The sequence below is a fragment of the Cupriavidus mimosae genome (assembly GCF_023952485.1).
Classification (GTDB): Bacteria; Pseudomonadota; Gammaproteobacteria; order Burkholderiales; family Burkholderiaceae; genus Cupriavidus; species Cupriavidus taiwanensis_C.
In genome coordinates, this window is the sequence record NZ_JALHRY010000014.1 from 1 (window position 1) to 57671 (window position 57671).

A 57671-nucleotide genomic window follows, 5' to 3' on the forward strand; every position below is an offset into this window, starting at 1 on the left:
CCGCCGCCTTCGGACAGCTTCGCGATCTTTTCCTGCAGGTCGGCAACCAGGTCCTGCATTGCCTGCGCATTGGTCCTGAACGACTCGGAGCGGGCGTTCAGCTTGGTTTCAATTACCGCCATAGGGGCCTCGGGCAGTCGGTTATCGGTTGTGTAGGGTTTATCTGTCGGGCCGGGCGCTCAGGCCGTCCTGGATTCATCGAGGTTCAGTTCACGCACCATCTGGTCGCGCATCACGAACTTCTGCACCTTGCCGGTCACGGTCAGGGGCATCTCGTCGACAAAGCGGATGTAGCGCGGAATCTTGTAATGCGCGATCTGGTCGCGGCAGAACGCGCGGATCTCGTCTTCGGTGGCGCTCTCGCCCGGCTTCAGCACGATCCACGCGCACACCTCCTCGCCATACTTGGCATCGGGCACGCCGAACACCTGCACCGCCTGCACCTTGGGATGGCGGAACAGGAATTCCTCGATCTCGCGCGGATAGATGTTCTCGCCGCCGCGGATCAGCATGTCCTTGACGCGGCCGACGATATTGCAGTAGCCCTCCTCGTCGATGGTGGCGAGGTCGCCGGTGTGCATCCAGCCGTCGCGGATGGCTTCGGCGGTGCGGGCCTCATCGTCCCAGTAGCCCAGCATCACCGAATAGCCGCGCGTGCACAGCTCGCCTTTCTCGCCTACCGGCACGGTGGCGCCGCTGGCGTCGACGAGCTTGACTTCCAGGTGCGGCTGCACCCGGCCCACCGTGGTGGTGCGCTTGTCGAGCGGATCGGTGGTGCTGCTCTGGAACGACACCGGGCTGGTCTCGGTCATGCCGTAGGCGATGGTCACCTCGGACATATGCATCTGCGCCACCACCCGCTTCATGGTCTCGATCGGGCATGGCGATCCGGCCATGATGCCGGTGCGCAGCGAGGAGAAGTCGTAGTCGGCGAAGCGGGGGTGGTCCAGCTGCGCGATAAACATCGTCGGCACGCCGTGCAGCGCGGTGCAGCGCTCTTCGCTGACTGCGCGCATGGTGGCCTCAGGGTCGAAGGCCTCGCCCGGGAACACCATCGCCGCGCCGGTCGAGACGCACGCCAGCACCGACAGCACCATGCCGAAGCAGTGGTAGAACGGCACCGGGATGCAGAGCTTGTCCTGCTCGGAGAAGCGCATCGCCATGGCGATAAAGCGCGCGTTGTTGACGATATTGCGATGCGTGAGCGTGGCACCCTTGGGCGCACCGGTGGTGCCGCTGGTGAACTGCACGTTGATCGCGTCATGGCGGTCGAGCTGCGCCGTGATGCGGTCGAGCTCCGCGCGCGCCACGCCGGCGCCGCGCGCCAGCACCTCGGCATAGCGGATCATGCCGGGGGTCTCGCCCTCGCCCATGCGGATCACCCAGCGCAGCGACGGCAGCCGCGCGGCCTGCAGCGCGCCCGGCGCGCTGGTGGCCAGCTCCGGCGCCAGCGCCTGCAGCATGTCGAGGTAGCGCGAGGTCTTGAAGGCCTCGGCGGCGACGATCGCCTTGACGCCGACCTTGTTCAGCGCGTATTCCAGCTCCGCCAGCCGGTACGCCGGATTGATGTTGACCAGCACCAGGCCCAGCCGGGCCGTGGCGAACTGCGTCACCAGCCACTCCACCCGGTTCGGCGCCCAGATGCCGACGCGGTCGCCCCGGGCCAGGCCGAGCGCATGCAGCCCGGCGGCCAGCGCATCGATGGCTTCAGCAAACTCGCGCCAGTTCCAGCGCACGCCCTGCTCGCGAAAGACCACGGCCTCGCGTTCCGGGAACGCTGCCACGGTCTGCGCCAGCAGCGCCGGCACGGTCTGCTCGGACAGCGCAAGGCTGGTGTCGCCACGGACGTGCGACAGCCCGCCGGCGGGCAGAATGGTGGGAAGCGGCTCTCCCTGCATCTTCATCGTTGTCTCCAAAGCGCGTCGGGTTTCGACTTGAGTTGAGCGTAACTCAACATCACGAATATCGCCGGGGTGGTTCACCCAATCCGGGTTAACCCCGTGATGGCGACTGCCAGTGCTGCCGGGTAATCCTTAGACTTCCGGTCTCGTCACATCGGAATGACGAAAAGGTATACGGGCTGCCGGGAAAATTCAACCTTAATTTGAGGCTTACTCAACTGCGCGCAAGAATGGGGTACGATGTAACGGCATTGCGCGGCGCCCGCCTGGTCCGCGCTGCCGCAGTTCCGTGCCCTGCACCGGGGTACGGCCTATCATTCGCGCTTTCGCCTGCCGGGGATCCGACACCATGGAAGACAACGCCGCCACCCGCCGGATCCCGTCCGGCGCCAGGGCGGAACAACGCATCCGCGACATCCTGCGCGTCAGCCGCGAGGTGTTCGCCGAACTGGGCTACGACAAGACCACCACCACCGAAATTGCCCAGCGCCTGGGCGTGTCCGAGGCCACGGTGTTCACGTACTTCCAGAGCAAGCGCAAGCTGTGCGTGCGGGTCATCGAGGACTGGTACGACGAAATCATCGACGCGGTCGAGCGCGGCATGCCGCGGCACCAGAGCACCAGGGACCAGCTGGCGTTCTACGTGAAGACGCACCTGCGCCTGTTTCTGATCCAGGGCACCGGGCTGTGCGCGCTGGTGTTGTCCGAAGGACGGGCCAAGGGGCCGGACCTGGGGCAGGAGTTCGTGCCCCTGCAGCGCCGCTATACGGCGCCGCTGATGGAGCTGCTGGCGCGCGGCCGCGAACATGGCGAGATTCGCGCCGACCTGCCGCTGAGCCTGTTGCGCTCTGCCATCCTGGGGCCGATGGAGCATATCCTGTGGGATGCCATCGCGCGCGAGCGCGAGGTCGATATCGACAAGACCGCCGCAGGCATGGTGGCCCTGCTGTGGCCCGCGCTGCAGCCGGCGAATATCGAGCTGGAAGCGCTGCGCGCGTTCCATGGCGAAGTCGGCGCGGCGCTGCGCAAGCTGGACGGGGCCTGACCCGATCCCCCGGCCAAATGGGCGAATTCCTTGTACGCTGGAGGAGGCATTAACCCCAGCACGGAGATTGCGACATGCCCGTCCAGCTTAACCACACCATCGTCTTCTCTCACGACAAGCAGGCCTCCGCGGACTTCCTGTGCGAGGTCCTGGGCCGTCCGCCAGCCGAGCCGTTCGGCCCCTTTCTTGGCGTCGCGCTCGACAACGGCGTCACCCTCGACTTCATGGACGGGCAAGGCGATATCGCCATGCAGCACTACGCCTTCCTGGTCAGCGACGCCGAATTCGACCACGGTCTCGCGCGCGTGCGCGCGCACCAGCTCACGTTCTGGGCGGACCCGTACCGGCGCCGCCCTGGCGAGATCAATACCGACGACGGCGGCCGGCGCATCTATTTCGAGGATCCCAGCAAGCACTTCCTCGAGATCTTCACCCGGGGCTGAAGCCCCGCGGCCTTGACGTGCCTCTGCCTCGACACGGCAGGCGGCCACCACGCCGCGCCTGTACACCATCCTGCGCTTGGTTGATGCGGTTGGGCTTCATAGAATGAAATGGCCTGGTTTCCGCCGCATCCAAGGACCATGCAGACCGCCGCCTATCCCTACCAGCCCGTGCGCGAGCGGCGCACGCTGACCTGTTTCCTGCTGGCCCTGCTCATGCACCTGCTGCTGGGGGCCCTGCTGTACTACGGCGTGCGCTGGCGCAACGCCGTGCCCACCGGCGTCGCGGCAGAACTGTGGGAGCCCGTCCCCGAAGCCACCGCGCCCGAGCCTGCCGTCAAGCCGGCACCGGTGCCGCAGCCCGTCGAGGAAGAAGACGCCGATATCTCGCTGCAGGAAAAGCAGCGCAAAGACAGGCAGGCCGAGCGCGAGGCCGCGCAGGCGCGGCAGCGTGAAAGCCAGGCCCGTGCCGAAGCGGCACGCAAGGAGGCGCAGCGCAAGGCCACGGAGGCGCAGCGCCAGGCCAGCAACGCCGAGCGCCAGGCCGAACTGGCCCGCCTGCGCGCGCAGGCCGGCGGTGCCGGCGCCACGTCCAACACCGGAGCCGGTTCGGGCTCGTCGGCCAGACCGTCCTCGGGCTATGCCGAGCGCGTGCGCCAGCGGGTCAAGCCCAACATCATCTTCAACGAGGATGTCGCCGGCAATCCGGCGGCGGTGGTCGCCGTGCACATGGCGCCCGACGGCTCGCTGCTGTCGACGCGGCTGGCCAAATCCAGCGGCAATGCCGGCTGGGACAACGCGGTGCTGCGCGCGGTGCAGCGCTCCGACCCGCTGCCGCGCGACAGCAACGGCGTGGCGCCCTCCAATATCCTGATCACGTTCTGGCCCAGGGACGAGGGCGGCTAGGCCCTCGCCACCCCAGGCCGCGCCCGCGTCCCGTAGCGTGCGTTATCGCACCAACGGCGACCCGATAGAACTAAATTCCAATAATTCGCGCTTTACAGGAATGAGATTACAATTCCACCGCGCCTGGAAGGACAAATTGCATGCCTGTGCTACCGCCGGTCCATATCATGAATAGACAAGAACAAGCCGACGAAGCCCGCCATGACGACCGCCTCCCTCGTTACCGCCTCCCCTCTTGCCGCCCGGCCGGCCGGCGCCCCGCTCGACCGGCTGGCGCTCGACCTCGCCGACATCTTCAGCAACAGCGCGCGCCTGGTTGCCAGCCACATCGCGCAGCACCTGCCCGACACCGAAACGCTGCTGGCGGCGTTGCCGCCGGGGGCCTTGCTGGGCTCGGCCGACACCTATACCCGGCACCTGGTCTACGGCGATCCGCTGGAACGCTTCTCGGCCATGGTGCTGGTCTGGCGCCCGGGCCAGGCCAGCCCGGTGCATGGCCACCGCACCTGGTGCGCCTACCGCGTGCTGCGCGGCTCGCTGACCGAGCAGCACTACCGGTGGGATCCCGCCAGCCGGCGCGCGCACCATGCCAACACCGTCACGCGCAGCGCGGGCGATACCTTCAGCGTGCCGGGCGGCCTGCAGCATATCCACGCGCTCGGCAACGCCAGCGAAGAGATCGCGATTTCCCTGCATCTCTATGGGGTCAGCCGCGACCATATTGCGACCGGCGTGAACCTGCTGGTGCCCGCCGACGCCTAGCCGCCCCGCCGCGCGCCTGGTGCGGGCGCCCTTTCCCCCTCTGAAGCCACGCGCCATGGACCGCTACGACAAACAGATCCTCGCCCTGCTGCAGGAAGACGCCACCTTGCCGGTGGCGGAAATCGGCGAGCGGGTCGGCCTGAGCTCGACGCCATGCTGGCGCCGCATCCAGAAGCTGGAAGAGGCCGGCCTGATCCGCAAGCGCGTGGCGCTGCTCGACGCCGGCAAGCTCAATGCCGGTGTCACCGTGTTCGTCTCGGTCCGCACCAGCCAGCACAACGTGAAATGGCTCAAGCAGTTCCACGGACTGGTGTCGTCGATCCCGGAAGTGACCGAGTTCTATCGCATGGCGGGCGACACCGACTACTTGCTGCGCGTGGTGGTGCCTGATATCGCCGCCTATGACCGCGTCTACAAGAAGCTGATCCAGGGCGCCGAGCTGGCCGATGTCAGCTCCAGCTTCGCCATGGAGCAGATCAAGTACACCACCGCGCTGCCGCTGGACTATGCCTGAGCCGGCACTTGGCCGGTCGTAGCGCGGCAGCCGGGCCGGCCAGCACTGGCAATTCCCGCCATGGCAGCGGCTTCTGCCGCGCTTTTCAGCGCATCCTGTTGCAAATACCCCGCATTCCGGCAGACTAGCCGCCACGCATTCCGGGCCCGGAACCTGCTGCGACGCAGCAATGGCTGTAGAATATGCGGCCCCTATTCAAACGGCCGCGGCGTACGGTTATCCGCCCCGCCCCCGCCGAACCCCACGCGAGCCTTGACAGCAGGTTGGAATCACGCGCGCCCTCGTGCGCACTGCCGTCGAAACGCGATGCACGAAGGAAACAGCAGTCAATGACAAGTGGCGCACAACGAACCGCAGCCAAAACACGAGCAGCAGTCAAGGACAACGGCCAGGCCAGTCCGGCCGCGGCACATACTGATCCGTCGGCCGATGCCGCCGCGCGCAGCCAGCAGCTGCGCGCGCTGATCCAGCTCGGCAGGCAGCGCGGCTACCTGACGCACGCGGACATCAGCGACCACCTGCCCGAGAACTTCACGGATACGGCCGCGATGGAAAGCATCGTCGGCACCTTCGCCGAGATGGGCGTGAAGATCTACGAGCAGACCCCGGATGCCGAGACCCTGCTGCTCAGCGACGGCCCGGTGGTGGCCTCCGACGAGCAGGCCGAAGAGGAAGCCGAGGTCGCGCTGGCCACGGTCGATTCCGAGTTCGGCCGCACCACCGACCCGGTGCGCATGTACATGCGCGAAATGAGCTCGGCCACGCTGCTGACGCGCAAGCAGGAAGTCGAGATCGCCAAGCGCATCGAGGAAGGCCTGAACAACATGGTCCACGCGATCTCGGCGTGCCCGTTCACCATCGCCACGATCCTGGAGCTGTCGGCCAAGGTCGCCGCCAACGAGATCGGCATCGACGACGTGGTCGACGGCCTCAGCGACGAGACCATCGCCGAGCCGGCCGCCGCCGCCGCGGATGACACCGACGACAGCAGCCTCGACAGCGCCGACGAGTCCGACGAAGACGACGACGACAGCGCCGATGAAGGCAGCAGCGGCCAGCAAAGCGCCGAAGCCGACCTGGCCCGGCTGCGCGACGAGTGCATGAAGCGCTTTGCGCGTGTCGCCGAGCAGTTCGAGCGCATGCGCGCCGAAAGCGAAGCCGGCCGCGCCGCCGCACCGGCCTTCGCCGCCGCGCGCGACGCGGTGCGCGAAGAGCTGCGCACGATCCGCTTTACCGCCCGCACTATCGAGCGCCTGTGCGCCAACGTCCAGTCCATGGTCGACGAGGTGCGCGCGATCGAGCGCCAGGTGGTGCAGCTGCTGGTCGAGCGCTGCGGCATGGAGCGCGAGGACGTGATCGCGCGCTTCCCCGGCAACGAGACCAACCTGGCCTGGGGCCAGGGCCTGGCCGCCGAAGGCCGCCCCTACAGCGCCGCGGTGGCGCGCGCGCTGCCGGACCTGGAAGCGCACCAGCAGAAGCTGATCGACATCCAGGCCCGCGCGGCGCTGTCGCTGGCCGAACTGAAGGCGGTCAACCGCAAGATGCTGGCGGCCGAGCGCCAGATGCGCCAGGCCAAGCACGAGATGACGCAGGCCAACCTGCGCCTGGTGATCTCGATCGCCAAGAAATACACCAACCGCGGCATGCAGTTCCTTGACCTGATCCAGGAAGGCAACATCGGCCTGATGAAGGCGGTCGACAAGTTCGAATACCGCCGCGGCTGGAAATTCTCCACCTACGCCACCTGGTGGGTGCGCCAGGCGGTCACGCGCGCCATCGCCGACCAGGCCCGCACCATCCGCGTGCCGGTGCACATGATCGAGCAGATCAACAAGCTTAACCGCCTGTCGCGCGAGATCATGCAGCAGACCGGCAAGGAACCCGATCCGGCGGTGCTGGCCGAGCGCCTTGACATGACCGAGGACAAGGTGCGCTCGATCATGAAGATCGCCAAGGAACCGGTGTCGATGGAGACCCCGGTGGGCGAGGACGGCGACACCAGCCTGGGCGACATGATCGCCGACTCGGACACCGCCACGCCCGCCGACGCCGCCTTGCAGGCCGGCCTGCGCGCGGTGGTGCGCGAGATGCTCGACGAGTTGTCGCCGCGCGAAGCCAAGGTGCTGCGCATGCGCTTCGGCATCGACATGTCGACCGACTACACGCTGGAAGAAGTCGGCAAGCAATTCGATGTCACGCGCGAGCGCATCCGCCAGATCGAAAGCAAGGCGATGAAGAAGCTGCGGCATCCCAGCCGCGCGGACCAGTTGATCACCTATCTGCGCGACGCCTGAGCGGTCCTCCGCCATCCGCGCACAGAGGAGTGTTATCCATGCCTGACCCGAACCTCTCTTTCTTTGGCAGGCTCTCGCTTGCCATGGGCACGTTCTTCGCGATCCTGGGCAACCGCGAGCTGGCCGCCGGCATCAAGCGCCTGCGCGCGGGCGAGCCGGCTGCGCAGGCGGCCCCGGTGAGCGCCCCCGCGCCCGCGCCGGTTGCTGAACCCGCGCCCGCGCTGAAGGAAGCCAGCCCGGTGGCCGCGCTGCAATTGCTCGGACTGCTGCAGCGCGACGCCCGCTTCGTCGACTTCGTCGAGGAAGACATCGCGCGCTATGCCGACGCCGAGATCGGCGCCGCCGCGCGCCTGGTGCACGATGGCTGCCGCGCGGTGCTGCGCGAGCATTTCACCATCCGCCCGGTGCGCGAGGAAGCCGAGGGCAGCCGCGTCACGCTGGCCGACGGCTTCGATGCCAGCGCGATCCGCCTGACCGGCAACGTGGTGGGCAGCGCACCGTTCCATGGCGCCATCAGCCATCGCGGCTGGAAGGTCGAGGAAGTGCGCCTGCCGCGCCTGGCCGAGCGCCATGACGCGACCGTGATCGCCCCCGCCGAGGTGGAGCTATGAGCGAGGCCCGCTATGCCATCGGCCAGGCCCGCTACGCCATCGGCATCGACCTGGGCACGACCCACAGCGCGGTCTCCTACGTCGACCTGGCTGCCAGCGATGGCGAGAACACCAGCCAGCGCGTGCTGCCGATCGCGCAGCTGACCGCGCCCGGCGCGGTCGAGGACCTCGACCTGCTGCCCTCGTTCCTGTACCTGCCGCACGCCAGCGAACTGGCCCCGGGCGACCTGAACCTGCCGTGGAGCGCCGCGCGCGACTTCGCGGTCGGCGAGATGGCGCGCAGCCGCGGCGCGGGCACGCCGATCCGGCTGGTGTCCAGCGCCAAGAGCTGGCTGTGCCATCCCGGCGTCGACCGCCGCGCGGCGATCCTGCCCGCCGACGCGCCGCCGGAGGTGCCGCGCGTATCGCCGCTGGAGGCTTCGGTGCGCTACCTGACGCACCTGCGCGAAGCGTGGGACCAGGCCCATCCCGACGCGCCGTTCGGCGAGCAGGACGTCACCGTGACGATCCCCGCGTCGTTCGATCCTGCCGCCCGCGAACTCACCGCCGAGGCCGCCGCGGCGGCCGGCTATGCCCGCATGACCCTGCTCGAGGAGCCGCAGGCCGCGCTCTACAGCTGGATCCAGAAGAGCGCCGGCCAGTGGCGCAAGCAGGTCAAGGTGGGCGACATCATCCTGGTGGTGGATGTCGGTGGCGGCACCACCGACCTGTCGCTGATCGCCGTGATCGAGCGCGACGGCAACCTCGAGCTGCATCGCATCGCGGTGGGCGACCACATCCTGCTGGGCGGCGACAACATGGACCTGGCGCTGGCGCACGTGGTGGCGCGCAAGCTGGCGGCGCAGGGCACGCAGGCCGATCCGTGGCAGCTGCGCGCGCTGACCTACGCCTGCCGCGCCGCCAAGGAAACGCTGCTGACCGACCCGGCCACGGACAGCGTGCCGCTGGTCGTGCCCAGCCGCGGCGCGAAGCTGATCGGCGGCTCGATCCGCACCGAGCTGACCCGCGCCGAACTGACCCAGACCATCCTCGAAGGGTTCTTCCCGCAAGTCGACGCCGCGGCGCGCCCGGTGACCCGGGCCCGCGCCGGCCTGACGCAGCTGGGCCTGCCGTACGCGCAGGACGCGGCCATCACGCGCCACCTGGCGGCGTTCCTGGGCCGGCAAGCAGGCGCGCTGGCCGAGATCGAAGGCCTGCAGGCCACGCAGCCGGAAGGCGCCAGCTTCCTGCGCCCCACCGCCGTGCTGTTCAACGGCGGCGTGTTCAAGTCGGGCCTGCTGGTCGAGCGCATCCTGCAGACGCTCAACGGCTGGCTCGCTGCCGAAGGCGCGGCGCCGGCGCGCCTGCTCGACGGCGCCGAGCTGGACCTGGCGGTGGCGCGCGGCGCCGCCTATTACGGCTACGTGCGGCGCGGCAAGGGTGTGCGCATCCGCGGCGGCACCGCGCGCGCCTACTACATCGCGGTGGAATCGTCGATGCCCGCCGTGCCGGGCTTCGAGCCGCCGATCCAGGCGCTGTGCGTGGCCCCGTTCGGCATGGAAGAAGGCACCGAGGCCGAGCTGCCGCCGCAGGAGTTCGGCCTGGTGGTGGGCGAACCGGTGCATTTCCGCTTCTTCGGCTCATCCGTGCGGCGCCAGGATCAGGTCGGCACCCTGCTCGACTTCTGGGGACCCGAGGAACTGCAGGAACTGGAAGAAATCCAGGCAACCCTGCCCGCCGAAGGCCGCACCGCCGGCGAAGTGGTGCCAGTCAGGCTGCATGCGCGCGTGACCGAGGCCGGCACGCTGGAGCTCGAGGCGGTGCCGCGCGCCAGCGGCGAACGCTGGAAGGTGCAATTCGACGTGCGCGGCAACGCCGATGCCTGAAGCCGCGGCAGCGGCGATGAAGCAGTCGATGAAGCAGTACATCGTCGGCATCGACCTTGGCACCAGCAACACGGTGGTGGCCTACGCCAGGGTCGGCTCCGACGATATCCGCGTGTTCGACATCGACCAATTGGTCGCGCCGGGCGAGGTCGCGGCCCGTCCCCTGCTGCCGTCGGTGCGCTACCACGCGGCGCCGGGCGAGCTCAATGGCGATGACCTGCAGCTGCCCTGGCAATCGGCCGCCAGCGCGGCCGCGCGCCGCACCGTGTTCGGCCGCCTGGCGGCAACGTTGGGCGCGCAGGTGCCGGGCCGGCTGGTGGCCAGCGCCAAGAGCTGGCTGTCGCATGCCTCGGTCGACCGCACCGCGCCGATCCTGCCCTGGGGCGGCGAGGAGGATCTGGACAAGATTTCGCCGGTGGTCGCCAGCGCCAGCTATCTCGGCTACGTCTGCGCGGCCTGGAACCACCGCTTCCCCGACGCGCCGCTCGAACAGCAGGACGTGGTGCTGACCGTGCCGGCCTCGTTCGACGAGGGCGCGCGCGCGCTGACGCTCGAAGCCGCGCGCCTGGCGGGCCTGCCCGCGCTGCGCCTGCTGGAAGAGCCGCAGGCCGCGCTCTACGACTGGCTGTTCCACCATCGCCAGACCCTGGAGCGGGACCTCGCGCAAACCCGGCTGGTGCTGATCTGCGACGTCGGCGGTGGCACCACCGACCTCACGCTGATCCGCGTGGCGATGCAGGACGGGCAGCCGCAACTGACCCGCATCGGCGTGGGCAACCACCTGATGCTCGGCGGCGACAACATGGACCTGGGACTGGCGCACCAGGTCGAAGCGCGCCTGGGCGACGGCGCGCCAGCGCAGCCACGCCTGTCGGCCGCAAGCCTGTCGCAGCTGGTGGCGCGCTGCCGCGCCGCCAAGGAACAGCTGCTGGGCGCGGATGCGCCCGATGCCGTCAACGTGACGCTGCTGGGCGCGGGCTCCCGGCTGGTCGGCGGCGCGCGCTCGGTGCAGGTGACGCGGCAGGAAGTCGAGCAACTGGTGGTCGACGGCTTCTTCCCCAGGGTGCCGGCCAGCGAACGGCCGCGGCGCGCGCGCGGCGCCATCGTCGAGTTCGGCCTGCCCTATGCCGCCGATCCCGCCGTGACCCGCCACGTCGCCGCCTTCCTGGGCCAGCACGCGGCGCAGGCCCGTGCCGCGCTCGGCATCGAGGACGCGCCGGACGATACCCTGCCGGTGCCCGACACCTTGCTGCTCAACGGCGGCGTGTTCCGCGCGCAGGCGCTGGCCGACCGCATCGCCGACACGCTCGGCGGCTGGCGCGGCGCGCCGCTGCAGTTGCTGCACAACGCCGATCCGGACATTGCCGTGGCACGCGGCGCGGTCGCGTATGCGCGCGCCCGCGCCGGCCAGGCGCCGCGCATTGGCGGGGGCTCGGCGCGCAGCTATTTCCTGGTGCTCGACGATGGCGCCACGGGCCAGCAAGGCATCTGCCTGCTGCCGCGCGGCACCGAGGAAGGCCACGAAATCCACCTCAGCGACCGCACCTTCGCCTTGCGGCTGGGGCACCCGGTGCAGTTCCACCTGGTGTCGTCGGTGGCCGAGACGCCCTACCAGCCCGGCGCGCTGACCGACCTGTCCGGCGGCGACTTCGTGCGCCTGCCGCCGATCGCCACCGTGGTGCCGACGCGCGGCGCCGGCGGCCCGCGCGAAACGCCGGTGCAGATCACCACGTCACTGACCGAGGTCGGCACGCTCGAAGTCCACTGCATCAACACCGGCGATGCCGCGCAGCGCTGGCGCCTGGAGTTCCAGCTGCGCGGCAACGACGCCGCGCCGCCGGCGCCAACGGCCCATCCGTCGCTGCCGCAGGCCCTGGAGTTGATTGACCGCACCTTCGGCGCGCGTTCGCAGGAGGTCGGGCCGAAGGAGGTCAAGCGCCTGCGCGCGCAGCTGGAGCAGATCCTGGGCGCGCGCGAGCAGTGGGACAGCGCGCTGCTGCGCGAGCTGTTCGGCGCCTTGTGGGAGCGCGCCAGGCGCCGCCGCCGCACGGCGGACCATGAGCGCCTGTGGCTTAACCTGGCGGGCTATTGCGTGCGCCCGGGCTTTGGCTACCCGCTCGACGAATGGCGCGTGGCGCAGCTGTGGTCGCAGTACGACCAGGGCATCCAGTACGTCAACGAAAGCCAGAACTGGTCGGAATGGTGGACGCTGTGGCGGCGCGCCGCCGGCGGGCTCGACGAAAGCGCGCAGCTGCGCCTGCTGGAAGACATGGCCTTCTACCTGCAGCCGCCCGGCAGCGCGCACTTCAAGAAGCCGGCGGGGCCCACCCGGGGCGGCTATGCCGACATGGTGCGGCTGGCCGGTTCGCTCGAGCGCCTGCCCGTCGACGCCAAGACCGAGCTGGCCGGCTGGCTGCTGACGCGGCTGCGCAAACCCTCCGAGAACAACCAGGGCTGGTGGGCGGTGGGCCGCATCGGCGCGCGCATGCCGTTCTACGGCAGCGCGCACAGCGTGGTGCCGGCCGAGACCGCCGGCCAGTGGCTGGACGCCATCCTCGCGCTCGACTGGAAAAAAATCGAGCCGGCCGCGTTCGCCGCGGTGCAGATCGCACGCATGACCGGCGACCGCACCCGCGACCTGCCCGACGAGCTGCGCGCGAACGTGGTGCGCCGGCTAGAGGCCGCCAACGCGCCGCCAGGCTGGATCGCGATGGTGCGCGAGGTGGTCGAACTCGACGCCGCCGACGAGGGACGGGTATTCGGCGAGGCGTTGCCGGCCGGACTCAAGCTGATCGCGGGCTAGCCCGCCCCGGGGCGGAGAGCGCCCGCAAGCGCCTCGCTTGCCACTTGCCGGCGCCGGGGCAGCCGATGACCTACGATGTCGGTAGGCTCTCCGGGGTCCCATCGTGCAGCCGTTCGCCCGCCATCCCTCTATCGTCTTTCTCGCCTTGCTCGCCGCTGCCGCCATGGCATCGGCCGGGCTGTGCCGCGCCGACGACGCACGGCAGAAGCAGCGCGCGGAGATGGTCAGCGAGATTGCGGCGATCGACGCCGGCGCCGGCGTGCCGAACCGCAGCCACGGCATCGCCCCGGGCGTGATGGCCGTGATGAGCCAGGTGCCCCGTCATGAGTTCGTGCCGGACCCGCAGAAGCCGCACGCCTACGAGAACCGGCCATTGCCGATCGGCCATGGCCAGACCATTTCGCAGCCGTATATCGTGGCGCTGATGACCGATCTGCTGCGGGTCCGGCCGGGCGACAGCGTGCTCGAGATCGGCACCGGCTCCGGCTACCAGGCCGCGGTGCTGAGCCAGCTGGCGCGCGCGGTCTACACCATCGAGATCATCGAGCCGCTCGGGCGCCAGGCCTGCGAGCGCCTGCAGCGGCTGGCCTACCGACAGGTCGCGTGCAAGGTGGGCGACGGCTACTACGGCTGGGACGAGCATGCCCCTTATGACGCCATCGTCGTCACCGCCGCGGCCAGCCACGTGCCGCCGCCGCTGATCCGCCAGCTCAAGCCGGGCGGGCGCATGGTGATCCCGGTGGGCGCGCAGTTCCTGACGCAGTACCTGCTGCTGGTCGAAAAATCCGCGGACGGCAGCGTCAGCACCCGGCAGATCCTGCCGGTGCGCTTCGTGCCGCTGGTCGGCAAGCACTGAGGCGCGCCACCGGCTGGCCGCCTCATGCGATGAGCGCGATGAGCCCGACAAGCGCGATGCCACGCCCGCCGCTGTTTGCCCTGGCCCTGCTCTCCGCCGCCGCGCTCGGCTACGAAATCCTGCTGATGCGGCTGCTTTCGATCATCCTGTGGCATCACTTCGCCTACATGATGATCAGCGTGGCCCTGCTCGGCTACGGCGCCGCGGGGGCGCTGGTGGCACTGGCGCAGCCGGTGCTGGTGCGGCGTTTCATGCCGGTGTTTGCGGGCGGCGCGCTGCTGTTCGGCATCAGCGCCGTGGCCTGCTTCGAGCTCGCGCAGCGAGTCGGCTTCAACCCGCTGGAAATCCTGTGGGAGCCCACGCAGCCGCTGCGCCTGGTGGCGATCTACCTGCTGCTGTTCGTGCCGTTCCTGTGCGCGGCCACCAGCGTGTGCCTGGCCTTTGCCCGCTTCCCGCTGCAGGTGCCCCGGCTCTACAGCTTCGATATCCTTGGCGCCGGTCTGGGTAGCCTGGGCATCATCGCCGCGCTGTTCGTGCTGGCTCCGGTCGATGCCCTGCGCCTGGTCAGCATGGCGGGCATGGCGGCCGCGGCGCTGGCCTGCATCGAATGCCGCGCCTGCCGCGTGGACCGCCCCTGGCTGCCGGCGCTGCTGCTGGCGGCCGCGGCGGTGCCGGCGGCCATCCCGGGTGGCTGGATGGCGTTGCGGCCGTCGGAGTACAAGGAACTGAGCCAGGCCCTGCGCATCGGCGACGCGCGCGTGGTGGCGCAGCGCTCCAGTCCTCTCGGCCAGGTCACGGTGGTCGAGAGTCCGTCGATCCCGCTGCGCCATGCGCCCGGGCTCAGCCTGAATGCCACCGCGGAACCGCCGCCGCAGCTTGCCGTGTTGACCGACGGCGACGGCCTGAGCGCGCTCAACCGCTATGACGGCCGGCGCGAGCCGCTGGCCTACCTGGGCGACCTGACCTCCGCGCTGCCGTACCACCTGCTGCAGGCGCCGCGCGTGCTGGTGCTGGGCAGCGGTGCCGGCGCCGACGTGCTGCAGGCGCTCTACCACGGCGCCAGCACGGTCGACGCCGTCGAGCTGAACCCCCAGGTGATCGGGCTGGTGCAGGACCGCTTCGGCGCGTTCTCGGGCCGGCCGTACAGCGCGGCGGGCGTGCGGGTGCATGTCGGCGAGGCGCGCGGCTTCCTGGCGGCCAGCCGGCAGCGCTACGACCTGATCCAGGTGGCGCTGCTGGATTCCTTCAGCACCTCGTCGGCGGGTCTGTATGCGCTCTCCGAGAGCTACCTCTATACCGTGGAGGCGTTCGGGGAATACCTGCGCCACCTGCGGCCCGGCGGCCTGCTTGCGATCACGCGCTGGGTCTCGCTGCCGCCGCGCGATATCCCGAAACTGTTCGCCACCGCCGTGGCGGCAATGGCGCGTGCGGGCGTGCCCGACCCGTCGCGCCGGCTGGTGCTGCTGCGCGGCTGGAACACGGCCACGCTGGTGGTCAAGCACGGCGACTTCGAGCCCGCGGAAATCGGCGCGCTGCTCGACTTCAGCCGGACGCGCTCGTTCGACGTCGAATACCATCCCGGCATCCGGCCCGGCGCGGCCAACCGCTACAACGTGCTCGACCAGCCGGATTTCTACGCCGCCGCGCAGGCGCTGCTCGGCCCCGAGCGCGAGCTTTTCCTGTCGCGCTACAAGTTCGACGTGCGGCCCGCCACCGACGACCGGCCCTACTTCTTCCACTTCTTTAAATGGCGCACGCTGCCGGAGCAGATCTCGCTGAAGGCGCAGGGCGGGCTGCCCTTGCTGGACTGGGGCTATCCGGTGCTGGTGGCGACGCTGCTGCAGGCCACGGCCGCGGCGCTGCTGCTGATCGGCGTGCCGCTGCGGGTGCTGCGGCGGCGCGCGCCGGCGTCACCGGTGCCGGCGGCGCGCACTGGCTTCTACTTTGTCGCGGTCGGCCTTGGCTTCATGTTCGTCGAGATCGCCTTTATCCAGAAATTCATCCTGTTCCTCAGCCATCCGCTCTATGCCGTGGCAGTGGTGCTGTGCGCGTTCCTGTGCTTTGCGGGGCTGGGCAGCCGCTTTGCGCCACGCCTGCCGGCGCGCGCCGGCCCCGGGCGCGGCCGGCGCCAGGTGGCGCTGGCGATCGGCGGCGTGTGTGTCGTGGCGCTGCTCTACCTGTTGGCGCTGCCTGTGGTGTTCCCGCTGCTGATCGCCTGGCCGGATCCCGCCAGGGTGGCCATTGCGGTGGCGCTGATCGCGCCGCTGGCCTTCCTGATGGGGATGCCGTTCCCGCTCGGCCTGTCCGGGCTCGCCGCGCGCGACGATACCCTGGTGCCGTGGGCCTGGGGCATCAACGCCTGCGCCTCGGTGGTGGCGGCGGTGCTGGCCACGCTGCTGGCGATCCACGCCGGCTTTACCGTGGTGGTGCTGGTGGCGCTGCTGCTGTATGCCGGCGCGGCGCTGGCGTGCCCCTGAGGCTTGCGCGGTGCCGCTGGGCCCGCGCCCTCAGCCCGCGGCCGCGTTGCCCTGGGCCGCGTGCAATGCCGGCTGGCTCGGCAGGCGCGGCACGAAACGGTGGCGGTCGATCTCGCCGCCGCGCGCCACCAGGATGATGCCTTCGGGGATTTCCTCCCACACACCCTGCACGTCGATCAGCGGCTCCGACAGCACCAGGAAAGCATCGTCGCCCGCGGCGGCGATGCGCGGGTCGTCCGGATAGAGTTCGCGCAGCTGCCGGAACGAGGTGCTGTGGAACAGCGAGCGCGAGTTGGTCTCGCTCGAATAGCGCACCGCCACGATCTGCCGGCCATCGGTCACGCACACCGTCATGTTGAGCGGGAACTGCACGTCGTGGCGCTGGCCGACGTCCTCGATCAGCCCGGCCATCTGCTCGAGGGCGCCGACCGGGTCGCGCTCCAGCCCGAAAGTCAGCGCCAGGAAGAACATCACCTCGGAATCGGTCGAGCCCTCGATCCAGCGGAACAGGTGCGGCGCCACCGCCATCATCAGGTCGCGCCGCACCAGCGGATAGTCGCGGATCAGGCCGTTGTGGACGAACAGCCAGCGGCCGAAGCGGAACGGATGGCAGTTGGTTTCCTGTGTCGGCGTGCCGGTGGCGGCACGCACGTGCGCGACGAACATCGGCGCGCGCACCGCCCTGGCGGTCTCGCGCAGGTTGGTGTCGCTCCACGCCGGGTGCAGGCAGCGGTAGCGGAACGGCACCTCGGCATGGCGCCCGTACCAGCCGACGCCGAAGCCGTCGCCGTTGGTGGTGGTATGGCCGAGCCGGGAATTCAGGCTCTGGTCGATCAGCGAGTGTTCCGGCTGGAACAGCACCGTTTCCAATGCTACGGATCTGCCCGAATAAGCCAGCCAGCGGCACATATTGCTCCTCCTTGTCCTTGGCGGGTGCGGCGCGATGCCCTCCGCCCCACACTCCAGTTGTAGGACGGCGCGGCGCGAACGGCAAAGAAATGGTCCGTCAGGCACCTGCCGGCGCCCGGCCAGCCGGACTCAGGTGAAGCGGTAGGCCAGCGAGATGATGATCGGCCCCAGCACCGGCAGCATCACGTTGGCGATGGCATAGGTGATGGTGTAGCCCAGCAGCGGCACCGAGCTCTGGCTGGCGGCCAGGATCGCGCTGATCGCCGGGGTGCTGACGTGCTGCCCGGCAATCGCGCCGACCAGCAGCGGGCCTTCGATCCTGAGCAGCTTGTGCCCGATCCACAAGGACAGGCACGCCGGTCCCAGCGACACCGCCAGCCCGATCAGCGGCAGCACCGCGCCGTGCTCGCGGATCAGCGCGATCGCATCCGGCCCGGCCGACAGCCCGACGCAGGCGACGAACACCGCCAGCCCAAGGTCCTTCAGGATCTGCACCGCGGACGCGGGAAAGGTGCCGAGCGACGGCTTGCGGGACTGGGCCCAGCCGAACACCAGCCCGCTCAGCAGCGCCCCGCCGCCGCTGCCCAGCGAAATGTGCATGCCGCCCGGGCTCACGCTCAGCGTGCCCACCAGCAGGCCGGCCAGGATGCCCACGCACAGGAACACCAGGTCGGTGACCTCGGAGGCCCTGGCCTCCACGCCGATGACGCCGATGGCCTCGGACAGCGAGGGCTCCAGCCCGACGATGGTGATCACGTCGCCCAGCTGCAGCGGCGTCGAGCGCGTGATCGGCAGCGACAGTCCCGAGCGCCGCACTTCCAGCACCCAGACCTCGCGTAGCCGCCGCGCGCCGGCCAGGCGCGCCAGCTCGCCCAGGGTCTTGCCGTTGACGCGGCGCTTGTTCACCACCACCTGCTTTTCCACCAGCTGGATGGCATCGGTGTGCGCCTCGGGCAGCAGCACTTCCGGGCCGATCAGCGCGGCGGCCTTCAGCAGGTTGCTGCGGATGCCGACCATGGCGAGGATATCGCCGGCCTGCACGGCGTCGTCATCGCCCAGCTCGATGCTGGTCCCGCCCCGCAGCACCTTGACCACCGAGGCCCGGCCGCCGACCTGGTGCTGCAGTTGGCTTACCGTCATGCCGGCGGCCTGGTGCACCGAGTAGGCGCGCCCGATCAGCCGCGGCAGCGCCGGCTGGGTGGCCACGTCATCGTCGGACGCGGGCTCCATGCGCGCCGCAACCTCGCGCGCGGCCTGGCGCAGGTCGATGCCGAGCAGTGCCGGCGCGATCTGGCTGGTGAAGAACACGATGCTGATCAGCCCGACCAGGTAAGTCAGCGTATACGCGGTGGCGATATTGGCCTCGTAGCGGCCCACGGTGGTGGCATCCAGGCCCAGGTGCTTGAGCGCTTCGGCGGCGGTGCCCACCACCGCCGACTCGGTCGCGGCGCCGGCGGCCAGCCCGGCGGCGGTGCCCGGGTCGAAGCCCAGCCAGGCCGCCGCGGCCAGCGCGATCGCCAGCACCACCAGCGCCTCCACCACCGGCAGCACCATATAGCGCAGGCTCGAGCGGTTCAGATTGGCAAAGAACTGCGGCCCGCCGGAATAGCCCATGGCAAAGATGAACAGGGCGAAGGCCATGTCCTTCAGTTCGCCATGCATCTGGCAGCCGGTCTGCCCCATGAACAGCGCAACGATCAGCGTGCCGCACACGCCCCCCAGCTGGATCGGTCCGACCCGCGCCTTGCCGACGAAATTGCCGAGTCCGACGGTGATGAACAGCACCAGCAACGGGTTGGCGGCAAGGAAATCAACGGTACAGGTCATGGGGGCGCGGGTTGAGTTCGGGGGAGCGGCTGGATCAGGGCGGGATCAGGGATTGAGCGGTGGCAGCGCCGGCGCGGCGTGGTGCCGGCGCTGCGGGGCGGGCCTTGCGTGGCGGCCCAGCGCCTGCGCGAGCGGGTTGCCGTCCCAGGCGGACGAGGCCTGCACCGCCCCGTAGAGATGGCGCTGCAGGCCGGTGACGGCGTCGGCCAGCGCGGCATCGCCGGCGGCTTCGGCCCAGGCCACGGGCGTGGTGCCGTGGGCGGCGCGGGTCCAGTCGCCCAGCGCCTGGCTGGCGGCGGCCGCATCGCCCGCGCGGCAGGCCCGCAGCGTGGCCGCCAGCCGCGCCTCGGCGCCCGCGGCGCGGGCTTGGCGGCGCTCGGCGCGGCGTTGCCGCAGGCGCACCAGGCGCGGCCGCAGCCGCCGCCACAGCAGCGCCAGCACGGCGGCGCCGAGCAGCGCGACCGCGCCCCACAGCAGCGTGCGCCACGGCAGGCCGCCCGCGCCCGGCATCGCGCCGGTCGACGGCCCGCCCGGCGCCAGCGCCCCGGCGTTGCGCGCGGCGGCCACCTCGACCTTTACCGCCGGCGCTTCGGAGCTGGTCGGCCGGCGCGTGGCGGGATCGACCCAGTCCGCCGTGACCGCGGGCAGCGTATAGGTGCCGGGACGCTCGAACACATAGGTCAGGGTATCGATGCGCGTGCCGCCCGGCTCCGGCGCCGCTTGGGCCTGGTCGCCTTGGGCCTGGTCGGACAGCCGCGCATCCGCGCGGAACATGCGCACGCCGCGCGGTGACGCGGCATGCGGCGGCACGATCATCATCGCCTGGGTCTGCGGCGCAAAGGTGGTGACGGTGCGCACCAGCGCATCGCCCGCATGCAGCCGGACCACGCCGTGGTCGGGCTTGTGGTCCAGCGTCTGCGTCACGCTGAGCCGCGCCACCGGCAGCAAGCGCCGGCCGGCGGTGGCGCCCGCCGCCGCGGTGCCGGTGCCGCCCGTGCCGGCCCGGATCGTGGTGACCGGCAAGGTGATGCTGCCCTCGCGCGGCGCGCCGTCGTCGCCGGCGTAGGTCACGCGGATGGTCGCGGCCGGCAGCCGGAACTCGCCATCCTGCTCGGCGGTGAAGGCGTAGGTCTTGCGAATGCCCGCATAGGCCACGCCATCGATGGTCTCGGTGGAATTCACGGCGCGCGCATCGGGCAAGGTGACCACCGCGCCCGGCACTGCGAGCGGCGGGAACTCGGGTGCCGACAGGAAATAATTGGGCGCCAGGATGGTGACGTCGATGCCGACCTGCTGGCCCACCAGCACCGGCTGGTGCGCGCCAACGTCGACACGCACGATGGGCCCGGCCGGTCCGGCAGCAGCCCGCGCCAGCCAGGGCCACAGCCAAGCGGCCAGCAGCAGCACCAGCGCGGCGCGCCCCAGCCACGCGCGAGTCGGCATGGCGTGGCGCCTCATCGCGTGCCCTGCGCCGGCGCCGCCTGTCCTTGCTGCAGCGCGAACTTGCGCTGCAGCAGGTCGGTCGGCGTGGTCTGGATCGCGCGCATCCACATCTCGGCATCCTGCGCCAGCACCACCTGCAGCGACTTGCCGCCCGGCGCAGACGGCTTCGCGGCGTCGTACTTGACCTGGTCCGGAGGCAGGTCGGGTGGTTCTTCGCCGTCGTCGGGGTCCGGCTTTTCCTTCGGCAGCTGCTGCGCCAGCAGCTTTTCCATCAGCGCCAGGTTGGCGCTTGCCTCTGGCCACTGCGGCTGGCGCCTGAGCGCCTGGCGGTAGCGCGCGGCGGCCTGCTGGTACTGGCCTTGCCGCGCCAGCGCATTGCCCTGGTTGTAGTCGGCCTGCGCCGAATCGACCCGTGCGAAACTTTGCACCGCCTGCGCGTACTGGCCGGCGCGATACTGGGCGATGCCACGCCACATCGGGTCGTCGAACAGCGTCGCGGCGCGGGCAAAGTCGCCTTGCTCGAAGGCGCGCCGGCCTTGCTGGTCATGCGTCAGCCACAGGTCGACGAAGCGCCATGGGCGTACCGCATGGGCTTGCGTGGCTGGCGCGGACGACTGCGCATGCGCCTCGGGCGGCGCGGCAAGCGCCAGGGCAAGCAGCAGGCCCGCGTTCCAGCGCACGGTCCAGCCCTTGCGGAACCATAGCATCGCCAGCAGCGCGAGCGGCGGCACCAGCCACCAGCCTTCATCCTTCCAGCGGGTGCGGTCGCCGGCCTGCATCTGTTCGAGATGCGACTGCACGTGGCGCTGCACCCAGGCCACGTCGTCGTCGCTGTCCGGCGTGAAGGTCGCCACCGGCACGCCGCTGTCATCGCCGAAGCGCTCCAGCGCTTTCACATCGAGCCGCGCAAACACCCGCGCGCCGTCCTGCTCGACAAAGCCGCCGGCGGCATCGCGCAGCGGCCCGCCCTGCGCGGTGCCCAGCGCCAGCACCACCGGCTGGCTGCGGCCGCTGTGGTCCTGGGCGCGGAACGCCGCCGCGGCGGCGGGGTCGACGCCGTCGGTCAGGAACAGGATGGTGCCGGGCACGGGTTCGCGCTTCAGGTCGGCGTCGATCACGCGCAGTGCCTGCGCCATGTCGCGCCCGGGCACCGGCATGATGCGGGTCTGCAGCGCATCGGCGAAGGTCTGCAGCAGGCTGGCGTCGTCGGTCAGCGGCAACACCAGGTGGGTCGAGCCGGCATAGGCGTAGATGGCGGTGCGGCCGCCGTCGCGGCGCGCCAGGAGCGCCTTGATCTTGAGCTTGGCGCGCTCCAGCCGCGTGGGCGTGACGTCGACCGCGTCCATGCTCGGCGACAGGTCCACGGCGATCGCCAGCGGCGCCTTGTCGTCAAGGAACGGCGGGCGTTCCTGGCGCCAGCTCGGGCCCGCCAGCGCCACCGTGCCCAGCGCCAGCAGCAGCGCGGTCAGGTGCACCGGGCGCAGCGCCAGCCGGCGGCGTTCGCCGAGCATCAGCGCGTCGAGCAGGTGCGGCGCGATGGTGTCGCGCCAGCGCCGCCGCACGTCGCCGCGGCGCCGCACCGCCCACATCAGCAGCGCGGCCGGCAGCAGCCCCAGCAGCCACCACGGGCGCAGGAAATGGAAGTGGGCGAGCGGCTCGAGCCAGGCCGGCATCAGCGCCCGCTCCCGGCGGCATCCGCCATCGCGCCTGGCGGGGCCGAGGCTTGCGTCGCGTCCGTCGCTTCCGTCGCTTCTGCCACGTCGGCACGGGGTGGCCGCGGCCGCGCGACCCACGCCGAATAGCCGAACATCAGCAGCTGGTAACCCAGCACCAGCGCCAGCGCCGCGCCCAGCGGCCACATGAACAGCTCGCGCCGCGGCCGCCAGGACAGCGTCTTCTGGTCATGCGGCGTGATCCGGTCGAGGGTCGCGTAGATGCTCTCCAGGCTGGCCTGGTCGGCGCCGAAGAAATAGCGCCCGCCGGTCTGTGCCGCCAGCCGCTGCAGCACGTCGAGGTCGAGCTTCTGCTCGCCCGCGGCGTTGGGATCGCCGATGCCGATGGTATGCACCACCACCTTGCGTTCGCGCGCGATGCCGCCGGCGCGCTCGGGCGGCATGCGGCTGGCGGTGTCGTTGCCGTCGGTCAGCACGATCATCACGCGCTCCGGCGCCTCGCTGTGCCCGAACAGCTTGATGCCGAGCCCGATGGCATCGCCCAGCGCCGTGCTCGGTCCGGCCATGCCGGGCAGCAGGTCGGCCAGCAGCGCCTGCACCAGCTGGTGGTCCAGCGTAAACGGTGCCAGCGGATACGGCGCATCGCCGAACACCACCAGGCCGATGCGGTCGCCCGGACGCCGCGCCACGAAATTGCCGACCACCTGCCGCACCGCCTGCAAGCGCGGGATCAGCGCGCCGGACGGAGCGCGGAAGTCGCGCGTGTCCATCGACTGCGACAGGTCCAGCGCCAGCAGCAGGTCGCGCGCCGGCTGCACCTTCTGCACCGGCGCCTCGAGGTACTGCGGCCGCGCCAGCGCCGTCACCACCAGCGCCCACGCCAGCGGCGCCAGCACCCATTGCAGCCGGTTGCGGCGCGGCACCACGGCGCCGGCGGCCGGGGTCAGCCCGGCGGCACTGGCGACCTCGCCAAAGAACGGCAGCCGTACCGACGGGCTTTCCTCGCGGTACGGCGGCAGCCACCACCACAGCAGCAAGGGCAGCGGCAGCAGCGCGAACAGCCAGGGATATTCAAACTGGTACATGGTGCTCCGCAATCCAGCGCCGGCATGCCGCCGCCACGGCGCGCACCTCGGCGTCGGGCCATTGCGCCAGCGCGGCGTCGCCACGGTACTCGGCGTCTTGCACCAGGGCCGCCAGCTGCGGCGCGACATCCTCGGCCCGACCCGCATGCGCCCGCAGGAATTCGGCCCAGCCGCCGCCGGCCAGGCTGGCCACCTGCGCGCGCGGCCACGCCGCCAGCGCGGTGCGCTTGAGCAGCGCCGCCATCGCGCGCAAGGCCGCGGCGCGGTGTGCGGGGTCGGGGTCCTGCGGCAGCGCCGCCAGTTCCGCCAGCGCCTCGCGCCGGTAGCGGTTGGCGCGGTAGCGCCGCCAGGCGCGCCAGCCAGCCCAGGCCAGCGTTAGCAGCAGCACGCCGCCGGCGATCGGCCAGCCGATGGTCTGCGGCATCCACGATGGCGGCGGCGGCACGGCGAGGTCGGCCAGCGTTGCCAGGGTCGCCGGGGCGGCGCTGTGCGTGAGGCTCATCGCGCCGCCCCCGCGCGTTGCCGCACCGGTGCCTGCTGCAGCGGCCGGCCCAGCAGCCGGCGCAACTGCGGCGCGGTCTCTTCGGCGGCGGACAGCGGCAGCAGCGGCACGCCCATGGCATGGTGCCAGTCCAGCAATGCCCTGGCGCGGGCATCGGCAAACTCGGCGATGCCGCGCCGCGTGGCGGCGTGGCCGAAGCCGAGTTCGACCTGCAGCTCGCCGTCGCTGACCACCAGCTGCCCCGAGCCCGGCAGCGCGCCGAGGAACGGGTCGTGGACCAGGATGGTCAGCACATCGTTGTGCGTTGCCAGCGCCAGCATCAGGTCGCGGGTGCGGGTGTCATGTCCATCGAAATCGCTGACCACGATGACCAGGCAATCGTGGCGCGCCATGCGCGCGGTGCGCTCCAGCGCCGCGTTGAGCTGCCCCGCGGCGCGGCGCGCCGGGGCGTCGGCGCGCAGCGCCTGGTTGAAGCGCGCGATGCCGCCCAGCAGCTGCTGCACCGCGTCGCGGCTGCGGCGCGGCGCAAATGCTTCGATGCGGTCGTCGCCCAGCACCACGCCGCCGACGCGGTCGCCTTCGGCAAGCACCCGCCACGCGGCCAGCGCCGCCGCCTCGGCCGCGCTGACCGATTTCATCGCGCGCCGGCTGCCGAAGAACATGTTGATGCGCTGGTCCACCACCAGCAGCACCGGACGGTCCTTCTCCTCGGTGTAGACCCGCACATGAGGCCGGCCGGTGCGCGCGGTCACGCGCCAGTCCATGCTGCGGATATCGTCGCCGGGCAAATACAGGCGCAATTCCTCGAAAGTCAGCCCGCGCCCGCGCACGCGCGAGGCATGGCGCCCGGCCAGCACGCTGTGCACCGGCTGGCGCGGCAGGAAATGAAAGTCGCGCGCGGCCACCTCGAGCCGGGCCAGCGCCGCGGCGTCCACGCTGACACCGCTCAGCGCCTGCGAAGACGGCGCGTGCGCCGCCGCCGGGGCGGCGCGGGCGATGGCGCGGAATGGCAGGCGCATCGGAGGCCCTCGCAGTGGTTCAGGCCACCGCCACCTGCTGCACCAGGCGCTCGATCACGGCATCGGCGGCGACGCCGGCGGCATGCGCCTCGTACGACAGGATCAGCCGGTGGCGGAACACATCGCCGACCACGGCCTGCACGTCCTCGGGGGTGACGAAGTCGCGCCCGTGCAGCCACGCATGCGCGCGCGCCACCTTGTCCAGCCCGATCGAGCCGCGCGGGCTCACGCCCACCTGGATCCACTTGTCGAGGTCGTCGTCGACGGGCTTGGGAGCGCGCGTGGCCTGCACCAGCGCGACGATGTAGCGCTCCACCGCCTCGCTGACATGAATGCCATGGATGGCCGCTCGCGCGGCGAAGATGGCCTCGGGCGCGAGCCGCACCGGAGCGCTCGCGCCAGCCGCCGCGCCCCCCGCCTCTTCCGCGCGCGCCAGCCTGACGATATCGGCCTCGGCCTGCGCTTCCGGGTAGCCCACGCTGACATGCATCAGGAAGCGGTCCATCTGCGCCTCGGGCAGCGCGTAGGTGCCCTCCTGTTCGATCGGGTTCTGCGTCGCCATCACCAGGAACAGCGGCTCGAGCTTGTGGGTGGTGCCGCCGACGGTGACCTGGCGCTCTTCCATCGCCTCCAGCAGCGCCGCCTGGACTTTGGCCGGCGAGCGGTTGACCTCGTCGGCCAGCACCAGGTTGGCGAACACCGGGCCGGCCTGGAAGCGGAACTCGCCCTTGCCGCCTTCGCTGAAGTAGATCTCCGAGCCTGTGATGTCCGCCGGCAGCAGGTCCGGGGTGAACTGGATCCGCGACAGGCGCGCATCGAGGTTGCGCGCCAGCATCTTGATGGCGCGGGTCTTGGCCAGCCCCGGCAGGCCTTCCACCAGCAGGTGACCGTCCGCCAGCAGGCCCAGCAGCAGGCGCTCGATCATGCGCTGCTGGCCCACGATCGATTCGCCCATGCGCTGCTGCAGGGCCAGGACGTCGTCGCGTGTGCTCATGGGGCGTTCCTTGGTGCGGCCGGGCCGCGGCGGGCCTGGCCGCCGACGAACCACGCGTAGTAGGGATTGTCGGGATCGGCGCGCATGGCCTGCGTGATATGGCTGGCCCACGCCTCGCGGTCGCCGCGGTAGGCGTCGAGGCCGGCGCGGTAGAACGTGTGCAGGATCTCGCGCTCGTGGCGCAACTCGCGCCAGAAGGCATCGTCGGCGCCTGCCAGCGGCGGTTCGCTTTGCAGCGACAGCAGCCTGGACAACGATTCCGGGAAGGCATCGGGGCGGACCCAGCCGGCATATTCGATGCGCGGACGGTCGTCGGTCACGGCCGGGGCGTCGGCCGCATACCAGTCCAGTCCGGCACGGTCGGTGACCCAGGTGGCCAGCAGCGCCGCCGCCGAGCGCACGCCCACAGCCTGCAGCGCCGCGGCGACCCCGGGCTGGGCAAAGCGCGCGCGGACCTGCGCCACATCCAGCGCCAGCGGCGACATCGAACCCACCAGCAGCATCTCGTGCAGCTCGGTGGTCCACAGCGTGGCGTATGGAAATGCATCGAGGAAGCTGCGCACCAGCATGCGCGTATCGGCGTCGTTCTGCGTCGGCAGCGGCAGCCACTGCGCCACCAGGCCGCCGGGCTGCAGCCGCGTTGCCGCAAGCCGGTAGAAGTCGGTCGAATACAGGTTGGCCACGCCGGCGGCCGATGGCGGCGGTGGCTCCAGCGTGACCAGGTCGTACTGCTGCGGGCTCTGCAGCAGTTCGCGCCGGCCGTCGCGCAGGCGGATCTCCACGCGCGCGTCGGTGGCGACGCCGAAATTCCCCTTGAAGCTCGGCACCGCGCGCGCGACCGGCGGCAGCAGCTCCGCCACCACGCGCCGCTCCAGCCCCGGCCACGCCAGCGTCGCGCCCGCCGTGATGCCGGTGCCGAGCCCGATCACCAGCGCCGACTTCGGCGTGCCGTTGTGCACGATCAACGGCAGCAGCGCCTGCAGCCGCATATAGCGCTGCGAGGTCATGGCATCGCCGGAATTGGACACGCCCTGGATATAGAGGCGCCGGAAGCGGTTGGTGGCGGAGCTCTGCTCGACCACCGCCACGGTGGCGCCGCGCCCTTCCTCGTAGAACACCAGTTCGCCGCCGCGCGCCCGCGCCAGCAGCGTGGCGAGGCGGTCCGGCGGCGCCATCGCGGCGGCGATCACCGCGAGCACGCCCAACATCGGCACCGCCCAGCGCGCCGCCGGCCGCACCCCGCTGCCCAGCGCCACCGCCACCACGCCGACCACCGCCGCGGCGACCGCCAGCAGCGCCAGCGTACGCACCAGCCCCAGGTACGGCACCAGCACGAAGCCGGCCAGCGCCGTGCCGGCAATGCCGCCGAGCGTGTTGAGGGCGATCACGCTGCCCACGCCCGCGCCGATGCGCCGGCTGTCGACACTGACGCGCAGCACGAACGGGAACGCCGCGCCCAGCAGCAGCGTCGGCACGAACACCACCGTCAGCGCCGCCAGCGCAAAGCGTGCGCAGGCTGCCAGCAGCGGGCTCGCGGTCAGGCCCTGCACCCACGCCGACAGGCTGCCCTGCGCGCGCAGCAGCCATTCGCCCAGCAGCACGAATTCCAGCAAGGCCACCAGCCCGGCCGCCGCCACCAGCAGCCCGAAGGCGCCCCACGGGTCGCGCGCGCGGTCGGCATGGCGCGCGGCCAGCGCGCTGCCGATGGCGAGCCCGGCCAGGTAGGTGGCCAGCACCACGGTGAAGGCGAAGGTGCGCGTGCTGAGGAACTGCACGATGGCCTGCGACCAGACCACCTCGTAGCCCAGCGCGATGCCGCCGGCAGCGGCATACAGCAGCAGCGCAAGCCGGCCGTTGGCGACATCGCCGGCGGCAGCGGCGTCTTGCACTGCGTGGGCGCTGGCGGCAGCGCAGGGACTCGTTGCCCGCCGCGCCAGCAGCCAGGCACCCAGCGCCGCGACGCCGTTGAGCATGCCCGCCGCGATGGCGCTGCCGAGGATGCCAAGCCCAGGCACCAGCACAAAGCCAGCCAGCAGCGTGCCGGCGATGGCGCCGGCGGTGTTGGCGGCGTAGAGCCGGCCACCGTGCGTGCCAACGCGGCCCGGGCGCGAGCCCAGCACGCGCATCAGCACCGGCAGCGTGCCGCCCATGGCGGCCGCCGGCAGGATCACCAGCACGAACGGCAACGCCCACGCCAGCAGGCCCACCCGGCTCTCCAGCCAGGCAAACGGCGCGGCGGCCCGCGCCAGTGCCAGCGTTGCGCCGACGCCCAGCACCAGCACCGCGAGTTCCAGCCAGGCATACAGCCGCAGCGGATGGCCATGGCGGTCGGCGCTGCGGCCGAAGACCCAGCCGCCCAGTGCCAGGCCGCCGAAGAACGCGCTCACGGCGGTGGTGACGGCGTGTACCTCGACACCCACCACCAGCGCGAGCTGCCTGATCCACAGCACCTGGAACACCAGTCCCGCGGTGCCCGAGGCAAAAAGCAGCAGGGCAGGCACCAGCGCGGCGTCATGCCACGCCTGCCCGTCCTGCCCCGCCTGTGCGGCGGCCCGGGCGCCCTGCCCGTTGGCGGCCGTCGCATACCGCACCTTATCCTTGCCGGAGCCTGCGCCGGCGCGCGCTTCTACCATGGTGCGATCCCTGTGGAATGGGCCAGCCAGCCCCTGCAGCGGAAGCCGGCTGGCCGGTCACGCCTGAGGCTACTTGCTGCCGGCCGCGCCCCTGTCGAGCGACGACATCACCGCCTCGGTCATCTGGTCGATGGTGAAGCTCGCCGGCCGCTGGCTGGGCGGGTAGTCCTTGAACGACTGGAGGAACGGTGCCACCCGCGACGACGCATAACTGATCATGTAGGCGTTCTTCGCGGTCCAGTCGTAGTACTGGTCGGAAACCGTATCGGCCCGCTCATAGGGGTCCATGCGCAGGTTGAATGCCTTGGGCACGCGCAGGCAGGTGAACGGGTTGGCCCAGACCTGGAAGCCGCCTGGCTGGCGCTGCTCGCAGAACACGAACTTCCAGTCGTTGTGGCGCATCGCCACCAGCTGGCCGTCATCGTTGAAGTAGAAGAAGTCCTGGCGCGGCCCGGTGTTGCTCTGCCCGGTCAGGTATGGCAGGAAGTTGTAGCCGTCCAGATGCACCTTGAACGATTTGCCACCGATGCTGGTGCCCTTGAGCAGCCGGTCCTTGATATCCGCATCGCCGGCCGCGGCCAGCAGCGTCGGGAACCAGTCGAGCCCGGAAATCATCGTGGTGGACACCGTGTTGGGCTTGATCCGGCCCGGCCAGCGGATGATCGCAGGCACCCGGAACGCGCCTTCCCAGTTGGTGTCCTTCTCGCTGCGGAACGGCGTGGTCGCGGCATCGGGCCAGCTGAACTGGTTGGGGCCGTTATCGGTGCTGTAGATGACGATGGTGTTGTCGGCGATCTTCAGGTCATCGAGCGCCTTGAGCAGCTTGCCGACGTGGCCGTCGTGCTCGATCATGCCGTCGGCGTACTCGTTGCCCGGCATGCCGCTCTGCCCCCGCATCGACTCGCGCACGTGGGTGAACACGTGCATGCGGGTGGTATTCATCCACACGAAGAACGGCTTGTCGGCCTTCACCTGCTTGTCCATGAAGCCGATCGCCGCCGTCGTGGTCTCGTCGTCGATGGTCTCCATGCGCTTGCGGTTCAGCGGCCCGGTATCCTGGACCTTGCCGTCGGCGAACGAGTGGATCACGCCACGCGGCGCGTTGGCCTTGACCCAGGCCTCGTCGTTTTTCGGATAGTACGGACGCTCGGGCTCCTCTTCCGCGTTCAGGTGATAGAGGTTGCCGAAGAACTCGTCGAAGCCGTGCGCGGTGGGCAGGTACTCATTGCGGTCGCCCAGGTGGTTCTTGCCGAACTGGCCGGTGGCATAGCCCAGCGGCTTGAGCGCCTGCGCAATGGTCACGTTCTGCGCCTGCAGCCCGACCGGCGCGCCCGGGATGCCGACCTTCAGCAGGCCCGTGCGCAGCCCGACTTCACCGGTGATGAAGGTGGAGCGGCCGGCGGTGCAGCTGTTCTCGCCGTAGTAGTCGGTGAACAGCATGCCCTCCTGGGCGATGCGGTCGATGTTCGGAGTGCGGTAGCCCACCACGCCGTGGCTGTAGGCGCTGATGTTGGTCTGGCCGATGTCGTCGCCAAAGATCACCAGGATGTTCGGCTTCTTGCCGGATGCCGCCGGCGCCGCCAGCGCGGGCGCGGAGGCCGCGGCAACCGGGGCGCTGGTCGCCACCGGCGGATTCTCGCGGGCCGGCACCGGTGCGGCCGCGCTCGGTGCCGGCGTGGCGGCAGGCGCCTGTGCCGCCGGCTGCTGCGCCTTGGGCGGGGTCTCCTTCTTGTCGCAGCCGGTCACGGCGACCACCACGGCGGCCACGGCCAGCATCGCCAGCCTGGAACTCCGCCCTCTGACTATGCGTTCTTCAACTCTGTGCATGTCCCGCCTCCGTTCATTGACCCGTTACGGTCGGTTTGCTGCTGATACGTGTGGTCATGGCTTGCCGGCCGGATAGACCTGCTGCCAGTCCCGCTTCATGCTGACCACCGTCCAGCCCCTGGCGCGGGCCACGTCAAGGGCCTTGTCGAGCTTGCCGACCTTGGACTGGCGGTCATAGGCGAACTCGCGCTCGGCATCGTCGTGATGCACCAGCACGGCCAGGCGCGGGCCGTCGCCGCCCGTGGTGTACTCCAGCATCTGCAGGTCGCCGTCGGAGTTGCCCACGGCGAGGATGGGCCGGCGGCCGATATGGCGGTAGATGCCGACCGGCTTGCCCGGCCCGTCATCGATGAAGTCCAGCTTGGGGTCGCGCACCAGCACCGGCTTGCCGTCGCGCACCTGGTAGCGCACCGCCTGCGAGGAGCCGATCACCTGTTCGGGCGGGACGCCGTAGATGGCCTGGCTCCACGGCCGCATGAAGTCGATGGTGCCGCCCGAGACGATGTAGGTCTTGAAGCCGTTGGCACGCAGGTAGGACAGCAGTTCCAGCTGCGGCTGGTACACCAATTCGGTGTACGGCCGGTTGAATTTGGGATGCCGGGACTTTGCCAGCCAGTCGCGGATGGTGCGGTCGTACTCGTCGACGGTCATGCCGCTGTTGGCGCTGGCGATCAGCGCCAACAGCGGCTTCTCGTTGCGCATCAGGGCCTGCATGTCGTTGGCCATCAGCGCCGTGAAGGCCGGGTTGCTGCGCCACTCCGGGTGCTGCGGAGCCGCGGCGCGGATCTGGTCGAGCAGGAAGAAGAACTGGAAGTACAGCGGCTGCTCGCTCCACAGCGTGCCGTCGTTGTCGAACACGGCCACGCGTCCCTCCGGCGGCACGAAGCCGGGCGAGCCCGGCCGCGTCACGTCGGCGACGAAGTTCAGCAGCGCCTGCCGGGCCGCACCGTCGCGCCACGACGGCAGCGCCGTTGCGGCGGTCTGCACGGACTGCGCGGCCGCATCCTGCGCCGCCGGCGCGGTGGCGGAGGTCGAGCAGCCGGCCAGCGCCAGGCCGGCCAGCGCCAGCGCGGCGATGGCCATGCGCGCGTGGCCGGCAAGGATTGCGGGAGGCGCTGCCCTGGTCATGTTGCTCGCTCCTGTAGCGTGTTGCCCTGCTGGAAAGAAACCTGGTTCGCGCGCGGCGTTAGCGCGCTGCCGGGTTGGCCGACCCGGCCATCGCCAGCGGTTGCCGCCGCTGCATTTCGGCCCAACGGCCTTCGTCCATCACCAGGCGGAAGCCGAGATGCGACATGCTGTTGAACGGGTCGGTGCCGCGCCGTGCGCTGGGGCGATAGCTCAGGCAGAAATCCTCGTTGCACAGAAACGAGCCGCCGCGCGTGACGCGCTTGGGCGCGTTGACCGGCACCCCCGGTTCGGACGGGTCCCACGATGCCAGCGGGCCCGACGGGTTTTCGATCGGCTGGCCCTTGCCGGCTTCGCGCCGGAACTGGTCGGCCCGGTACCAGTCGGCGACCCACTGCCAGGCATTGCCGGTCATGTCGGCGAGGCCGTAGCCGTTGGGCGGAAAGCTGCCGACCGGGCTGGTGCCCAGCGCGCCGCCGGCCTTGGGACTGACGACCGGAACCACGGGAAATGGCTGGTTCTGCTGGCCCTGCCAGACATTGGCCATCTGCCTGCCATCAGGAGCAAATTGTTCGCCCCAGGCATAGGTCGCCTGCTCCAGCCCGCCACGCGCGGCGAACTCCCATTCCGCTTCGGTCGGCAGCCGCTTGCCGGCCCACTTGGCATAGGCCTGTGCGTCTTCGTACGAGACCTGCACCACCGGGTGGTTGTCCTTGCCTTCGATCGAACTTCCGGGACCGGTCGGATGGCGCCAGTCGGCGCCGGGCACATAGCGCCACCAGCGCGAGTAATCCTGCAGCGGCACCGGCCGCGGCGTGCCGACGAAGACCATGCCGCCCGCGACCATGGCGCTGTCGGGCGGGCGCGGCGTGCCGGGCGGCAGCTGCACGCGCAGCGTTTCCCAGTCGGGCGCGCGCTCGGCGGTGGTGACATAACCGGTGGCTTCGACGAACTTGCGGAATTGCGCGTTGGTGACGTGGTGCTGGTCCATCCAGAACGCATGCACGCGCACCTTGTGCGCCGGCTTTTCATTGGGCTGCGCCATCTTGCTGTCGCTGCCCATCAGGAAGTCGCCGCCCGGCACGCGCACCATGCCGGCGGGACCAGTCTTGCCATCGCCGACGACAATGGCTGGCGCGGCCGGGGGCCGTCCCTTCAGATACCAGTAGCTGCCGCCAAGGCCGGCCGCGAGCCCGGCGCCGAGCAGGCCCGCCAGCAGCCACGCCCGTCTGCCGCCGCGCCGTCCGGCCGCCAGGGCCGCCGGGCCTGCATTGGGATTGCCGCTATCACGTGGTCCGCTCATTCCCTTGTCTCTGTATGCAAAACATCGAGCCGTTTCAGCGAAAACAATGATCTCAGATGGGTTCGGCAATCAGAAGTCAGCTTTTTATGATTTCAGGCAGCAGTGAATTAAGTTTTTTTCGCATTCCGCTCGCCTCAGCGCCAGGCGCTGCCTACCTGGATATAGAACGCATTCTGGCCCTTGCTGTGCGCCACATCGACGCCGATCGACACCCCCAGCTTGCGCGCGATCATGTAGCGAAAGCCCGCGCCGACGCTGTAGATGGTCGAAGCATCGGAAAAATCGTGCCAGCGCCCATAGGCCTTGCCGACGCCGGTGAAGCCCAGCAGCGACCAGCGCGGGGTCACGTCCCAGCGCAATTCCATTTCCGCCGCGAGCGCATTGCGGTCCTGGTAGCGCCCCTTCTGCACCCCGCGCAGGTCGACGTAGGGCTGCGCATAGAACGGCACGTCGCCGCTGGAAAAGCGCGTATCGGCGCGCAGGCCGAGGATCACGGTGCGCGCCAGCGGCAGCCAGGTAAAGCCGCGCGCGTTGTACATGTTGAACGACTGGGTACTGCCGAAGCCGCCGCGCGCGAACTGCGCCTCGAGTTCGGCATAGCTGCCGCGGCTGGGGTAGAAGATGTTGTCGCGCGAGTCGTAGTCGATCACCAGGCCGGCCTTGCCGATGCGCTGGGTCCGGTCGAAGCTGCCGAGCTCGCCGGCATCGCCAAACCTGAAGGTCGCGGTCGAATCGAAATACACATAGCGCGGGCCCACGTACCAGCGGGTCTCGGCAATGCGCACCAGCAGCTGCTGCACCAGGAACACCCCGCGCAGCTCATAGGCACGCGGCCGGTTGCGCAGGCCGTAGTAGTCGAGGTGGGCATCGACCTTGGCCAGGGCGCCGAGATAGCGGTAGCGGTCGCCGTCCCAGGTGTGGAAATGCGCGACGCCGGCGCCCCAGGTGCCATTCTCGGTATACGCGCCGCCGATGCCGGTGATGTTGGGCGGCGCCGGGCCCTTGCCGCTGGCCCTGGCGCTGGCGGCCGCGTCGGCCATCGATTGCGAGAAGAACATCAGCCCGAGGCCCGCGCCATAGCCGACCGCCGGCTCGGTGATGATGGTGGGCACGGGCAGCGCGCCGCTGTGGTTGAGCAGGAAGTCGCTCAGGTCCAGCGCGCCGTCGTCCGGGTCGAAGAACGACAGCGGCTTCTTTGCCCCAGCCGCGTCGGCCTGCGCCCATGCGCCGCCGCACCAGCACACGGCCAGTGCGCCCATCAGCGCGGCAAGGCGTTTTGTCATGGCGGGAGGAATCATCGGCAAGCATCATCGCCGGGCGGCTTCGGCCTTGTGAAGTAAAACCTTGCGATGCCGTGATGAAAGTTTTTACGTGCTTTTCTTGCGTGTTTTCACGCCAACAGTGATGCGGGGGTTTGCTGCTAGTATGCAATGTCAAAAAACCGGCGCGGACGCCGACCGCATGCCCTGCCCGGTCTGTCCTACCTGTTGATGCATGCCAAAGACCTTCGCACGACGGCTTGCCTTGACTGCCCCGCTGCTGCTGGCCTGTGTTGGCGCCCACGCCACCGAAGGCGCGCTCGGGCGTCCCGTGACCGGCACCAGCGTGCTCCCCAATGCGGGGGTGGTGTCGCCCGAACCGGCGTTGATCGTCAATATCGGCGAGATCTATCTCGACGGCTCGATCGGCGGCAGCCGCACCGTGCCGATCGCGGGCAAGGCCTCGGCCGGCATCGACGGCAAGATCGCCTTCACCCTGGCCACCGTGATGAAAGTGTGGGACACCGACACCCGCGCCTGGAGCTTTGCCTCCAGCTTTACGCTGCCCTATGTGTGGACCAAGGTCACGGCCAGCCTTGCCATCGGCGGCCGCGGCCTCAGCACCCAGGACACCGCCTCGAACCTGTTCGACATCTCGTTCGCGCCGGTCATCGCCGGCTATCATTTTTCCAAGACCGAACACGTGGCGCTGAGCCTGAACGTGTGGGCGCCGACCGGCAAGTACGACCCCAATGCCCTGGCCAATCCCAGCCTCAACAACTGGACCTTCATTCCGCAGGTGGCCTACACCAGGCTGTTCCCCGAGCACTGGCTCGAGTTCGATGCCGTTGCCGGCATCCAGTTCTACACCCGCAACCACGCCACCGACTACCACAACGCGCCGCTGTTCACGCTCGACACGATGCTGCTCAAGCGCTTTGCCAACGGCGCCGGCGTTGGCCTGATCGCCGGCACCACGCAGCAGCTGGGCGACGACAGCGGCCCGCTGGCGGACCGCCTGAACGGCTTTCGCGGGCATGACTGGGCAGTGGGGCCGATCGTCACCTACGACACCAAGGTCGGCGCCAGGAGCCTGCTGTCGCTGGGCCTGCGCTGGGTGCCGTCGGTGGCAAGCAAGAACCGGCTGAAGAGCACCAACACCTTCATGGGCACGGCAACGCTGGTGTTCTGAAGGCATCACGCGTTGACTAGAGATACCCACGCGCCAGCGTCCGCGTTGATCAAGCGCAAGCTCTAATCCCTTTCCTGCCTGCAAACTGGCGCCCATGACGACGTTGCCCTCTTCTTCCCCCGCTTCCAGCGCTCCCCCCGACGCCAGCCAGCCCACCTCCGCAGCCCCCGCCGAGCCCCCACGCCGCCGCGCGCTGGTGCCGCGCGGCCGCTTCGCCTTTATCACCGGCATCCTCAGCTGGACCCTGCTGATCGCCAGCACGCTGTTCTGGTGCGCGCTGCTGTTTCCGCTGGCGCTGCTGAAGCTGGCGCTCCCGTTCACGGCGGCCAGGCGGCGCATCGACCCGCTGCTCAATGGCATCGCCACCGCCTGGATTGCCGGCAACACCGGCTGGTTCGCGTGGATCCAGCGCGAGCCCTGGGACATCCGGGGCCACGAGGGCCTGCGCTATGCCGATTGGTACCTGGTCAACTGCAACCACCAGTCGTGGGCCGACATCTTCGTGCTGCAGCGTGCGCTGAACCGGCGCATCCCGCTGCTGAAGTTTTTCCTGAAGCAGCAGCTGATCTATGTGCCGGTGATCGGGCTGGCCTGGTGGGCGCTGGATTTTCCGTTCATGAAGCGCCACGGCAAGGCCGAGCTGCGCCGCAATCCGGCCTTGCGGCGCCAGGACCAGGAGACCGCCCGCCGCGCCTGCGCCAAGTTTTCGCTGGTGCCGACCAGCGTGATGGTGTTTGCCGAAGGCACGCGCTTTACCGCGGCCAAGCACGCCGCGCAGGATTCCCCCTACCGCCACCTGCTCAAGCCCAAGGCCGGCGGGCTGGCGGTGGCGCTGAACGCGATGGGCAACAAGTTCCGTTCGCTGATCGATGTCACCATCGTCTACCCCGAAGGCGCGCCGGGCTTCTGGGACCTGGCCTGCGGGCGCGCGGGGCCGGTGCTGGTGCGGATGCGGCAGCTGCCGGTGCCGCCGTCGTTCTGCAACGCCGACTACGGCAGCGACAAGGCCTTCCGCACCGAATTCCACCACTGGCTGGCACGCCAGTGGGAGGCCAAGGATGCGGAGATCGACGCGCTGACGCCGCCGCGCCGGGGCTGATCGGCCGCTAGCCGGGCAGCCGCTCGATGGCGCGCTTGCCCTGCACCACCGCCGCCGTCAGCGACGGACTGCCGGCGTTGTCGCTGTTGGCGATGCTGATGTTGCCGGCGCCGGCCAGCCCGGGCCACGCCGCGTCGGGCGCCACGTTCTCGCCGGCCAGGCTGTCGGGCATGTAGCTGTAGCCGTGCGCCCAGCGGTTGACGGTGATGCCGCGGATGACATCCTTCGAAGCAAAGCCCTGGTGCCCCAGCATGCGGTCGAGCTGTGCGCGGATGTCGCGCTCCATGGCATCGAACGGCGTGCCCAGCAGCAAGGCGCGGCCAGCGCGGAAGCGGTCGCGCGCGGGCATGCCGCTGTCGGGCACGGCCGGCACATGGAGCATGTGCAGCACCGCGGGATCGGAAGGTTCCCGGCCGGCGGGCGGCTCCAGCCACAGATCGGTGTAGGTCATGGCGGGCGCATGGATGCGGCGCGTGCGCAGCGCGGCAAACGCCTGCCAGTGGTCCAGCGCCACCTTGGTGTAGACCAGCGGCGCCTTGGCCTCGTTGTGCAGCGTGGCCTTCTGCTGCGCCGGCAGCGACGGCAGCAGGTACGGGATCATCATGTTGTAGCCGGCCAGCACCACGTGGCGCGCCTCGACCCGATGCAGGTTGCCGCTGAAGCCATAGGTGACGCGCGTGATCGGGCCGTCGGGCTCGACCGCGATCGCGGTGCTGTTCAGGCGCAGCCGCACCGGTTGCCCGTCGCGGTCCAGGTGGCCGTAATCGAACGCGGCCGACACCACCTGCGCCGGCGCGGCGATGCGGGCCACGTCCGGGATCAGGCTCTGCACCAGCAGTCGCGCCAGCGAGGCATTGCCATCGGCAAACCACAGTCGCGAGGCGGGCGACTTGCCCAGCCGCGCGTTGCCCGCCGGCGCTGGCATGTTGGCGCCGGCGGGCAGGCCGATGGCGATGGCGTCGGCCACCGAAATGCCGTCGGCATCGAGCGCGTAGGCATCGAGGCTGCGGCTGCGCAGGAAGCGCTGCCCGGCCAGGCCGATGCCGGCCTTGTCGCGCAGGAACGTTGCGTAGCGCATTGCGCGCAGCGCTGCGGTGCGCTCGGCGCCGGACAGCGCCGGCAGGTAATCGGTGGTGCCGGCGACCAGCCGCGTCAGTGCGGCGCGGTCCGCGACGGGCAAGGGCGCGCTGTCGAGGAAGCGCGACAAGGCCGCAGGATCGGGGCCGCCAGACGGGCCGCCCGCGCGCGCGCCGCTGCGCGCGTCGATCGCTTCGCCGAAGGGGTCGCCTGCCACCCACTGGTCGCGGCCGAAGTGCTCGGCGTCGAAGAACACCGCGCGGCCCATGCCGAGCGCGGCATACGGGTCAGCGGCCGCGGCCGCGGGCGGCTGCGCGGCATCGAGCCCCAGCCCGGCCAGCAGCTCGCGCACCGCGGCGTCGCCGGCCGCGCTTGCCGGCATCTCGGCGCTGCCGCCATATGTCACCAGCCGCTTGCCGCGCACCGTGAACTCGTTGCGCTTGGCGTGGCCGCCGAAATCGTCGTGGTTGTCGAGGATCAGGATGCGGCGGTTGGCGCCGAAGCGGCGGCGGTAGAACCACGCCGCCGCCAGGCCGCTAAGGCCGCCGCCGACCACCACCAGGTCGAAGGCTTCGCGCGCCAGAACCGCGGGATACTTCGCGCCTTCGCGCGCCAGGCTGTGAGCCAGCGTGTAGGTGCCGGCATGGTTGCCGCGCAGGCCGGTGAGCGCCGGCGGGTAGGCAGCGGACGGCGCGCCGGCGCGCGGCTGCGCATGCAGCAGCTGCGCCGGCGCCAGTCCCGCGGCAATCGCCAGCGCGGTGCCATTGAGGAAGTCTCTTCGGGTGATCGTCATCGGCGGCTCATGGTTGGGCGTCGGTCTGGCGATGCGCGGCCAGGGCCCGGCGCCGCGCGGCCACGTCGGCCTCCGCCACCGGCGCGGCGCGGTTGCCCCAGCTGCCGCGGATAAAGGTCAGCACGTTGGCCAGCTCCTGGTCGTCCAGGGTCCAGCCATAGCCGGGCATGTGGTAATCCGACGGCGCGGTGGCCACCCGTGCGGTCACGGCGCCGTCGAGCAGCAGGTTGACCAGCGAGGCCGGATCCGGATCCGCCACGGTCGGGTTGCCGGCCAGAGGCGGGAAGACGCGGGCGAAGCCCTTGCCGTCGGCACCATGGCACGGCATGCAGAACACCGCGTACTGACGCGCGCCGGGCAGGTCGAAGCGGCCCTGCCGCAGCTGCTGCGCGGTGGCGGGATCGTGCCGGAACGGCTTGTCTTCGCTGCGCGCGCCAGGCAGGGACTTGAGGTAGGCGGCAACCGCGTCCAGGTCGGCCGGGCTCAGGTACTGGGTCGCGGTGGAAACCACCGTCGACATCGGGCCGAACGAGGTCGCGTGCGCATTGCGCCCGGTGCGCAGGAACTCGGCGATGTCCGCGCGCGACCAGGCACCCAGCCCGGTGACCTGGTCGCCGGTCAGGTTGGTGGCCGACCACCCTTCCACGCTGGCCCCGGCCAGGAAATGCCGGCTGCGCTCGTCCAGGCCCTTCTCGGCGAACAGCGTGCCGCGCGGCGTATGGCAGGCACCGCAATGCGCCACCGCCTGCACCAGGTAGGCGCCGCGGTTCCAGGCGGCATCGCGCGCCGGATCATTGCGGACCGGGTCGTCATCGAGAAACAGCACGTTCCACACCGCCAGCAGGCCGCGCATGCCGAACGGCCAGCGCATCTGCGGCGCGGGATTGCGCTGCGCCACCGGCGCCACCTCGGCGCGCAGGTAGGCGTACAGGGCCGCCACGTCGCCGGCTTGCATGCGCGCATACGACGGATACGGCATGGCCGGATACAGGCGCTTGCCGTCGCGCGCCACGCCATGGCGCACGGCGCGGTCGAACTCGGCCAGCGTGTAGGCGCCGATGCCGCTGCCGGCATCGGGCGTGATATTGGTCGAATAGAGCGTGCCGACCGCGGTGCGGATTGGCAGCCCGCCGGCAAAGGGCTTGCCGCCGGTGCTGGTATGGCAGGCGGCGCAGTTGGCGATGCGGGCCAGGTAGCGGCCGCGTTCGACCTGCTGCGCGTCGCCGGCGGCCTGCGCCAGGCCCGCGGGCAGCAGCACGGCCAGCGCCAGCCCGGCCAGCTGGCGCCATGCGCGGGAGAAAGCGAGGCCAGGCCCGTGGCAAGGGAAGCGCATGGATACAGTCAGCTCATGCCGCCGACACGGCCCAGTTGGCCGCCAGCACCAGGCAGGCCACCAGTCCGGCGGCGACGGCCACGCCGGTCACGATCAGCGGCACCGGGCGCAGGTTGTCCAGGTCGCGCTGGTGCTCGCTGCCCTGGCGCAGGCCGAAGAAGCCCCACAGCACGGTCCGCAACAGCCTCAACGGGTTCATGGCATCTCCTGGCACAACGGCAACGGGTATCGGGACGAGAGCCTGATTATGGTCCGTCGCCGCCAGCCATACCAGCATCAGATAACTGGAAAATTTACGTATCAGTTGGCTGCGTCCGGGCGATAATCCCCTGACCGCCGCCGCCCTGCCCCCCACCATGAAACGGTACGAAGCCCTGGCCGAAACCCTGGCCGCCGATATCCGCAACGGCAGCCTGCCCCCGGGCACGCGCCTGCCGTCGATCCGCAAGACCGTGGCCCAGTACGGCGTCAGCCCGTCGACCGCGTTCCAGGCCTATTACCGGCTGGAAGAGCGCGGGCTGGTGCGGGCGCGCGAGCGCTCCGGCTACTACGTGGCGGGGCCGGCGCGGCGCGAGCTGCCGCAGCCGCAGGCGCGCCCGTCGCGGCAGGTGTCGACGCAGGTGGACATTTCCAAGCTGGTGTTCGCCGTGCTCGAAGGCGCGCGCGACCGCGAGCTGGTGCAGTTCGGCTCGGCGTTCCCGTCGCCCGAGCTGTTCCCGTGGGAGCGGCTGGGCAAGTCGCTGGCGCGCGCCGGCCGCGCCCTCGATCCGTGGTATTCGGTCAACGACCTGCCGCCCGGCAATGCCGCGCTGCGCCGCCAGATCGCGCTGCGCTACCTGGGCGCGGGCGCGCCGCAGCCGGCCGAAGACCTGGTCGTCACCAACGGCGCGCTCGAGGCGCTGAACCTGTGCCTGATGGCGGTGACGCAGCCGGGCGACGTGGTCGCGATCGAATCGCCCGGCTTCTATGCCTCGCTGCAGGCGCTGGAGCGGCTGCGGCTCAAGGCCGTCGAGATCCCGGTCGATCCCGCCGAAGGCATCGACCTGGGCGCGCTCGACACGGCGCTGTCGCGCCATCCGGTCAAGGCGTGCTGGTTCATGACGCAGTTCCAGAATCCGCTCGGCGCGAGCATGTCGGAGGACAAGAAGAAGGCGCTGGTGGCCCTGCTCGCGCGCCACCAGGTACCGCTGATCGAGGACGACGTCTATGGCGAGCTCTATTTCGGCAACCGCTGCCCGCTGCCGGCCAAGGCCTTCGATACGCACGGGCTGGTAATGCATTGCAGCTCGTTCTCCAAGACCCTGGCACCGGGCTTCCGCATCGGCTGGGTCGCGCCGGGCCGCTTTGGCGAGGCGATCCAGCGGCTCAAGCTGATGACCACGCTGTCGGCAGGCGTGCCCGCGCAGGTGGCGCTGGCCGAATACCTGCAGCACGGCGGCTACGACAAGCACCTGCGCAAGCTGCGCCACGTGCTGGAGGTGCAGCAGGGCCGCATGATCGACGCGATCGGCCAGCATTTCCCGGAAGAGGTGCGGGTGTCGCGACCGGAAGGCGGGTATTTCCTGTGGGTGGAGTTTGCGGCGGGGTTCGATGCGCTGGCCTTGCACCATGCCGCGCTGGACGCCGGCATCGGCATCGCGCCGGGGCCGATCTTCTCGGCCCGGCAAGGCTACCGCAACTGCATCCGGCTCAACTACGGGCATCTGTGGAACGACCAGGCCGATGCCGCCGTGGCCACGCTGGGGCGGCTCATCGCGCGGCAGCAGGCGGCCTAACGCGCATCCCGATGCCGGCGCAGCGCCCACTCCAGCGCCTCGAACGCAGCCTGCACCACCAGCGCCAGCACCGCGGCCGGGATCGCGCCGGCCAGCAGCAGCGTGGTGTCGTTCAGCGCCAGCCCGGTAGCGATGCGTTCGCCGAAACCGCCGGCGCCGACGAATGCCGCGATGGTGGCCGTGCCCACGCTGATGATGGCCGCGGTCTTGACGCCCGCCAGCAGCACCGGCACCGCCAGCGGCAGCTCCACATAGCGCAGCACCTGTGCGCCGCGCAGTCCCAGCGCGCGCGCCGCATCGCGCATGCCCTGAGGCACCTGCTCCAGCCCGGTGGCGGTATTGCGCACGATCGGCAGCAGCGCATAGAGAAACAGCGCCACCATCGCCGGCCACACGCCGATGCGCCCCAGCAGCGGGATCAGCATCGCCAGCAGGGCCAGCGACGGCACCGTCTGCAGCACGCTGACCGCGCCCAGCACCGCCTGGCCGGTGCGCCGGCGCCGCGCCGCCAGCATCCCCAGCGGCACGCCCACCAGCGTCGCGGCGCCGACTGCGCCCGCAACCAGCCCGACATGGCGCCGCGCCAGGCGCGCGGTGTCGGGGCCGAACAGCGCGGCCAGCAGCCGGCTGCGCTGTGCGTCAGCAGCATGCGCTGCCTGCGCTCCGCCACCGTCGAGGAAGGCGCGCGCGATCGCGGCAAACGGCTGGCCATCGAGCTCCGCCGCCGCGTTCATGGCGATCATGTCGTCAGCGCTGACGCGTCCGGCCAGGCGCTGCAGTGCCTGCCAGGCCTGCGGAAAGCGCTGCGGCACGTCGAGCCGGTAGACCACCACGGCGTCGTAGCGCGGAAAGTAATGCCGGTCGTCCGCCAGCACGCGCAGCCGGTACTTGCGGATCTTGGCGTCGGTGGAATATATGTCGATGGCATCGACCTGCCCTGCCGCCAGCGCCTCGTAGGCGACGCCGTGGTCCAGACCGAGCGGGCGTTGCGGCAAGCCATAGCGGCTGGCCAGCCCGGGCCAGCCGTCGGCGCGGCCGAGGAACTCGTGCGACAGCCCGAGCCTGAGCCCGGGCTGCGCTGCAAGATCGCTCAAGCGCTGCAACGACCCCGTGCGGGCGTCGGAAACGGCCAGCGCATAGGTGTTCTCGAATCCCAGCGGAATCGCCGCGCCCAGCCCCAGCGGCGCCAGCGCGCGGCGGATCTGGTCGAGGCCGGCACCGGGCGGCAGCTTGAGGATTTCGGCGGCCAGCGTGCCGGTGTAGTCGGCGTAGAGATCGATGCTGCCGGCCTTCAGCGCTGCGAACACGATCGCGGTATTGCCCAGGCCGGGCTGGTGCTGCGCAGTGCCGGGCGGCCCCGCGGCCTGGCTCAGCAGTTCGCCAAGGATGTACGACTCGGTGAAGCGCTTGGAACCGACGCGCAGCGGGTCCGCCGCGCGGGCCGGCAGGCCCGCCGCCAGTGACGCAGCCAGCACCCATGCCACGGCGTAGCCCAGCCGGTGCCACGGCCTACCCCTTGCCTGACTTCCACGAATCCCGGCCAACACGTCCGTCCCGATCTGGCGCCGGTGTGCGCCGGCATCGCTACATCATAGGCGGCGCATGAACTTATCCCGAAATAGTATTTGCAATGTGCATGCTGAAGGCATCAGAATCCAGTTCAGACATACAACCCGTTCGCGCCCCCGACCCTCCCGAGCCCCATGGAAATCCGGCAACTGGAAGCCTTCGCCGCGGTCGTCACCACCGGTAGCGTCACCGCCGCCGGGCGGCTGCTCGGCCGCTCGCAGCCGGCGATCACGCGGCTGATCCAGGAACTGGAAGCCGAACTCGGTTTCGCCCTGTTCACCCGCAGCGGCCCGCGCGTCAGCCCGACGGAGCAGGGTTTCCTGCTCTACGACGAGGTCGAGCAGACGCTGGCGGGCATGCAGCGGATCCGCACGCGCGCCGCGGCGCTGGCGCGCGGCGATGGCCGGCCGCTGCGCATTGCCGCCACCCCGGCGCTGGCCGCGGGCCTGCTGCCGCCGGCGCTGGCGCTGGCGTTCGCGCGCGGGCTGTGCGCGCCGGAGCGCGTGGCGGTGCAAAGCCAGTCGCCGGAGCAGGTAGTGCACGCGGTGCTCACCGGCGCCGCCGACATCGGCCTGAACAGCCTGCCGCTGGAGCACCGCGGCGTGACCGTGCACTGGATCGGCCAGTCCGCGTGCGTGGCGGCGCTGCGCGCCGACGACCCGCTCGCGGGGCAGCCCGCCCTCACCTTGCAGGACTGCCGCGGCCGCCGCCTGATCACCATGCACAACCCCTACCGGCTGCGCCGCCGCGTCGACCGCGCGCTCGCCGCAGCCGGCGTGCCGGCGGCGGGCGTGATCGACACCAACACCTCGATCAGCGCCCTGACCCTGGTGCGCGCGGGGCTGGGCATTGCCTTGCTTGAGCCGGTGACTGCGCGCGGCCTGCCGCTGACCGATATCGCGGTGCGGCCCATCGACGCCGATATTCCTTTCTTTTTCGGGGTGATCACGCCGCAGGCACGCCCGGCCAGCATCGCCGTGCAGGGGCTGGTGCAGGCCGTTGCCGACGCCGCTGCCGCGTTGCTGCCCGACCTGCTGCGGCGCGAGCCGGCGGAGCATGGCGCACTGCTGCAATCGCTCTATGGTGATGCGGGCGACGACGGCAATGCTGAAGCTGCCGGCGATGCCGCCGACCTCCCCACCCAAGATTCCGGACTGACAAGCCATGACTGACCCCACCGTTGCGACCGCTTCCCCGCCTCCGGGCCTGGCCGCCCTCGAAGCCCGGCTGCGCCAGGACCTGTCCTGGCTGGAACTGCCCGCCAAGGCCTGGACCATGCCGCGCAGCGTCGACGGGCAGGAAGTGCTCGACGTCGCCGTGATCGGCGGCGGCATGGCCGGCCTGGCGGCGAATGCCACGCTGACGCACCTGGGCGTGCGCGTGCGCGCCTTCGACCGCGCCCCGGCGGGCTATGAGGGTCCGTGGGCCACCACCGCGCGCATGGAGACGCTGCGCTCGCCCAAGCAGCTGACCGGCCCCGCGCTGGGCCTGCCGGCACTGACCTTCCGGGCCTGGTTCGAGGCGCAGTTCGGCGAGCCCGCCTGGCAGGCGCTGGACAAGATCCCGCGCCTGCAATGGATGGACTACCTGCGCTGGTTCCGCCAGGTGCTGGCGCTGGATATCCGCAACGAACACCAGGTCGAGCGCATCGTGCCGCGCGCCGACGGGCTGGTGGCGCTGTCGATGCAGACTCCGGCTGGCCCGCTCACGGTGCTGGCGCGCCGCGTGGTGCTGGCCACCGGCCGCGACGGCCTCGGCGGCGCCTACGTGCCGCCGGTGGCGGCCGCGCTGCCGCGCCACCTGTGGACGCATTCGTCGGACCAGATGGATTACGCCGCGCTGCGCGGCAAGCGCGTGGGCGTGGTCGGGGCCGGCGCCTCGGCCATGGACAGCGCCGCGACCGCGCTGGAGGCCGGTGCCGCCAGTGTCGAGATGCTGATCCGCCGCGCCGACATTCCGCGCGTCAACAAGAGCAAAGGTGCCGGCAACCCGGGCCTGACCTTCGGCCACCATGGCCTGCCCGATGCGTGGAAATGGCGCCTGCGCCATTACATCAACAGCCAGCAAGTGCCGCCGCCGCGCGGCAGCACGCTGCGGGTGTCGCGCCATGCCAACGCGTACTTCAACCTGGGCGCCGCGCTGGAAGCGATCGAGGCGCACGGCGACGTGCTGCACGTGCGCACCCCGCGGGGCGAGTTCGAACTGGACTTCCTGATCTTCTCCACGGGCTTCCGCATCGCGCTGGAAACGCGCCCGGAGTTCGCCGCCTTCGCCCCGCATATCCGCTTCTGGCGCGACCGCCATGCGCCGCCCGCGGGCCAGGAAGACCGCGAGCTGTCCGATTCGCCCGATCTCGGCGAAGCCTTCGAATTCCAAGAAAAGACGCCCGGCGCCTGCCCGGGGCTGTCGCGCATCCACTGCTTCTGCTATCCGGCGGCGCTGTCGCACGGCACCGTGTCCGGCGATATCCCGGCGATCAGCGACGGTGCGCGCCGGCTTGGGCAGGGCATTGCCGCGCGGCTGTACCAGGAAGATGTCGAACTGCACTACGCCGCGCTGCAGGCCTATGCCGAGCCCGAAGTCTTCGGTGACGAATGGGTGCCGGCGCCGCCGCCGGCGCTGCGCACCGCCAAGGCCTGAATCCACCCCGACCCAACCGACAAAGAGCGTCCGATGACCCAGCCCCCGACTTCCCCGGTCGACCTGATCGACCAGCTCACCGGCCTCGCGCCGGGCAGCGCCACCCACGCCCTGCGGCACCAGCGCGACAAGGTCGTCGCTGCCACCCAGGGCAGCTACGATGCGCTGTTCGCCCCCGACCTGCCCGGCCTGCCGCTGGCGGAGCGGCTGCTGGTGGCGCTGTACGCCGCCCGGCTGACGCCATCGCCGGCACTGGCCGCCCACTACCGCGGCCGGCTCGAACAGCTTGACACCGATGCCAGCCAGGTCCGTGCCGCAGCGGACGGCACGCCCGCGGACATCGCCGAGCCGCGCCTGCGCGCCATGCTGGAATTCACCCGCAAGCTGATCGAGAAACCGATCGAGGGCGACCAGGCCGCGCTGCTGGCGCTGCCCGCCGCCGGCCTGAGCACCCCGGCGGTGGTCACGCTGGCGCAGCTGGTCGCGTTCGTGTCCTACCAGGTGCGGCTGGTGGCCGGACTGGACGCACTGAAAGCCTTGAACGAAAACGGAGCCCCGGCATGAGCGAAATCATCAAATCCCACCGCTTCACCAACGAGGTCCTCGACTGGAAGGCATGGCTCGACGTGGTCGATCTCGACCAGGCCACGCCCGAGCAGATCGCCGTGCTCGAAGAGAGCCACCCCAAGGCCAAGGTGCAGGACTACTACCGCTTCCTGGTTCACCAGCCCGAGATCCTGCGCCAGCGCTCGACCGCTTTCAACGCCATCATGTACGCGCCCGGCGGCATGGCGCGTGCCGAACGCGAGCTGTCGACCACGGTGGTGTCGCGCATCAACGGCTGCGTCTACTGCGCCTCGGTGCACGCACAGCGCTTCGAACAACTGGCCAAGCGCAACGATGTGATCCGCCAGGTGTTCGATGATCCCTACAGCGCTGGCACCACCGAGCGCGAGCGCGCCATCGCGAAGTTCTCGGCGCAGCTGACCGAGCGGCCGGCCGAAGTCACCGCCGCACAGCTCAAGCCGCTGCGCGAGGCGGGCGTTACAGACGCGGAGATCCTGGACCTGGTCCACTCGATCGCGATCTTCGCGTGGGCGAACCGGCTGATGCTGAATCTTGGGGAGCCGGTGTTTCCGCAGGAGCAGGTGGCGGTCGCCTGACAATTTGACCAAGGCCACGAGCCCACGCATAGGCTCCCCTCTCCCGCAAGCGGGAGAGGGGAGCAAACAGCCTGCACTGTTCCTAGCCTTCGCCGCTCCCATAATGCACCGCCAGCCAGACTGTCGGCTGAGTTGCATCAGTCCACGCCACCCGATGGCGGCAATGCGCCGGCAGGTGCAGCCAGTCGCCAGGCCGCATCGTATGCAACCCCGGCTGGCCCTCCAATTCAAGCGCGGCACTGCCGCTCAGCAACAGCACCCATTCCGCCTCCGCGCTGTCGTACCAGAAGCCCGCAGGGCTGGCCTGGCCGTTGGAGACGATGCGCTCGATGCGCAGGCCCGGGCATTGCAGCAGCGGCTCGAAGATTTCCTGCGCCGCGCCGGCCGGGACGCCGGCAAAAAGGTTTCCGTGTTCCGTCTGCATGGTGCCCCCTTCCGGCGCTGCTTGCGCCTCGCTCAGTCGCCCGGCCCGGGCGCGAGCACGTCGCGCGCGCCGTTGCGGCCCATCGGCGAGACCAGTCCGGCGACTTCCATCTGCTCGATCAGCCGCGCCGCGCGGTTGTAACCGATGCGCAGCTGCCGCTGCACCGCCGAGATCGAGGCGCGGCGGCTGGTCAGCACGAAGCTGGCGGCCTCGTCGTAGAGCGGGTCGGCCTCGCCGTCGCCGCCGCCGTCGCCGAACAGGTCGGCGCCGCCGGCCTCGGCCGGGTCGCCGGCGAGAATGGCCTCATCGTAGTCGGGCTCGCCGAACTGCTTCCAGTGCTCGACCACGCGATGCACTTCGTCATCGGCGACAAAAGCGCCATGCACGCGCTGCGGATAGCCGGTGCCCGGCGGCAGGAACAGCATGTCGCCCTGGCCCAGCAGGCTCTCGGCGCCCATCTGGTCGAGGATGGTGCGCGAATCGATCTTGGACGAGACCTGGAATGCCACGCGCGTGGGGATATTGGCCTTGATCAGGCCCGTGATCACATCGACCGAGGGGCGCTGCGTGGCCAGGATCAGGTGGATGCCGGCGGCGCGCGCCTTCTGCGCCAGGCGCGCGATCAGTTCCTCGATCTTCTTGCCGGCGACCATCATCAGGTCGGCCAGCTCGTCGATCACCACCACGATCATCGGCAGGCGCGACAGCGGCTCGGGCGCATCCGGCGTCAGCGAGAACGGGTTGGGCACCTTCTGCCCCGCGGCCTCGGCGGCGCGGATCTTCTGGTTGTAGCCGGCCAGGTTGCGCACGCCCAGCGCCGACATCAGCTTGTAGCGCTTTTCCATTTCGCCGACGCACCAGTTGAGCGCGTGGGCGGCCTGCTTCATGTCGGTGACCACCGGCGCCAGCAGGTGCGGAATGCCCTCGTAGACCGACAGCTCCAGCATCTTGGGGTCGATCATGATCAGGCGCACGTCTTCCGGCGTGGCCTTGTACAGCATCGACAGGATCATGGCGTTGACCGCCACCGACTTGCCCGAGCCGGTGGTGCCGGCCACCAGCAGGTGCGGCGCGCGCGCCAGGTCGGTCACCACCGGGTTGCCGGTGATGTCCTTGCCCATCGCCAGCACCAGCCGCGAATGATGCGCCTGGAACGAGGCGGCGTTGACGATCTCGGACAGCCGGATCATCTGCCGGCGCGCGTTGGGCAGCTCCAGCCCCATGCAGGTCTTGCCAGGGATGGTCTCGACCACGCGGATCGAAGTCACGCCCAGCGCGCGCGCCAGGTCCTTCATCAGCCCCACTACCTGCGCGCCGCGCACGCCCATGGCGGGCTCGACCTCGAAGCGGGTGATCACCGGCCCGGCGCCGGCGCCGACCACGGCGACCGGCACCTTGAACTCGGCCAGGCGCTGTTCGATCAGTTCGCCGGTCTCGCGCAGGCGTTCTTCCGATACCTGCTCGGCGCTGTCGACCTCGCATTCCAGCAAGTCCGCAGGCGGCAGGCGGTAGTCGACCACGGGGCGCGGCGGCGGTGGCGCCACCGGTGCCGGCATTGGTGCGGGCGCGGGCGGCGTCGCGGCTGCCAGCGGCACGGTGCGCCCGACCACGGCGGGCAGCACGATGCGGGGCTTGGCGGGGGGCGGGCTGTCTGGCGTGACTTCGACGGGTGCCTGGACTTCGGTCTCGGCGGCTCCCACTGCATCGGTTGCGTCGGCTACATCGGCCAAGTCGCCGGCCGGCAAGTCCTCCGGCTCGACGGCTTCGCCGACCAGATCGTTGCCGTCCATCAGGGCGCCTTCCGTGCCAGCGTCTTCGGCCGGGACCAGCGCCACGGCCTCGGGCTCAGGCTCCGGCTCAGGCTCGCAGCAGTCCTCCATCGCGGAACTTGCCACGGCGTGGGCTACGGCGTCGGCCTCGGCGTCGTGATCAGGCGCGCTTGCTTCGCGTTCCTGAGCGGTCTCGCCCGTGCTTTCCGGCACGTCGGCCAACAGCGCTTCGGCTTCGGCTTCGATGCGCGCTTCCGCGGCAACCGCAGCCAGCGGTTGTATCGCAACCAGGTTGGGCTCCGATGCGTTCGCGTCGATGGTCATATCCGCGGCCGCTTCGGGCATGGCCGCGGGCAACGGGTCCGGTGCCGGCTCTGCAGACGGCGCTACCATGGACTTGCCCGCCAGCGCCTGCAACTCGGCCAGCAGGTCGAGCGCTTCCTGCCGGATTGCGGCCAGCGATAAGGCCTCGCCATCCAGCGCAAGGGGTTCGGCCGGGACGTCGGTAACAGCGTCGTCGACCGGAACCGAAGTAGCGGCCGGCGCCGCCATCACGATTTCAGGCTCTGGCGTCGGCTCTGTCTCGGGTGCGGCAATTATTTGTGCTGGTGCGACGGCATCCCGTTCGACACTGGCGGCCGCCTGCGTGGCGACAGCGATCTCGGCCGGAGCGGTGACAGTGGCGCCGACAGCGGCGCCGGCGGTCGGCACTGCGGATGCGGCGGCGGGCCTGGCGGACGCTTCCGGCAGCGTCGTGATCGCTGAACGGACCAGCGGCTGCGGCTGGCGGAACGGGCTGCTGACCACGGTGCCGCGCAACGGCTGTGCCGGCCGCGGCGCGGGGGCCGGTGCGGGCGCGGCAGCGGCGGCCGGCTGGCGTGCCGCCGGCGGGGCGGGACGCGTTGCCGGCGCGGCGGCAGCCGGCGCTGGCTGCGGAGCGCGCACCGGCTTGGGCGCGCCCGGCGCGTCGGCATGATGCAGCCAGAGCTCGCCAGGCTGCGGCGGCGATTCACGGGTGCGGCGCGGCGGCTGCCAGGCCGGCTGGCGGCGCGCGGAGACGGCTTCGAAACTGCGGTGGCGCGGCGCGGGCGCGGTCCAGCCGGCGTTGCCTGCTGCCGGTGCGTCGCGGCGCTCGGCCTCGCGCAGCGGCTGGGTGGCGGCGAAGGACACCGGCGCCTCTTCCGGCGCCACGGCGGGCGCGGCGGCGCGGCGCGGCTTGCGCGCGAACAGGCCGCGCCAGGTTTCGCCGAACACCATCGGCGCGGCCAGTGCCAGCACGCCCAGCATCAGCAGCAAGGCACCGGTCCAGCCGAACAGGTTGCCGAAGCCACCGGCCAGCGCGCGTCCGACGCCGCCGCCGGCGGTCGCTTCGGGATCCGCGCCGCTGGTCAGTGCCTCCAGGCTGGCGCTCGCGCACAGCACCGCCAGCGTGCCCAGCCACACGCGCAGCGAGCCCGGCCCGGCCAGGCGCCGCTCGCCGGCCAGCCAGCGCGTCACCAGCCGCCACAGCAGCGGTACTATCCAGAAAGTCGAAAACCCGAACCAGCCCAAACCCATTATCGACATGCCATCTTCAAAACACCGGGCAGCGATTGTAGCGGTTATGACAGTCGGCGATTGAATCGGAAAGCGCAAATATTCGTAACGCGGCGCTTTTTCAACGCCATTACGCAACAATGCCAGGGCGATCGCGGGCACATTCACCACCATGCCATCACAGCGCCGGCGCTTGGCGCAGGCGCGCCGCGCTACCATTCGGCAAACCCGATCGCATCGCATGCCCTCCGCCGCCCTTCCCTGCTCCTCACGCTCCATGCCAATCCGTTACGCCAGGTTGCGCATCCTCGTCGTTGAAGACCATCCGTTCCAGCGCGCCGCCGCCGAGGGCCTGCTGCGCCATGTCGGCGTGCAGACTCTCACCAGCGCGCACAACGGCACGCAGGCGGCCGAGCTGCTGGCGCGCGAGCCGTTCGACGTAGTGCTGTGCGATATCGAGATGCCCGGCTGCAATGGCCCCGAGCTGATCGCCGAGCTGCACCGGCGCGGCCCGCGCGCCTTCGCCGGCGCACCGCCGGTGTGGGTCTGGGTCACGGCGCTGGCCGAAGACATCCTCGATTCCAACCGCGGCCTGGCGCATGCCGCCGGCATCCCGCGCGTGCACGCGCTGCGCAAGCCGCTGGCGCCCGATGCGCTCGAAGTGATCCTGGCCGATGCCCTGGTGCGCCGGGACGCCGCGGCCGGCGTGCCCGCCTGGACCCCCGACGCCGAGGAACTGCTCGCCGCGACCCGCGCCGGCACGGACCTGCTGGTCATGCTGCAGCCCCAGCACGATATCGTCAGCGGCCGCCTGGCCGGGGCCGAAGCGCTGGTGCGCTGGCGCCATCCCGAGCATGGCCTGGTGCCGCCGGACCAGTTCATCCCGCAACTCGAGGCGCTGGACGCCGCCGACCCGGTGTTCTTTTTGGTCGTGCGCCAGTGCCTGGCGGCGCAGCAGCGCCTGCGCGCCGCCGGGGTCGGGATTGCGATGGGCCTGAACGCGTCGGCGCAGACGCTGTGCCGGCCCGGCGTGCTGGAATCGTTCGAGGCGTTGGTGGCCGCCAGCGGCGTGCCGCGGCAGGCGCTGACGGTAGAGCTGACCGAAGGCTACCCGGTGCCCGACACGCTGGCGCTGTCGGTGGCGCTGAACCGGCTGCGGCTGCTCGGCTATGGCGTGGCGATCGACGATTTCGGCATGGGCATCGCCACGCTCAAGCTGCTGGCGGACCTGCCGTTCACGCAACTGAAAGTGGACCGCTCGTTCGTCGCCGAAGTCGACGGGCACGGCCAGCGCGCCACGATCTGCCGCAGCATGATCGGCCTGGCCCGCGAGCTGGGGCTGGAGTGCGTGGCCGAGGGCGTCGAGACCGACGCCCAGCGCGCCGCGCTGCGGGGCCTGGGTTGTCCGCTGGGCCAGGGCTATCTATGGTCGGCGCCCAGGCCGGCCGAGGCCTTCGTCGCGGACGCCATCGAGCGCGCCATGGCAACGCCACCGGCCTGAGCCGCGGCGCCGCCAGCCTTACTGCCCGACCCGGAACGGGTACTTGGCGAAGATCTGCGCCACGGTCTTGTCGATGCGCTGCTGGGCACTGGCCTTGTCGCTGGTGTCGACACTGCCGACCGCCACGCCTTCCCACACCAGCTTCATCTGGCGCCGGTCGACCAGGTCGATGTTGACCGTGCCCTCGGTGTAGCGGTATACGTCGTTATAGAAGCCATAGCCCGGCCACGGCGCATACAGGCCGCCGCGATAGCCGTAGTAGCCCATCATCGGCGCGGGTGCCGGGCTGACCTCCACCTTTTCCTGCAGCCTGGCATTGAAGTTGACCAGCAGGTCCGGCGACTGCGCCACGTAGCGGTAGCCGCGCGCGCCCAGTTCGCGCTGGACCGCGGTCTTGAAGTACTGGGTGGTCAAGCTTTCATAGCCGGCGCGGTCGGTGCCGGGACGCTCGACAAAGCCGAAGGTGCGGTAGGCGCTGAAGTCGGTGGCGGGGTTGTAGTCGGTCTTGATGTCGGGCACGCTGGCGCAGCCCGACAGCAGCAGCGCTGCGACCGCCGCGGGGATCGTGCCCCGGGTCGCCACCGGGAAGAGTTGCCGGAACGCATTCACGATACATCTCCAGGAATTGGCGGCAAGGCGCGGGATTGCGAGTCGCGCTAGTTGAGCTTGCCGTTGATGCCGCCCACGCTGAGCCGGCCCGCCCCCAGCAGCACCACCGCCAGCGCCGCCCCCAGGTACATGCCCTGCAGCTCCAGGGCCCAGCCGCCCGTATTGGACAGCATGCCAAGCTCCTTGGTATGCACCAGCCCGATGGCGAACAGCATGTTGAGGGCAACCACCAGCGCCGCCAGCCGGCTCCACAACCCGATGATCAGCAGGATCGGCGCGACGATCTCGCCCAGGTAGACCCCGTAGGCGACCCAGGCCGGCAAGCCGGCGTCAGCGACCACCTTCGACACGAAACCGATGCCGGACGCGCCCGTGACCTTGGCGATGCCATGCATCAGGATCAACCCGCCAAGCACGATGCGCAGCAGCGCCTTGCCCAAGTCCTGGGAACCCTGAGAGCCACCCATGGCCATTCTCCTTGCCGTTGTCTGTGAGAGGTGATCGAGCCATGCGCCTTAGCCCTCACGCGCACGGTTCGCCCCTGTACCTTAGTGCGAGGCGGCGTGAACGTAAAGCCGCAAATGCGCGACACTGGCCGGCACCGACGCGGCCGGCACCACCCTTGCACACGGCGCCGGCACATGCCGCATGCAGCGCTACACCACGCGGTGCATCGATGGCGTGCGCGGCTGCTGCATGCCGACCTTGTGCGCGCACTCGGGCAACACCTCGCCCAGGAAGTCCAGGAAGCGCCGGCTGGCCGGCGTCACACCCTTGCGCGACGGGAACACCGCGTGCAGCGTGCCGACCGGCATGTCGTACTGCGGCAGCACTAGCTCCAGCTCGCCGCTCTCCAGCGCCTCGCGGCAGAACATGCGCGGCAGCATGGCCACGCCGACCCCGGCGATGGCGGCCTCGCGCAGCAATGCGAATTCGTCGGTGACCAGGCGCGGATCGTAGGCAATCTGGATCGAATCGCCGGTCTTGCAGCGCAAGGTCCAGACGTGCTTGCCGTCGTGCGGCTGCTGGCCCACGCCCGGCATGCCGTCGAGCGCCTGCGGCGTGCGTGGCCGGCCGATACTGTCCAGCAGCGATGGACTGGCCACCAGCATCAGTTCGCTTTCGCCAAAGGTGCGTACCGCCAGGCTGGAATCTTCCATCACCTCGCGCACGCGCAGCGCCAAGTCGAAGCCCTCGCCAATCACGTCGACGCGCCGGTTGGTGGTCTCCAGTTCGATACGCACGGCCGGGTTGGCGCGCATGAAATGGCCGATCGCCGGCGCCAGCAGGATCTGGGCGATGGCGATCGGGCAGCTCACCCGAAGCGTGCCGCCGGGCTGCTCGCGCGCCTGCTCGATGACCTCGCGCGCGGCCTCGGCCTCGTTGAGCATGGCGCGGCAGCGTTCGTAAAAGGATTCCCCCAGCGGGGTCACGCGTACCTGGCGCGTGGTCCGGCGCAGCAGCTGCACGCCCAGGTCGCGCTCGAGCTGGGCGATGCGCCGGCTCAGGCGCGACTTGGGCACGCCGGTGGCGCGGCTGGCCGCGGAAAAACTGCCGTGCTCGACCACTTGGGCGAACAGCGACAGGTCGTTGAGGTCTTGCATGGATGGCTCCGGGGTCACCCCGATGGCGCCGCTACCCGGTCCGGACGGCGCCTGGGTGGCGTTGCATCGGTAGAACAATCATTTGCATTTTGCCTCACTACCGATACCAATGGCCAGCCGCTATCTTTCCTCCATCGCAACCGCATCCTTGTGGAGAAAGACATGAACATCCTGCAGATCGATACCAGCGTCCTCGGCGACAACTCCGTTTCGCGCAGCCTGACCGCCAGCGTGGTGGCCGACCTGGTTGCCGCCAACCCCGGCGCCACCGTAACCGTGCGCGACCTGGATCAGGATGCCCCCGCGCACCTGTCCGGCAACCTGCTGCCCGTGCTGGGCGGCCCCAAGGACGGCCTCAACGCCGTGCAGCAGGCCGAGTTGCAGCGCACCGAGCAGTGGCTGGCCGAGTTCCTCGCCGCCGACCTGCTGGTGCTGGGCGTGCCGCAGTACAACTTCAGCATCCCCAGCCAGCTCAAGGCCTGGATCGACCGCATCGCGCAGGCTGGCCGCACCTTCAAGTACACCGAGAGCGGCCCGGTGGGCCTGGCCGGCGGCAAGCGCGTGATCGTGGTGTCGTCGCGCGGCGGCGTGCGCCAGGATGCCAACGCGCTGGACCTGCACGAGCAGACCGTCGACGTGGTTCTCCGCTTCCTGGGCATTACCGACATCACCTACGTGCGCGCCCACGGCCTGGCCATGGGACCGCAGTTCCGCGAAGCCGGGCTGGCCAGCGCCCGCACCGAAATCGCGGCGCTGAACGACGCCAGCCGGCTGGCTGCCTGAAGACGACCGGGGCGCGGCGCCGTCGCTGTAGGACGGCGCCGGCTCGCCCCGGGACCGGATCGGGTCTATGATGGTTCGGGGCGCTACGGCGCCCCGCGTGCCATGGGCGGCGCGCAGCCGCGGCCCTTGGGCGCCGGCGGCGCACCGCCTGCAGTCATCGACCGATCCAACCCGGGAGCCCGCATGACTTCAGCCCTGTTGCCAGGAGCCGCCCTCCATCCGCCGCACGAACCCGCCCTGCTTTCGCAGTACCGGCATGTCCGCGCTGCCACCGAAACCCTGGTGGCCGACCTGTCCGATGCCGATGCCACCGTGCAGTCCATGGACGACGCCAGCCCGGCCAAATGGCACCTGGCGCACACCACGTGGTTCTTCGAGGAATTCGTTCTGGCCGCACGCATGCCGGACTACGAGCCGGTGGACCCGGCCTATCGCTATCTTTTCAACTCGTACTATGAAGCGGTCGGCGCGCGCCATCCGCGGCCGCAGCGCGGGCTGCTGACGCGCCCGTCGCTGGACGAAGTGCTGGCGTACCGCGAGGCGGTCGACGAAGCGATGCTGGCGCTGCTGGGCAGCGCCCAGACCGACGACGAGGCGGCGCTGATCACGCTTGGCCTGCAGCATGAACAGCAGCACCAGGAACTGCTGCTGACCGACGTGCTGCACCTGTTCGCGCAGAACCCGCTGCGCCCGGCCTTCGCCCCGGAACTGCCCGCGCCCGTGATTGCCGACCCGCGTCCCGCGCCGGACTGGATCGGCTTTGACGGCGGCCTGGTCGAGATTGGCCACCGCGGCGAGACCTTCGCCTTCGATTGCGAAACCCCGCGTCACAAGGCCTACCTGGCCCCCTTCACGCTGTGCTCGCACCCCGTCAGCAACCGGCAATGGTTCGAGTTCATCGAGGATGGCGGCTACCAGAGCGCCGGGCTGTGGCTGTCCGACGGCTGGCGCTGGGTGGCAGAGCAAGGCATCCAGGCGCCGCTCTACTGGGAAGAGCGCGAAGGCACCTGGTGGCAGATGACGCTGCGCGGCATGCATCCGGTCGACCCGGACAGCCCGGTGACCCACGTCAGCTTCTACGAGGCCGACGCGTTCGCGCGCTGGGCCGAGCGCCGGCTGCCGACCGAGGCGGAATGGGAGCACGCCGCCAGTCGCCTGCCGGCCACCGGGAATTTTGTCGAGGGGCGCGCGCTGCGGCCGCTGCCGGACCGGCAGAACACTGCCGGCGTGCTGCGCCAGATGTTCGGCGACGTCTGGGAATGGACCGCCAGCGCCTTCCTGCCCTATCCGGGCTTCCGCCCCAACCCGGGCGCGGTGGGCGAGTACAACGGCAAGTTCATGAGCGGCCAGATGGTGCTGCGCGGCGGGTCGTGCGTCACTCCCGAATCGCATATCCGCGCGACCTACCGCAACTTCTTCTATCCGCACCAGCGCTGGCAGTTCACCGGCGTGCGGCTGGCCGACGACGTCTAGGACCCGGCCCAGTATGGCGCCAGCCAGCGCCAGGCTAGCCAGGCCAGCGCCACCCACACCAGCACGATAACCACGGCGGCCGCGCGATTGCGCGGCCGTTGCGCGTGGGTGGCCTGCCAGGCTTCGGCGCGCCCGCGGCATTCGTCCTTGACCGTGGCGGGAATCATCCGCAGCGTGAGCCAGATGCCCAGCGGCACCAGCAGCACGTCATCCAGATAGCCCAGCACCGGGATGAAGTCAGGGATCAGGTCGATCGGGCTGAAGGCGTAGGCCACCACCAGCGCGCCCAGCAGCCGTGCCGTCCACGGGGTGCCGGGATGGCGGCTGCAGAACCACAGCGTCAGCAGGCTGCCCTTGAGCCCGCGCGCCCACTGGCGCAGGCGCGAACCGCTGGCCATCGCCGCCGCGCCGGCTTACCAGCCCTTGCCCTGCGGCGCCGCGGGGCGCTGGCCGCCGGGCTCGGCAACGGGCGGCTTCAGCGGCGGCGCCGGCACGATCGGCGTCTGCGGATACAGCTTCTGCCAGCGCGCCTTCAGGCCGTTTGCGATCTCGGCCTGGTTGTAGCGCTCGGCAAAGTCGATCACGGTCATGCCCTGCTGGTTCTTCAGGCGCATGTCGGCGCCTTCGTCCAGCAGCAGCTTGACAGTCCCGATATGGCCGCCGCGCGCGGCCATCATCAGCGGGGTGGTGCCGTTGGGGCTTTCGGCGTCGATATACGCGGCATGGTCGACCAGGTACTTGACCACGTCGTTGTGGCCGTTGGTGGCGGCATAATGCAGCGGGGCCCAGCCGGTCTTGTTGATCTCGGCCTCCATGTCGTCGACCATCAGCTTGACCATGTCGAGCTGGCCCTGCAGCGCGGCCATCATCAGCGGGGTCTCGCCGGCCGGGTTGGCCTTGTCGAAATCGATGTCCTTGGCGCGGATCAGCACCGTGGCGGCCTTCAGCGACTTCTCGCGCAGCGCCAGCACCAGGGCCGGGTTGCCGCGGTTGTCGACCACATTGGGGTCGACGCCCTTGGCCAGCAGCTTCTTGACGGTATTGGCGTCGTCGAATTCCACCGCCTTGCGCATGTCGTCGGCCGGCGCGGCCTGGACGATCGTGGCGGCGGCCAGCGCGACAGCGCCGGCGGCACGGCGGACGAACTTCATGTCAAACATGAGATTTCCTGTCAATGTGCTTGAATAAATTGAAGAAATTTTCCGTGGTCTGTTCCGCGACCTGCTCCACAGGAACCCCGCGCAGTTGTGCGATGAAC

At 70.3% G+C, this 57671-nt stretch carries 47 protein-coding genes (1 of these 47 running past the window's edge); 21 read left to right on the forward strand and 26 right to left on the reverse strand.

The window, feature by feature from the left end:
- Positions 1-179: 179 nt before the first annotated feature.
- On the reverse strand, positions 180-1904 hold the full coding sequence (locus MKD50_RS23135; RefSeq protein ID WP_252668810.1) for an AMP-binding protein: 1725 nt from the start codon (positions 1902-1904) through the stop codon (positions 180-182).
- Positions 1905-2250: 346 nt separating this feature from the next.
- On the opposite strand from MKD50_RS23135, the gene MKD50_RS23140 reads away from it, so the two are divergent.
- From MKD50_RS23140 to MKD50_RS23190, 11 genes are all read left to right on the forward strand, one after another.
- Positions 2251-2946, forward strand: coding sequence for a TetR/AcrR family transcriptional regulator (locus MKD50_RS23140; protein ID WP_115711648.1), 696 nt, complete (start codon positions 2251-2253; stop codon positions 2944-2946).
- 74 nt (positions 2947-3020) lie between these two features.
- Positions 3021-3389, forward strand: coding sequence for a VOC family protein (locus MKD50_RS23145; protein ID WP_252668812.1), 369 nt, complete (start codon positions 3021-3023; stop codon positions 3387-3389).
- 138 nt (positions 3390-3527) lie between these two features.
- On the forward strand, positions 3528-4292 hold the full coding sequence (gene tolA, locus MKD50_RS23150) for a cell envelope integrity protein TolA (RefSeq protein ID WP_252668814.1): 765 nt from the start codon (positions 3528-3530) through the stop codon (positions 4290-4292).
- Between the two features lie 201 nt (positions 4293-4493).
- Positions 4494-5054, forward strand: a complete 561-nt coding sequence (locus MKD50_RS23155; RefSeq protein ID WP_252668815.1) for a cysteine dioxygenase family protein — start codon at positions 4494-4496, stop codon at positions 5052-5054.
- Between the two features lie 55 nt (positions 5055-5109).
- Positions 5110-5568: an Lrp/AsnC family transcriptional regulator gene (locus MKD50_RS23160; protein ID WP_018004094.1), complete on the forward strand. Its 459-nt coding sequence runs from the start codon at positions 5110-5112 to the stop codon at positions 5566-5568.
- Positions 5569-5897: 329 nt separating this feature from the next.
- Positions 5898-7862 (forward strand): RNA polymerase sigma factor RpoD, encoded by a 1965-nt coding sequence (gene rpoD / locus MKD50_RS23165; protein WP_115706898.1) that lies wholly within the window; start codon positions 5898-5900, stop codon positions 7860-7862.
- Positions 7863-7900: 38 nt separating this feature from the next.
- Complete coding sequence (locus tag MKD50_RS23170; RefSeq protein ID WP_115706897.1) at positions 7901-8473, forward strand: DUF2760 domain-containing protein; 573 nt, start codon at positions 7901-7903, stop codon at positions 8471-8473.
- Positions 8474-8490: 17 nt separating this feature from the next.
- Positions 8491-10338, forward strand: coding sequence for an Hsp70 family protein (locus MKD50_RS23175; RefSeq protein ID WP_252668965.1), 1848 nt, complete (start codon positions 8491-8493; stop codon positions 10336-10338).
- Between the two features lie 28 nt (positions 10339-10366).
- A complete protein-coding gene (locus MKD50_RS23180) occupies positions 10367-13141 on the forward strand; it encodes an Hsp70 family protein (RefSeq protein WP_252668967.1) in 2775 nt (924 codons plus the stop codon).
- A gap of 103 nt (positions 13142-13244) precedes the next feature.
- Positions 13245-13997, forward strand: a complete 753-nt coding sequence (locus tag MKD50_RS23185) for a protein-L-isoaspartate(D-aspartate) O-methyltransferase (protein WP_115706896.1) — start codon at positions 13245-13247, stop codon at positions 13995-13997.
- A gap of 56 nt (positions 13998-14053) precedes the next feature.
- On the forward strand, positions 14054-16474 hold the full coding sequence (locus MKD50_RS23190) for a spermine/spermidine synthase domain-containing protein (protein ID WP_371925387.1): 2421 nt from the start codon (positions 14054-14056) through the stop codon (positions 16472-16474).
- 30 nt (positions 16475-16504) lie between these two features.
- Here the strand turns inward: MKD50_RS23190 and MKD50_RS23195 are convergent, their stop codons facing one another.
- From MKD50_RS23195 to MKD50_RS23255, 13 genes are all read right to left on the reverse strand, one after another.
- Positions 16505-17383, reverse strand: a complete 879-nt coding sequence (locus tag MKD50_RS23195; protein WP_115706894.1) for a class II glutamine amidotransferase — start codon at positions 17381-17383, stop codon at positions 16505-16507.
- 129 nt (positions 17384-17512) lie between these two features.
- On the reverse strand, positions 17513-19210 hold the full coding sequence (gene aspT / locus MKD50_RS23200; protein WP_252668819.1) for an aspartate-alanine antiporter: 1698 nt from the start codon (positions 19208-19210) through the stop codon (positions 17513-17515).
- A gap of 45 nt (positions 19211-19255) precedes the next feature.
- On the reverse strand, positions 19256-20653 hold the full coding sequence (locus MKD50_RS23205; protein WP_252668820.1) for a BatD family protein: 1398 nt from the start codon (positions 20651-20653) through the stop codon (positions 19256-19258).
- A gap of 11 nt (positions 20654-20664) precedes the next feature.
- Positions 20665-22326, reverse strand: coding sequence for a VWA domain-containing protein (locus MKD50_RS23210; protein ID WP_252668822.1), 1662 nt, complete (start codon positions 22324-22326; stop codon positions 20665-20667).
- Positions 22326-23411 carry a vWA domain-containing protein gene (locus MKD50_RS23215; RefSeq protein WP_252668824.1) on the reverse strand — a complete coding sequence of 362 codons (1086 nt, stop codon included), beginning with the start codon at positions 23409-23411 and terminating at the stop codon, positions 22326-22328. The genes MKD50_RS23210 and MKD50_RS23215 overlap by 1 nt, the downstream gene beginning before the upstream one ends.
- Positions 23398-23913 (reverse strand): DUF4381 domain-containing protein, encoded by a 516-nt coding sequence (locus MKD50_RS23220; RefSeq protein WP_240074518.1) that lies wholly within the window; start codon positions 23911-23913, stop codon positions 23398-23400. The genes MKD50_RS23215 and MKD50_RS23220 overlap by 14 nt, the downstream gene beginning before the upstream one ends.
- Positions 23910-24932: a DUF58 domain-containing protein gene (locus tag MKD50_RS23225; protein ID WP_115706888.1), complete on the reverse strand. Its 1023-nt coding sequence runs from the start codon at positions 24930-24932 to the stop codon at positions 23910-23912. The genes MKD50_RS23220 and MKD50_RS23225 overlap by 4 nt, the downstream gene beginning before the upstream one ends.
- 19 nt (positions 24933-24951) lie before the next feature.
- Positions 24952-25926 carry an AAA family ATPase gene (locus MKD50_RS23230; RefSeq protein ID WP_240074516.1) on the reverse strand — a complete coding sequence of 325 codons (975 nt, stop codon included), beginning with the start codon at positions 25924-25926 and terminating at the stop codon, positions 24952-24954.
- Entirely contained in the window at positions 25923-28559 is a 2637-nt protein-coding gene (locus MKD50_RS23235; RefSeq protein ID WP_252668826.1) for a fused MFS/spermidine synthase, read from the reverse strand. The genes MKD50_RS23230 and MKD50_RS23235 overlap by 4 nt, the downstream gene beginning before the upstream one ends.
- Positions 28560-28628: 69 nt before the next feature.
- The gene (locus MKD50_RS23240) at positions 28629-30335 is read right to left on the reverse strand and encodes an arylsulfatase (protein ID WP_240074514.1); all 1707 of its coding nucleotides are present in this window, start codon (positions 30333-30335) and stop codon (positions 28629-28631) included.
- A 105-nt stretch (positions 30336-30440) separates the two neighbouring features.
- Positions 30441-31514 (reverse strand): HAD family hydrolase, encoded by a 1074-nt coding sequence (locus MKD50_RS23245; protein ID WP_252668827.1) that lies wholly within the window; start codon positions 31512-31514, stop codon positions 30441-30443.
- Positions 31515-31572: 58 nt separating this feature from the next.
- Complete coding sequence (locus MKD50_RS23250) at positions 31573-32814, reverse strand: formylglycine-generating enzyme family protein (protein WP_252668828.1); 1242 nt, start codon at positions 32812-32814, stop codon at positions 31573-31575.
- 134 nt (positions 32815-32948) lie between these two features.
- Complete coding sequence (locus MKD50_RS23255) at positions 32949-34097, reverse strand: BamA/TamA family outer membrane protein (RefSeq protein WP_252668829.1); 1149 nt, start codon at positions 34095-34097, stop codon at positions 32949-32951.
- 211 nt (positions 34098-34308) lie between these two features.
- On the opposite strand from MKD50_RS23255, the gene MKD50_RS23260 reads away from it, so the two are divergent.
- Complete coding sequence (locus tag MKD50_RS23260; RefSeq protein ID WP_252668830.1) at positions 34309-35265, forward strand: SphA family protein; 957 nt, start codon at positions 34309-34311, stop codon at positions 35263-35265.
- Positions 35266-35461: 196 nt separating this feature from the next.
- The gene (gene yihG / locus MKD50_RS23265; RefSeq protein ID WP_252668969.1) at positions 35462-36364 is read left to right on the forward strand and encodes a 1-acylglycerol-3-phosphate O-acyltransferase, YihG family; all 903 of its coding nucleotides are present in this window, start codon (positions 35462-35464) and stop codon (positions 36362-36364) included.
- Between the two features lie 7 nt (positions 36365-36371).
- On the opposite strand, the gene MKD50_RS23270 is transcribed toward yihG, so the two are convergent.
- From MKD50_RS23270 to MKD50_RS23280, 3 genes are read right to left on the reverse strand one after another with little or no spacing between them, the layout of a single operon-like run.
- Positions 36372-38234 carry an NAD(P)/FAD-dependent oxidoreductase gene (locus MKD50_RS23270; protein ID WP_252668831.1) on the reverse strand — a complete coding sequence of 621 codons (1863 nt, stop codon included), beginning with the start codon at positions 38232-38234 and terminating at the stop codon, positions 36372-36374.
- A gap of 7 nt (positions 38235-38241) precedes the next feature.
- Positions 38242-39567 (reverse strand): c-type cytochrome, encoded by a 1326-nt coding sequence (locus MKD50_RS23275; protein WP_252668832.1) that lies wholly within the window; start codon positions 39565-39567, stop codon positions 38242-38244.
- A 13-nt stretch (positions 39568-39580) separates the two neighbouring features.
- Positions 39581-39766, reverse strand: coding sequence for a DUF2970 domain-containing protein (locus tag MKD50_RS23280; protein ID WP_012352788.1), 186 nt, complete (start codon positions 39764-39766; stop codon positions 39581-39583).
- 157 nt (positions 39767-39923) lie between these two features.
- Between MKD50_RS23280 and MKD50_RS23285 the strand changes: the two genes are divergently transcribed.
- The gene (locus tag MKD50_RS23285) at positions 39924-41342 is read left to right on the forward strand and encodes an aminotransferase-like domain-containing protein (protein ID WP_252668834.1); all 1419 of its coding nucleotides are present in this window, start codon (positions 39924-39926) and stop codon (positions 41340-41342) included.
- Here MKD50_RS23285 and MKD50_RS23290 read toward each other — a convergent pair.
- Positions 41339-42817: a glycine betaine ABC transporter substrate-binding protein gene (locus tag MKD50_RS23290; RefSeq protein ID WP_252668971.1), complete on the reverse strand. Its 1479-nt coding sequence runs from the start codon at positions 42815-42817 to the stop codon at positions 41339-41341. The two genes, MKD50_RS23285 and MKD50_RS23290, sit on opposite strands and share 4 nt — an antisense overlap.
- A 228-nt stretch (positions 42818-43045) precedes the next feature.
- Here MKD50_RS23290 and MKD50_RS23295 point away from each other — a divergent pair, with 228 nt between their 5' ends.
- Genes MKD50_RS23295 through MKD50_RS23310 form a run of 4 tightly spaced genes read left to right on the forward strand, consistent with a single transcriptional unit; the run spans position 43046 to position 46714 of the window.
- A complete protein-coding gene (locus MKD50_RS23295; RefSeq protein WP_240074509.1) occupies positions 43046-44083 on the forward strand; it encodes a LysR family transcriptional regulator in 1038 nt (345 codons plus the stop codon).
- Positions 44076-45551 carry an FAD-dependent oxidoreductase gene (locus tag MKD50_RS23300; RefSeq protein ID WP_252668836.1) on the forward strand — a complete coding sequence of 492 codons (1476 nt, stop codon included), beginning with the start codon at positions 44076-44078 and terminating at the stop codon, positions 45549-45551. Before MKD50_RS23295 ends, MKD50_RS23300 begins: the two co-directional genes overlap by 8 nt.
- 33 nt (positions 45552-45584) lie before the next feature.
- On the forward strand, positions 45585-46115 hold the full coding sequence (locus MKD50_RS23305) for a CMD domain protein (RefSeq protein ID WP_252668838.1): 531 nt from the start codon (positions 45585-45587) through the stop codon (positions 46113-46115).
- A complete protein-coding gene (locus MKD50_RS23310; protein ID WP_252668840.1) occupies positions 46112-46714 on the forward strand; it encodes a peroxidase-related enzyme in 603 nt (200 codons plus the stop codon). The genes MKD50_RS23305 and MKD50_RS23310 overlap by 4 nt, the downstream gene beginning before the upstream one ends.
- A gap of 82 nt (positions 46715-46796) precedes the next feature.
- On the opposite strand, the gene MKD50_RS23315 is transcribed toward MKD50_RS23310, so the two are convergent.
- Both MKD50_RS23315 and MKD50_RS23320 read right to left on the reverse strand, forming a co-directional pair.
- Positions 46797-47138, reverse strand: a complete 342-nt coding sequence (locus MKD50_RS23315; protein ID WP_252668842.1) for a cupin domain-containing protein — start codon at positions 47136-47138, stop codon at positions 46797-46799.
- 32 nt (positions 47139-47170) lie between these two features.
- Positions 47171-50464: a DNA translocase FtsK 4TM domain-containing protein gene (locus MKD50_RS23320; protein WP_252668973.1), complete on the reverse strand. Its 3294-nt coding sequence runs from the start codon at positions 50462-50464 to the stop codon at positions 47171-47173.
- A 256-nt stretch (positions 50465-50720) separates the two neighbouring features.
- On the opposite strand from MKD50_RS23320, the gene MKD50_RS23325 reads away from it, so the two are divergent.
- A complete protein-coding gene (locus MKD50_RS23325) occupies positions 50721-51944 on the forward strand; it encodes an EAL domain-containing response regulator (protein ID WP_252668843.1) in 1224 nt (407 codons plus the stop codon).
- A gap of 18 nt (positions 51945-51962) precedes the next feature.
- On the opposite strand, the gene MKD50_RS23330 is transcribed toward MKD50_RS23325, so the two are convergent.
- The 3 genes from MKD50_RS23330 to MKD50_RS23340 all read right to left on the reverse strand — a co-directional run bounded on the left by MKD50_RS23330 (position 51963) and on the right by MKD50_RS23340 (position 54157).
- The gene (locus tag MKD50_RS23330) at positions 51963-52553 is read right to left on the reverse strand and encodes a DUF4136 domain-containing protein (RefSeq protein ID WP_252668846.1); all 591 of its coding nucleotides are present in this window, start codon (positions 52551-52553) and stop codon (positions 51963-51965) included.
- A 47-nt stretch (positions 52554-52600) separates the two neighbouring features.
- Entirely contained in the window at positions 52601-53020 is a 420-nt protein-coding gene (locus MKD50_RS23335; RefSeq protein ID WP_115706871.1) for a DoxX family protein, read from the reverse strand.
- Between the two features lie 189 nt (positions 53021-53209).
- Positions 53210-54157 carry a LysR family transcriptional regulator gene (locus tag MKD50_RS23340; protein WP_252668848.1) on the reverse strand — a complete coding sequence of 316 codons (948 nt, stop codon included), beginning with the start codon at positions 54155-54157 and terminating at the stop codon, positions 53210-53212.
- Between the two features lie 162 nt (positions 54158-54319).
- Between MKD50_RS23340 and MKD50_RS23345 the strand changes: the two genes are divergently transcribed.
- A complete protein-coding gene (locus MKD50_RS23345; RefSeq protein ID WP_252668850.1) occupies positions 54320-54940 on the forward strand; it encodes an FMN-dependent NADH-azoreductase in 621 nt (206 codons plus the stop codon).
- A 183-nt stretch (positions 54941-55123) separates the two neighbouring features.
- Positions 55124-56413 (forward strand): ergothioneine biosynthesis protein EgtB, encoded by a 1290-nt coding sequence (gene egtB, locus MKD50_RS23350; protein WP_252668852.1) that lies wholly within the window; start codon positions 55124-55126, stop codon positions 56411-56413.
- On the opposite strand, the gene MKD50_RS23355 is transcribed toward egtB, so the two are convergent.
- The 3 genes in view from MKD50_RS23355 to MKD50_RS23365 are tightly spaced (at most 15 nt apart) and all read right to left on the reverse strand, a layout consistent with a single transcriptional unit that may run on beyond the window.
- Positions 56410-56811 carry a YkvA family protein gene (locus MKD50_RS23355; RefSeq protein ID WP_252668854.1) on the reverse strand — a complete coding sequence of 134 codons (402 nt, stop codon included), beginning with the start codon at positions 56809-56811 and terminating at the stop codon, positions 56410-56412. The two genes, egtB and MKD50_RS23355, sit on opposite strands and share 4 nt — an antisense overlap.
- A 15-nt stretch (positions 56812-56826) precedes the next feature.
- Positions 56827-57573, reverse strand: a complete 747-nt coding sequence (locus MKD50_RS23360) for an ankyrin repeat domain-containing protein (RefSeq protein WP_371925386.1) — start codon at positions 57571-57573, stop codon at positions 56827-56829.
- Positions 57566-57671, reverse strand: partial view of a TatD family hydrolase gene (locus tag MKD50_RS23365; protein WP_252668856.1) — the final stretch only. The gene runs 689 nt beyond the window's last position; only the last 106 of its 795 coding nucleotides appear in the window; its start codon lies beyond the right edge, outside the window — the gene reads right to left on this strand; it ends in the stop codon at positions 57566-57568. Before MKD50_RS23365 ends, MKD50_RS23360 begins: the two co-directional genes overlap by 8 nt.

Coding starts and splice junctions, on each gene's coding strand:
- MKD50_RS23225 (WP_115706888.1), bottom strand. CDS start 24,932: ATGCGCCTGCCATTCCGCGCCATCGCCCGCGCCGCCCCGGCGGCGGCG.
- MKD50_RS23210 (WP_252668822.1), bottom strand. CDS start 22,326: ATGCCGGCCTGGCTCGAGCCGCTCGCCCACTTCCATTTCCTGCGCCCG.
- MKD50_RS23335 (WP_115706871.1), bottom strand. CDS start 53,020: ATGGGTGGCTCTCAGGGTTCCCAGGACTTGGGCAAGGCGCTGCTGCGC.
- MKD50_RS23190 (WP_371925387.1), top strand. CDS start 14,054: ATGCCACGCCCGCCGCTGTTTGCCCTGGCCCTGCTCTCCGCCGCCGCG.
- aspT (WP_252668819.1), bottom strand. CDS start 19,210: ATGACCTGTACCGTTGATTTCCTTGCCGCCAACCCGTTGCTGGTGCTG.
- MKD50_RS23240 (WP_240074514.1), bottom strand. CDS start 30,335: ATGCTGGCCGTGGCCGCCGTGGTGGTCGCCGTGACCGGCTGCGACAAG.
- MKD50_RS23155 (WP_252668815.1), top strand. CDS start 4,494: ATGACGACCGCCTCCCTCGTTACCGCCTCCCCTCTTGCCGCCCGGCCG.
- MKD50_RS23340 (WP_252668848.1), bottom strand. CDS start 54,157: ATGCAAGACCTCAACGACCTGTCGCTGTTCGCCCAAGTGGTCGAGCAC.
- MKD50_RS23195 (WP_115706894.1), bottom strand. CDS start 17,383: ATGTGCCGCTGGCTGGCTTATTCGGGCAGATCCGTAGCATTGGAAACG.
- MKD50_RS23215 (WP_252668824.1), bottom strand. CDS start 23,411: ATGTACCAGTTTGAATATCCCTGGCTGTTCGCGCTGCTGCCGCTGCCC.
- MKD50_RS23135 (WP_252668810.1), bottom strand. CDS start 1,904: ATGAAGATGCAGGGAGAGCCGCTTCCCACCATTCTGCCCGCCGGCGGG.
- MKD50_RS23140 (WP_115711648.1), top strand. CDS start 2,251: ATGGAAGACAACGCCGCCACCCGCCGGATCCCGTCCGGCGCCAGGGCG.
- egtB (WP_252668852.1), top strand. CDS start 55,124: ATGACTTCAGCCCTGTTGCCAGGAGCCGCCCTCCATCCGCCGCACGAA.
- MKD50_RS23300 (WP_252668836.1), top strand. CDS start 44,076: ATGACTGACCCCACCGTTGCGACCGCTTCCCCGCCTCCGGGCCTGGCC.
- tolA (WP_252668814.1), top strand. CDS start 3,528: ATGCAGACCGCCGCCTATCCCTACCAGCCCGTGCGCGAGCGGCGCACG.
- MKD50_RS23360 (WP_371925386.1), bottom strand. CDS start 57,573: ATGTTTGACATGAAGTTCGTCCGCCGTGCCGCCGGCGCTGTCGCGCTG.
- MKD50_RS23245 (WP_252668827.1), bottom strand. CDS start 31,514: ATGACCAGGGCAGCGCCTCCCGCAATCCTTGCCGGCCACGCGCGCATG.
- MKD50_RS23315 (WP_252668842.1), bottom strand. CDS start 47,138: ATGCAGACGGAACACGGAAACCTTTTTGCCGGCGTCCCGGCCGGCGCG.
- MKD50_RS23180 (WP_252668967.1), top strand. CDS start 10,367: ATGAAGCAGTACATCGTCGGCATCGACCTTGGCACCAGCAACACGGTG.
- MKD50_RS23235 (WP_252668826.1), bottom strand. CDS start 28,559: ATGGTAGAAGCGCGCGCCGGCGCAGGCTCCGGCAAGGATAAGGTGCGG.
- MKD50_RS23250 (WP_252668828.1), bottom strand. CDS start 32,814: ATGAGCGGACCACGTGATAGCGGCAATCCCAATGCAGGCCCGGCGGCC.
- MKD50_RS23170 (WP_115706897.1), top strand. CDS start 7,901: ATGCCTGACCCGAACCTCTCTTTCTTTGGCAGGCTCTCGCTTGCCATG.
- MKD50_RS23270 (WP_252668831.1), bottom strand. CDS start 38,234: ATGACGATCACCCGAAGAGACTTCCTCAATGGCACCGCGCTGGCGATT.
- MKD50_RS23145 (WP_252668812.1), top strand. CDS start 3,021: ATGCCCGTCCAGCTTAACCACACCATCGTCTTCTCTCACGACAAGCAG.
- rpoD (WP_115706898.1), top strand. CDS start 5,898: ATGACAAGTGGCGCACAACGAACCGCAGCCAAAACACGAGCAGCAGTC.
- MKD50_RS23355 (WP_252668854.1), bottom strand. CDS start 56,811: ATGGCCAGCGGTTCGCGCCTGCGCCAGTGGGCGCGCGGGCTCAAGGGC.
- MKD50_RS23255 (WP_252668829.1), bottom strand. CDS start 34,097: ATGACAAAACGCCTTGCCGCGCTGATGGGCGCACTGGCCGTGTGCTGG.
- MKD50_RS23160 (WP_018004094.1), top strand. CDS start 5,110: ATGGACCGCTACGACAAACAGATCCTCGCCCTGCTGCAGGAAGACGCC.
- MKD50_RS23325 (WP_252668843.1), top strand. CDS start 50,721: ATGCCAATCCGTTACGCCAGGTTGCGCATCCTCGTCGTTGAAGACCAT.
- MKD50_RS23275 (WP_252668832.1), bottom strand. CDS start 39,567: ATGCGCTTCCCTTGCCACGGGCCTGGCCTCGCTTTCTCCCGCGCATGG.
- MKD50_RS23295 (WP_240074509.1), top strand. CDS start 43,046: ATGGAAATCCGGCAACTGGAAGCCTTCGCCGCGGTCGTCACCACCGGT.
- MKD50_RS23205 (WP_252668820.1), bottom strand. CDS start 20,653: ATGCCGACTCGCGCGTGGCTGGGGCGCGCCGCGCTGGTGCTGCTGCTG.
- MKD50_RS23345 (WP_252668850.1), top strand. CDS start 54,320: ATGAACATCCTGCAGATCGATACCAGCGTCCTCGGCGACAACTCCGTT.
- MKD50_RS23310 (WP_252668840.1), top strand. CDS start 46,112: ATGAGCGAAATCATCAAATCCCACCGCTTCACCAACGAGGTCCTCGAC.
- MKD50_RS23260 (WP_252668830.1), top strand. CDS start 34,309: ATGCCAAAGACCTTCGCACGACGGCTTGCCTTGACTGCCCCGCTGCTG.
- MKD50_RS23285 (WP_252668834.1), top strand. CDS start 39,924: ATGAAACGGTACGAAGCCCTGGCCGAAACCCTGGCCGCCGATATCCGC.
- MKD50_RS23220 (WP_240074518.1), bottom strand. CDS start 23,913: ATGAGCCTCACGCACAGCGCCGCCCCGGCGACCCTGGCAACGCTGGCC.
- MKD50_RS23305 (WP_252668838.1), top strand. CDS start 45,585: ATGACCCAGCCCCCGACTTCCCCGGTCGACCTGATCGACCAGCTCACC.
- MKD50_RS23230 (WP_240074516.1), bottom strand. CDS start 25,926: ATGAGCACACGCGACGACGTCCTGGCCCTGCAGCAGCGCATGGGCGAA.
- MKD50_RS23320 (WP_252668973.1), bottom strand. CDS start 50,464: ATGGGTTTGGGCTGGTTCGGGTTTTCGACTTTCTGGATAGTACCGCTG.
- MKD50_RS23280 (WP_012352788.1), bottom strand. CDS start 39,766: ATGAACCCGTTGAGGCTGTTGCGGACCGTGCTGTGGGGCTTCTTCGGC.